Annotated in this window: 50 protein-coding genes (2 of these 50 cut by a window edge); 35 read left to right on the top strand and 15 right to left on the bottom strand. The window is 62.2% G+C overall.

Features of this window, described 5'->3' with window-relative positions:
* The 10 genes from NUW13_14055 to NUW13_14010 all read right to left on the bottom strand — a co-directional run.
* Positions 1–59: the beginning of a dihydroorotate dehydrogenase electron transfer subunit gene (locus tag NUW13_14055; GenBank protein ID MCR4440141.1), read on the bottom strand. Its footprint begins 742 nt before the window's first position; the window shows 59 of its 801 coding nt (coding positions 1–59); it begins with the start codon at positions 57–59; its stop codon lies beyond the left edge, outside the window.
* 7 nt (positions 60–66) lie between these two features.
* Positions 67–2169: a tetratricopeptide repeat protein gene (locus NUW13_14050; protein ID MCR4440140.1), complete on the bottom strand. Its 2103-nt coding sequence runs from the start codon at positions 2167–2169 to the stop codon at positions 67–69.
* Entirely contained in the window at positions 2166–2909 is a 744-nt protein-coding gene (locus NUW13_14045) for an NAD-dependent deacylase (protein ID MCR4440139.1), read from the bottom strand. Before NUW13_14045 ends, NUW13_14050 begins: the two co-directional genes overlap by 4 nt.
* Positions 2890–3462, bottom strand: a complete 573-nt coding sequence (locus tag NUW13_14040; protein ID MCR4440138.1) for a Gx transporter family protein — start codon at positions 3460–3462, stop codon at positions 2890–2892. Before NUW13_14040 ends, NUW13_14045 begins: the two co-directional genes overlap by 20 nt.
* Positions 3446–3853: a NusG domain II-containing protein gene (locus NUW13_14035; protein ID MCR4440137.1), complete on the bottom strand. Its 408-nt coding sequence runs from the start codon at positions 3851–3853 to the stop codon at positions 3446–3448. Before NUW13_14035 ends, NUW13_14040 begins: the two co-directional genes overlap by 17 nt.
* Positions 3854–3877: 24 nt before the next feature.
* Positions 3878–6184 (bottom strand): tetratricopeptide repeat protein, encoded by a 2307-nt coding sequence (locus tag NUW13_14030; GenBank protein MCR4440136.1) that lies wholly within the window; start codon positions 6182–6184, stop codon positions 3878–3880.
* On the bottom strand, positions 6162–7556 hold the full coding sequence (locus NUW13_14025) for a HAMP domain-containing protein (GenBank protein ID MCR4440135.1): 1395 nt from the start codon (positions 7554–7556) through the stop codon (positions 6162–6164). Before NUW13_14025 ends, NUW13_14030 begins: the two co-directional genes overlap by 23 nt.
* A gap of 169 nt (positions 7557–7725) precedes the next feature.
* Positions 7726–7998 (bottom strand): hypothetical protein, encoded by a 273-nt coding sequence (locus NUW13_14020; protein ID MCR4440134.1) that lies wholly within the window; start codon positions 7996–7998, stop codon positions 7726–7728.
* Between the two features lie 46 nt (positions 7999–8044).
* On the bottom strand, positions 8045–9556 hold the full coding sequence (gene dacB, locus NUW13_14015) for a D-alanyl-D-alanine carboxypeptidase/D-alanyl-D-alanine-endopeptidase (protein ID MCR4440133.1): 1512 nt from the start codon (positions 9554–9556) through the stop codon (positions 8045–8047).
* 26 nt (positions 9557–9582) lie between these two features.
* Positions 9583–10602, bottom strand: a complete 1020-nt coding sequence (locus NUW13_14010; GenBank protein ID MCR4440132.1) for a dipeptide epimerase — start codon at positions 10600–10602, stop codon at positions 9583–9585.
* Between the two features lie 308 nt (positions 10603–10910).
* Here NUW13_14010 and mazG point away from each other — a divergent pair, with 308 nt between their 5' ends.
* Positions 10911–11678 carry a nucleoside triphosphate pyrophosphohydrolase gene (gene mazG, locus NUW13_14005; GenBank protein MCR4440131.1) on the top strand — a complete coding sequence of 256 codons (768 nt, stop codon included), beginning with the start codon at positions 10911–10913 and terminating at the stop codon, positions 11676–11678.
* Between the two features lie 48 nt (positions 11679–11726).
* On the opposite strand, the gene NUW13_14000 is transcribed toward mazG, so the two are convergent.
* The 3 genes from NUW13_14000 to NUW13_13990 all read right to left on the bottom strand — a co-directional run bounded on the left by NUW13_14000 (position 11727) and on the right by NUW13_13990 (position 15984).
* Positions 11727–12227, bottom strand: coding sequence for an HIT domain-containing protein (locus tag NUW13_14000; protein MCR4440130.1), 501 nt, complete (start codon positions 12225–12227; stop codon positions 11727–11729).
* A gap of 79 nt (positions 12228–12306) precedes the next feature.
* The gene (fusA, locus tag NUW13_13995) at positions 12307–14403 is read right to left on the bottom strand and encodes an elongation factor G (protein ID MCR4440129.1); all 2097 of its coding nucleotides are present in this window, start codon (positions 14401–14403) and stop codon (positions 12307–12309) included.
* A gap of 57 nt (positions 14404–14460) precedes the next feature.
* Complete coding sequence (locus tag NUW13_13990; protein MCR4440128.1) at positions 14461–15984, bottom strand: AMP-binding protein; 1524 nt, start codon at positions 15982–15984, stop codon at positions 14461–14463.
* 978 nt (positions 15985–16962) lie between these two features.
* Between NUW13_13990 and NUW13_13985 the strand changes: the two genes are divergently transcribed.
* From NUW13_13985 to NUW13_13830, 32 genes are all read left to right on the top strand, one after another.
* Entirely contained in the window at positions 16963–17760 is a 798-nt protein-coding gene (locus NUW13_13985) for an energy-coupling factor transporter transmembrane protein EcfT (protein MCR4440127.1), read from the top strand.
* Between the two features lie 7 nt (positions 17761–17767).
* The gene (truA, locus tag NUW13_13980; GenBank protein ID MCR4440126.1) at positions 17768–18556 is read left to right on the top strand and encodes a tRNA pseudouridine(38-40) synthase TruA; all 789 of its coding nucleotides are present in this window, start codon (positions 17768–17770) and stop codon (positions 18554–18556) included.
* Positions 18553–19200 (top strand): fructose-6-phosphate aldolase, encoded by a 648-nt coding sequence (gene fsa / locus NUW13_13975; protein MCR4440125.1) that lies wholly within the window; start codon positions 18553–18555, stop codon positions 19198–19200. Before truA ends, fsa begins: the two co-directional genes overlap by 4 nt.
* Positions 19201–19238: 38 nt before the next feature.
* Complete coding sequence (locus NUW13_13970) at positions 19239–20528, top strand: hypothetical protein (GenBank protein MCR4440124.1); 1290 nt, start codon at positions 19239–19241, stop codon at positions 20526–20528.
* 37 nt (positions 20529–20565) lie between these two features.
* Positions 20566–22035 (top strand): sodium/proline symporter, encoded by a 1470-nt coding sequence (locus NUW13_13965; protein ID MCR4440123.1) that lies wholly within the window; start codon positions 20566–20568, stop codon positions 22033–22035.
* A gap of 88 nt (positions 22036–22123) precedes the next feature.
* The gene (locus NUW13_13960) at positions 22124–24262 is read left to right on the top strand and encodes a hypothetical protein (protein MCR4440122.1); all 2139 of its coding nucleotides are present in this window, start codon (positions 22124–22126) and stop codon (positions 24260–24262) included.
* A 46-nt stretch (positions 24263–24308) separates the two neighbouring features.
* A complete protein-coding gene (locus NUW13_13955) occupies positions 24309–24818 on the top strand; it encodes a nitroreductase family protein (protein ID MCR4440121.1) in 510 nt (169 codons plus the stop codon).
* Between the two features lie 184 nt (positions 24819–25002).
* On the top strand, positions 25003–25857 hold the full coding sequence (locus NUW13_13950) for a nitroreductase family protein (protein ID MCR4440120.1): 855 nt from the start codon (positions 25003–25005) through the stop codon (positions 25855–25857).
* Complete coding sequence (locus NUW13_13945) at positions 25854–26777, top strand: cation diffusion facilitator family transporter (protein ID MCR4440119.1); 924 nt, start codon at positions 25854–25856, stop codon at positions 26775–26777. Before NUW13_13950 ends, NUW13_13945 begins: the two co-directional genes overlap by 4 nt.
* A gap of 27 nt (positions 26778–26804) precedes the next feature.
* A complete protein-coding gene (locus NUW13_13940) occupies positions 26805–27458 on the top strand; it encodes a SagB/ThcOx family dehydrogenase (GenBank protein ID MCR4440118.1) in 654 nt (217 codons plus the stop codon).
* Positions 27459–27498: 40 nt separating this feature from the next.
* Positions 27499–28707 carry a trypsin-like peptidase domain-containing protein gene (locus tag NUW13_13935; protein MCR4440117.1) on the top strand — a complete coding sequence of 403 codons (1209 nt, stop codon included), beginning with the start codon at positions 27499–27501 and terminating at the stop codon, positions 28705–28707.
* Between the two features lie 13 nt (positions 28708–28720).
* Positions 28721–30016, top strand: a complete 1296-nt coding sequence (gene purB, locus NUW13_13930) for an adenylosuccinate lyase (protein MCR4440116.1) — start codon at positions 28721–28723, stop codon at positions 30014–30016.
* A 39-nt stretch (positions 30017–30055) separates the two neighbouring features.
* On the top strand, positions 30056–30760 hold the full coding sequence (locus NUW13_13925) for a phosphoribosylaminoimidazolesuccinocarboxamide synthase (GenBank protein MCR4440115.1): 705 nt from the start codon (positions 30056–30058) through the stop codon (positions 30758–30760).
* 31 nt (positions 30761–30791) lie between these two features.
* Positions 30792–31439: a phosphatidylserine decarboxylase gene (locus NUW13_13920; protein ID MCR4440114.1), complete on the top strand. Its 648-nt coding sequence runs from the start codon at positions 30792–30794 to the stop codon at positions 31437–31439.
* Positions 31432–32181: a CDP-diacylglycerol--serine O-phosphatidyltransferase gene (gene pssA / locus NUW13_13915; GenBank protein ID MCR4440113.1), complete on the top strand. Its 750-nt coding sequence runs from the start codon at positions 31432–31434 to the stop codon at positions 32179–32181. The genes NUW13_13920 and pssA overlap by 8 nt, the downstream gene beginning before the upstream one ends.
* Positions 32178–32444 (top strand): hypothetical protein, encoded by a 267-nt coding sequence (locus NUW13_13910; protein ID MCR4440112.1) that lies wholly within the window; start codon positions 32178–32180, stop codon positions 32442–32444. Before pssA ends, NUW13_13910 begins: the two co-directional genes overlap by 4 nt.
* Positions 32445–32467: 23 nt before the next feature.
* Positions 32468–32659 (top strand): twin-arginine translocase TatA/TatE family subunit, encoded by a 192-nt coding sequence (locus NUW13_13905; protein ID MCR4440111.1) that lies wholly within the window; start codon positions 32468–32470, stop codon positions 32657–32659.
* A 76-nt stretch (positions 32660–32735) separates the two neighbouring features.
* Positions 32736–32948 carry a twin-arginine translocase TatA/TatE family subunit gene (gene tatA / locus NUW13_13900; GenBank protein MCR4440110.1) on the top strand — a complete coding sequence of 71 codons (213 nt, stop codon included), beginning with the start codon at positions 32736–32738 and terminating at the stop codon, positions 32946–32948.
* Positions 32949–32999: 51 nt separating this feature from the next.
* Positions 33000–34400 carry an Asp-tRNA(Asn)/Glu-tRNA(Gln) amidotransferase subunit GatA gene (gatA, locus tag NUW13_13895; protein ID MCR4440109.1) on the top strand — a complete coding sequence of 467 codons (1401 nt, stop codon included), beginning with the start codon at positions 33000–33002 and terminating at the stop codon, positions 34398–34400.
* A 105-nt stretch (positions 34401–34505) separates the two neighbouring features.
* Positions 34506–35969 (top strand): Asp-tRNA(Asn)/Glu-tRNA(Gln) amidotransferase subunit GatB, encoded by a 1464-nt coding sequence (gatB, locus tag NUW13_13890; GenBank protein ID MCR4440108.1) that lies wholly within the window; start codon positions 34506–34508, stop codon positions 35967–35969.
* A gap of 24 nt (positions 35970–35993) precedes the next feature.
* Positions 35994–37217, top strand: coding sequence for a threonine synthase (locus NUW13_13885; GenBank protein MCR4440107.1), 1224 nt, complete (start codon positions 35994–35996; stop codon positions 37215–37217).
* Positions 37218–37379: 162 nt separating this feature from the next.
* Positions 37380–37886: an acetyl-CoA carboxylase biotin carboxyl carrier protein gene (gene accB, locus NUW13_13880; GenBank protein MCR4440106.1), complete on the top strand. Its 507-nt coding sequence runs from the start codon at positions 37380–37382 to the stop codon at positions 37884–37886.
* A gap of 57 nt (positions 37887–37943) precedes the next feature.
* The gene (gene accC / locus NUW13_13875; GenBank protein ID MCR4440105.1) at positions 37944–39296 is read left to right on the top strand and encodes an acetyl-CoA carboxylase biotin carboxylase subunit; all 1353 of its coding nucleotides are present in this window, start codon (positions 37944–37946) and stop codon (positions 39294–39296) included.
* Complete coding sequence (gene gcvH, locus NUW13_13870) at positions 39296–39673, top strand: glycine cleavage system protein GcvH (GenBank protein ID MCR4440104.1); 378 nt, start codon at positions 39296–39298, stop codon at positions 39671–39673. Before accC ends, gcvH begins: the two co-directional genes overlap by 1 nt.
* A 73-nt stretch (positions 39674–39746) precedes the next feature.
* Positions 39747–41090 carry an aminomethyl-transferring glycine dehydrogenase subunit GcvPA gene (gene gcvPA, locus NUW13_13865; GenBank protein ID MCR4440103.1) on the top strand — a complete coding sequence of 448 codons (1344 nt, stop codon included), beginning with the start codon at positions 39747–39749 and terminating at the stop codon, positions 41088–41090.
* A 377-nt stretch (positions 41091–41467) separates the two neighbouring features.
* Positions 41468–42526, top strand: coding sequence for a PorV/PorQ family protein (locus NUW13_13860; protein ID MCR4440102.1), 1059 nt, complete (start codon positions 41468–41470; stop codon positions 42524–42526).
* Between the two features lie 159 nt (positions 42527–42685).
* Positions 42686–45847, top strand: a complete 3162-nt coding sequence (locus tag NUW13_13855) for an FG-GAP-like repeat-containing protein (GenBank protein ID MCR4440101.1) — start codon at positions 42686–42688, stop codon at positions 45845–45847.
* A gap of 4 nt (positions 45848–45851) precedes the next feature.
* Entirely contained in the window at positions 45852–48854 is a 3003-nt protein-coding gene (locus NUW13_13850) for a hypothetical protein (protein MCR4440100.1), read from the top strand.
* 22 nt (positions 48855–48876) lie between these two features.
* Positions 48877–49698, top strand: a complete 822-nt coding sequence (locus tag NUW13_13845) for a hypothetical protein (protein ID MCR4440099.1) — start codon at positions 48877–48879, stop codon at positions 49696–49698.
* Entirely contained in the window at positions 49695–50489 is a 795-nt protein-coding gene (locus tag NUW13_13840; protein ID MCR4440098.1) for a hypothetical protein, read from the top strand. The genes NUW13_13845 and NUW13_13840 overlap by 4 nt, the downstream gene beginning before the upstream one ends.
* Positions 50490–50968: 479 nt before the next feature.
* Positions 50969–52486: a sigma-54-dependent Fis family transcriptional regulator gene (locus tag NUW13_13835; GenBank protein MCR4440097.1), complete on the top strand. Its 1518-nt coding sequence runs from the start codon at positions 50969–50971 to the stop codon at positions 52484–52486.
* 229 nt (positions 52487–52715) lie between these two features.
* Positions 52716–53105, top strand: coding sequence for a HEAT repeat domain-containing protein (locus NUW13_13830; GenBank protein ID MCR4440096.1), 390 nt, complete (start codon positions 52716–52718; stop codon positions 53103–53105).
* An 84-nt stretch (positions 53106–53189) separates the two neighbouring features.
* Here the strand turns inward: NUW13_13830 and NUW13_13825 are convergent, their stop codons facing one another.
* Both NUW13_13825 and NUW13_13820 read right to left on the bottom strand, forming a co-directional pair.
* Complete coding sequence (locus tag NUW13_13825; GenBank protein ID MCR4440095.1) at positions 53190–55190, bottom strand: oligopeptide transporter, OPT family; 2001 nt, start codon at positions 55188–55190, stop codon at positions 53190–53192.
* A gap of 266 nt (positions 55191–55456) precedes the next feature.
* Complete coding sequence (locus NUW13_13820; GenBank protein MCR4440094.1) at positions 55457–56089, bottom strand: hypothetical protein; 633 nt, start codon at positions 56087–56089, stop codon at positions 55457–55459.
* Between the two features lie 407 nt (positions 56090–56496).
* On the opposite strand from NUW13_13820, the gene NUW13_13815 reads away from it, so the two are divergent.
* Entirely contained in the window at positions 56497–57396 is a 900-nt protein-coding gene (locus tag NUW13_13815) for a LysR family transcriptional regulator (protein ID MCR4440093.1), read from the top strand.
* Positions 57397–57612: 216 nt separating this feature from the next.
* Positions 57613–57671: the start of an Hsp20/alpha crystallin family protein gene (locus NUW13_13810; GenBank protein ID MCR4440092.1), read on the top strand. The gene runs 376 nt beyond the window's last position; 59 of the gene's 435 nt are visible here — the first part of the coding sequence; the start codon lies at positions 57613–57615; its stop codon lies beyond the right edge, outside the window.

Here is a 57671-nt window from a genome sequence, read left to right as displayed (position 1 = left end):
AAGACCGTTTGGCTCACTTGCTCATTGCGTGTGACAGGACAGGCGTGCAGTGCCGGCATCTCTTGCTCACGGTCTCTTGCGTGGCGCTTCGGGAGGAGGGGTCCCAGAGGTGTCGGGCACTGCTTGCTGGAGAGTGGCATCGGGCAGCGGCTCCCTTTCTTCTTGCTGTCGCTCTTCGGGTAGCGGCGGCGCCTGCGCTTGCCTTGCCGAGGAATCGGGACGGGCAGCCGCCTCGGCCAAACGTTGCAGCTTTTCCGCCTCGCGTGCGTGGGCGTCTATCTTGCGCTTGGCGGCCTTGCCTTGGGGTGAGTCCGGATAGGCCTCCTGCACGCGCTTGTAAGCCTGCAGTGCCCGTTCATTGTCGTGCAGTCTCTGCTCCAGCACCCAGGCGATTGCGTATAGGGCGCGCGGTGCGTACTCGCTTTCGGGACAGCGAGAGCTGAGAGAGGCAAAGGCTGCCAGCGCACTCTCCGGCGCATCGGCTTCCCACAAGAGGCTATCGGCTTGCCAAAACAGCGCCGCGGCGAGAGTTTCTTGGTCAGGTGGTCGAGGCAGGCCCAGCAGGCGGCGGGCGCCCTCTGCCTGGGGAAGCTCTGGGAAGCGAGTCACAATCTCCTGGAGGAGCGAGTTTGACCGGGCGGTGTCGCGCTGAGCAACGCGCATGATGTAAGCAAGGGGGTAGAGGGCCTGCGCGGCAGAGCTACTGTCCGGGTTGGCGCGGTAGGCAGCCCAATAGTGCGCCAAGGCCGAATCGATGTTGCTGAGCTGGAAGTAGAACAGCTCCGCCAGTTGCAGGTGCGCGGTCACCAGATCCATGTCCGGATAGGGCGTGATGGCTTTCTTGGTCGGCTGCTGCGGGCTCGGCTGTCGGGCAGGGCCGCGGATGAAAACGCCCAAGGCAGTGTCCGGCTCGGCCTCGGGGGTGAGGGCCATAAGGTCGCGCATCTCCGGACGCACTGTGTCGGCGCGCGCCGGGGTTGCACTCTGCTGGAGGGAGTCGACGGCGAAGGTCTTGCCCATCAGCTCGGCGATCGTGGCCTGCAGACGCAGGAGCCGCTCCAGGTCAGCCACGCGAGCCGCGGCGGTTGGCACCAACTCACAGCGAGGTGCCTCCGTCTTGACTTGGTCATAGTGCTCGTGCGCTTTCACGTACTCCTGGAAGCGCGTCTCATACAGCTGTGCTAAGGCACAATGGGCGCGGGCTGAGGCATCGGTGCGCGGGTGATCCTTGATGAGGGCCTCGTAGCGCTGCATTGCCTCATCTATATCTCCCTCCAGCACCAAGCAGGCGGCCATCTCCAACTTTGCATCCGGCCAGTACTGCTTGGCAAGCTGGTCGTTGGTCATTCGCAGGAAGACGCTCTCTGCACCTCGCACGTCGCCCGCTTCGCGCAACGCGCGGCCGATGTTGAGAGTGGCCTGGTAACGACGCGTGTCGATGAGGGTATGCTTGGCTGCCGCCTGGAAGGCTCTGGCCGCAGGGAGATATTCTTTGAGCTTGAGGTGGCATTCCCCCAGCCGCGCATAGGCGGTGCTGCGCACCTCGCGGTCAGCGATGCGCTTGGCAGCCTCGCTGAATCTGTTCACTGCCGAGCGGTAATCTTCCTTGGCAAAATCGATCTCAGCCGTCAAGTACTGCGCCTCATCTCGGAGCAGCGCCCGCTTGCTTGTGGCGATCACCTGCCGGCAATCGGCCGCGGCCTGCTCCAGTTGGTTCTGGCTGATGCGCGCGCGCGCTCGCCACACCAGCGCCTCCTCCGCCAGCTCGCCGCCCGGGAAGAGGGCCAACAGCTCGTCAAACTTGCGCTCGGCCTTGGCATATTGTCCCTGGTAGTAGAAGCACTTGCCCAACATGAGCAAGGCGTCGTCGACATGCTTGCTGGTGTTGTACAACTCCAAAATCTTTGATGCCTTCTCGATGGCCTTGTTGTAGGAAGAGGTCTCCTGGGAGGTAGGCGTGTCGCCTTTGCGGTTCTTCCGCTCTCTCTCTGCCGCCTTAAAGGCCTGTTCAGCATTGTAAAACGTGTTGTAGTAGGCGCAACTGCTGATGATGAGGACGGCAAGTGCCAGCAAGGCGAACAGGCCAGCGGAGAGTCGACGGCGCGGCGCACAACCGTCCTTGGGGGGCCAGGTCTTCCTGTACTGCATGTCGCAGGCCAAGGGTTTCATTGCTCCCTTCTCAATTGCGCAATCAACTGCGGCAGGACCTCCCCGGACTTGCCGCGAATTGCTTCGTGGGCAACTGCGCTCAGGGGCGTCGGTTCAAAGTTGACTTCGACAACATAGGCACCGTTGGCTTTGGACTCGAGCGGCAGCGAAGCCGCCGGATAGACCACTGCCGAGGTGCCGATGGAAAAAAAGACTTCGGCACGGCGAGCTGCGGCCAGTGCCTCTTCCCAGGTGTTCATGGGGAGCATCTCGCCGAACCACACCACATCGGGGCGGAACAGACCTCCGCACGCGCAGCGCGGCAGGCCGGACTGGGGGGTCACCGCCACATCCGCCACGATTGTGCCGCACGCGGTGCATCGATTGCGCATGATGTTGCCGTGCAGCTCCAGCACGTTCCGGCTGCCGGCCTTGCGGTGCAGACCGTCCACGTTCTGGGTGATCAGAGAAAAGTCCGGGACCATCGCCTCCAGTTCCGCCACGGCAAAATGGCCTGGGTTCGGCTGGATGTCGCGGATGAGCGTGCGCCGGTACTGGTACCATTCCCAGACCAATTCAGGATTGCGCTGGAACGCCTCGAAAGTAGCCAATTCCTCCGGACGGAACTTTTTCCAAAGGCCGTCTGCACCGCGGAAAGTCGGCACCCCGCTTTCCGCCGACACGCCTGCCCCGGTGAGCACCGCCACCGAACGGGCGTGCCGCAACCGCGCGATCAGCTCGTCAGAAAAGGCCACCTGCATCGCTTCCCTCGCGAACGACGGGCAGGAGGCGCCGTCCGTGCGTCAGTACCAGGTGGGCGAGCAGGCCCACCAGCACGCCGGTGAAAATCGCTGCGAGAATCATCGCGGGCAAGAGGAAGAAGAGTTCCACGCGCCGCACGATGAGCACGTAGGCCAGGCCCAGCTGGGCGATGTTGTGGCACGTCGCGCCGCAGACGCTCACTCCAACCACGCTCAACAGCTCCCGGCCAAAGTACTTGGCCGTCGCCATTGCCGCGACCGCCGTGATTCCTCCCCCCAAGGAGAGCAGGAAGGCAGGGTTGAACAGCGTGCCAACGACCAAGGCACCTACCACGACCCGGAGCACCGTCACCGCGGCAGCCTCTCGCGTGCCAAAGAGGTAGAGGGCGAGCAGTCCCGCCGTATTGGCAAGGCCCGGCTTCATCCACGGCAGCGGGCGCGGGATCAAGCTCTCGAACAGGAACAGGACAAGCCCGGTGGCGACAAGCAGGGCGCCGTAGACAATTCGCCTGTTGCCCAGCGTGTGCTTTGCAGCTCTATCCGATGATGACATCGTATCGGTTCTGACGACGGCCCTCAATTCTCACCACCACACGATTGGGCACGCAGGCAATGACCGAGCCGGCCTGGCTGATTTTTCCGGTGCGCACGCAGATGTGCAGATGGCAATCCGAGTAGCTCACCCAGGCGGCGCCGTTTTGGATCTCCACCACCGTACGCCCCACGGGCCCATGCGCCTCCAGATGGCGCGCCTCGCGCAAAGGGCCGCGATAGACCTCGCGGTTGTCGGCCTCCACCACCACCGTCTCGCCCAGGGGGCGCAGCCTTTCCACTGCGGCAAAGCTCCCTGCACTCAGGGCCAACAGAACTGCGATGAGCAGGCGGTCGGCGGGCGTAAGGAGCCGCCACTGCGCGTCACCAGCTTTGGCACGTGCCACCTTCACGCACCCTCCTCGCCGCGCCACTCCTCATCGTGGCAAAGGGATCGTTTCCAGGGCCCTGAGCTGTTCCTGGGCTTTCTTCTTATACTCGCGTGCGCCGCTGTGGTTCGGATTAATCTCCAAGACCTTGTTCCAGAGCTCGATGGCGGAGCGATAGTCCTCCTCCGCATACAGAGCCATGCCGCGATTGAAATACTCCTCCGCGAGGCTGGCCATCCTCTCCTGGCACTCTTTGACCCCTCTTCTCGCTGCAGCGTGTGAAGGGTCAGTCTCTACCACCTGGGTAAAAAGACGGAGGGCCTCAGGCAAGTTGCCTCTGGCCATTGCCTGTTGCGCCTGGTCGATGAGCTTCTGGACACCGAGCAGGTCGCCAACCTTCCTGCGCATGGCGAGCGCACCGGCATGGTCCGGCCTGTACGACAGGACTTTGCCGAATTCGCTGAGAGCCGCTGCATAGTCCTGCGCGTTAAAAAGGGCCATGCCGCGCGCGTAGGATTCATCGGCCAGGCGATTGATGGCCTGTTCACTCAATTGCAGCAAGCGCGAAGCCTCCTGATGCTGCGGATCCAGCTGCAGCACCTGACTGAGCAGGCGGCGCGCCTCCGCATAGTCCCCCCGGCGGTAGGCAGCAGTACCGCCTGCCAGGCGCGCGTTGATGTGCGATGCGACTCGCTCAGCGAGTCGCTTTACACCTGAGGCTGCAGACTGGTTGCTCGGATCCAGGCTCTGCGCCTGCCGATACTTGGTGTAGGCACGCAGGTACTCGTTGTAGCGCTCAGCCCGGATGGCATCCGCAAGGAGTGCCTCGACCTGCCTCTGTTGACGTCCCAGCTCCGCGGATACCTCCTGGAGCAACCGCTGCGCGCCGGCATGCTCTGGATCGTAAGCCAAGGCCTGTTCCAACTCCTGCTTGGCTTCTCTAATCTTGCCGTCGCTGAGCAAGGCATGGCCTTTCAGGTAGTGTTCCCGCGCCCGTTCGCGGTTGAGCGACTGCAATCTGTCCAGATAGGAACGCGCTCCCTGGTGGTCTTCCTGCACGAGCAGAATGGTTTGGAAAATGTCCCTGGCCTTGTCCAGGTCGTTTTTCTCGAAGCTCTCCACCCCGCTGGCGTAGAGCTGATCCACATAGACGTTCACGCGCGGCTTGATGGCCTGCACGTTGCGCAGGGCAACGGGATGCGTCGGATCCAGGCGCAGCACCTTGAGGTAAGTGACCGTGGCGTTGAGGAGCCATCCCTTGTCCTCCAAGCGCTGCGCCACCTGCAGGAGGGAGTCGATGGTATGGTCCTGTTGCTGGACCAGCCTGTGCAGGCTGTCGGCCAAGAGGATGGCACTTGGTTCGCTAAGACCGTAGGCCAAGGCGTTGCCCAAGTCGCGCGAAGCCTGGCGGAGGTTGCCGCTTTCCAAGGCTCGGGTGGCTTGCTCATAGGAACGCGCGGCAAGTGTCGGCGCATCCTCGCCGATGCCCACCGAAAAGGATGCAAACACGCGCTTCGCCCGCGTGGAATAGGCGATGGCGACATCGAGGTTTCGCCAGCGCACCGCAGCGCCAACTCCCCAGCTGAGCTCTTCGCAATATTGCACCCCAGTCCCGAGGCGAAGCATGCCGTACGGGGACCATTCGACGCCCAGATGGGTTGACTCGGCGCCGCGCTGGAAATGGTGCGCAAGGTGCAAAGCCGGGATGGCACCGCCAGGGTGAAATGCGGCTCCGATGCGCACCTGGTGGTCGATGTCGCTCAGCACCAAAGGGATGTTGTGCGCGGCCAGCGAGAAGGTGTACCTCCCCGCCAGAGCGCGGCTCAGTTTACGCGAACGCGCCGCAGAGGCCGCACCGCTCCCAGGCCGCCACACGACGCCTAAGCCGGCGGTGGGCCAGGACTCGGTCCCTTTGGTCAAGAGGCTCACGCTGGTGCCCAAGAAAAGGCTCTGTCCCAGGCGGCGAGCCCAACCGAGGGAGCCGAAATCGGAGGCCTCGTTTCCCGCTCCTGCCCGGCCGAGGCCGAAGCCGATTCCTGTGCGAGGTGGCCGGAACAACGAACCGCCGACGTACTCCACAACGAACTCCCCTGGCGTGGACAGGGTGAGTTTGGTTTCGGTGAGCTGCGCCAGAGCGGCCGGATTCCAAAAGAGGGCGGTGGCATCCAGCGGCTCGTTCACCAGAGAGCCGCCCAAGGCCTGTGCCCGGGGACCCGGCCGAAAGTCCAGCAGCTGGCGTTGCGCTCGCGCCTCAGGAGTTGTGGCAAAAAAGAGCAGGAGCCCCAGCACTGCTGCCAAAAGCGAAAGTGCGCCGTGATGCTTGGCCGGGAGATCAGAGGACGATGGCGCGATCATAGTCGATTTCAAAGACCTCAATGGGGTCCTTCTTGCCTTTCACCTGGAGGGGCGCCCACTTGGCCAGGGGGTAGCTGCCCGCCAGACTATGCACGAGATTCGCCGACGTGATGATCTGTCCCGGCCTGGCGAGGGCGCACAAACGGCTCGCCACATTCACCACGTCGCCAATCACCGTGTAATCCATCCTGTTGGCGGAGCCCATGTTTCCTACGACGGCCGGGCCATCGTTCAGGCCGATGCCCACCTCGAACACCACTTGGCCACTGCGCGCCCGCTTGCTGTTCAAGGTGCGGATGGCCCGCTGGATCTCTACGGCCGCACGAATGGCATTGTCCGCCATGTTCGGCCCCAAAAAGATGGCCATCACCTGGTCGCCCATGAACTTGTCCACAACCCCTCGGTTTCGCTCGATAATCTGCGCCTGCAGGTCAAGGTAAATGTTGATGAGGGCGACAACTTGCTCCGGCGGCAGAGCTGCAGTGATGGCGGAGAAATTGCGAATATCCGAGAAGAGCACGGTGCAGTGTCGCAGCTCTCCGCCTGTTTCCGGGGGATCCCCCATGGCTGCGCGTTTGCGGATCATGTCCACGGTGAGCTTGGAGACGAACTTTTGCATGTGCAGCCGTTCGCGCAGCTGGCGAATCATCCGGTTAAAGTCGGCAGCCAGTTGCCCCAACTCGTCTCGCCTGCGCCCGGGAACGACGACTTCCAGGTCGCCGCTACCCACGGCACGCGCCGCTCGGGAGAGCTGGCGGATCAGTGCCGTCATGCGCTCAGCAACCAAGTAGATGACTAGTGGGGAGAAAACAAAGACCGCCACCAGCGCGGCCAAGAGCGTATTGCGTGCGCGACGCACAGGTGCCCAAAGCTCTGCCTTGGAGAAGCCAATGACCGCCGCCCCCAGCAATATCCGTTGGGCCCTGTCGCCAGTGCGTCGCACGGCAAAGATGGGTTGAAAGTACTGATAGGTCGTATCGCCCACTTCCCGCCAGTGCAGCCCTTCCAGCCCGTTGAGGATAGCCACCTCTTCGCTGCTGAGCGTGCCGCCGCGCAGGCGGTAGTCGCTGTGTGCCACGATGCGCCCGTCGCGCGCCACCACTGCAGCGTACTGGAAGCCGTCGATCCCCAACTTCTTGAAGCGCAGCACGATGTCTTGAATTCTGTCCCGTGCAGTGCCTGCGCCTGCCGCCTCCAGCAGCATCTCCTCCCGCGTGTACTCGCTGAGGTTGCTGGCCAGCAGATTGCAGGTGTTCTGCAATCGTTGCAGCAGAATGGTGCGGCCGGTCTGGTAGAGCACCGCGCTGAGCACCACTACCGCCCCAAACACAATGCCGGATATGATCAGAGTCAGCTTCAGCTTGATGGGCATGGTGGCGACCCAGCCCAGGAGCGTTTCCAAGCGTTCGAGCGGGGAAATCCACCAACCAGCACGGCTCCTGCCTGCCCGGGCCTGTGCCGGGCGAGATGCATTGCCTCTGGGCTGCCTGCTCCCCGGGGTTTGTAGCTTGCGCCTCTGCACCGGTTTCGTCACCGCTTTCTTAGCGAACTATGATTTCTTCCACCTGGAAGTGGTCAAAACGGGCGGCGCGGTCCTTTTCCACCACCCGGTCCAGATAGTAGATGAGATAGACCAGGATAACTACCGCCAGCAGCATGATGATGATTAAGCGGCGGCGCACCTGGGTTTGCAGGACCGGCGACCTGCGAAAATGGATGCGGCGCCCGCCCTCCTCCGATTGCTCCTTCTTCGGCTCGTAGAAGAGCGGCTGGTAGGAAAATCGTCTCACCTCTGGACGCCTACCAAAAAGCATGGTCGTTCACCTCACTCCGTGCGCCGCCCCGTGCCTATCGAGGTGGTCAAGGGCCCATGCGACTGAACGTTGCCAGACGTTCGCAAACCAAGTCCTGCAGGCTATTGGCCAACGGGGTCGGCGCAGTATAGTTGTTGGCAATGATGGCAAAGGCCAGCTCCTCTTGATCGGCGGTGCGGACATAGCCTGAGAGGCTGCGCACGTGGCCGATGAAGCCGGTCTTGGCGCGCACGTTGTTCTCTGCTGCGGTGCCGCGCATGCGGCTGCGGATGGTCCCGTCCACACCTGCAATCGGCAGGGAGTCGTAGAAGAAAGTGCCGGTGGCGTGGCGGCGCATCCCGCGCAACAAGGCCACCACCGCCATGGGTGTGACCATATCCAGACGCGAGAGCCCAGATCCGTCCACCATGTTGATGACCTCCGGGTCAACGCCGAAACCGGTCACCACTTCTTTGACCACCTCCGCGCCATGGGCAGCGTCGCCGGTCCCCTTGCACTCGGCCCCCAACGTGCGAAGGAGCAATTCAGCATACAGGTTCTGGCTCACTTTGTTGATGGTCGTGACCAGTTCGCTCAAGGGCGGAGAGGTGTAGGTGGCCAGCACCCGGAAACAGGCGGGGTCTGGTGTGAACCCCGGCAGAGAGTCGATGTCAATGGCTCTTCCTTCCACTGCAATCCCCTGGTCGATCAAGGTCTGGCGGAAAACGTGTGCGGCAAAAAGGGTAGGGTTCTCCACCGAAAACCATTCCCTGATTTCGCCGGCATCGATGGCGATGCTGCCGCGGACCGTGACGCGATTGGTGCCCGGGGCGCGGTCGAACGTCACTCCTTCGGCGCGCCCTTTGGCCGCCGTTGTCACCAGGCAGTTCACCTGCACATAGTCGGTGGCTGGCTCCAGGCGGAACTGCACCGGCTTTCCCACGCTATCGCCGGGGGTGAAGATGATGTCCATGCAGTTGTCGTTGAACGACAGAGCACTGATCTGCGCGGCGTAGAAGTCTGACTGATAGTCCCACGACCAACCCCTGCCCAGGATCTCATCTGCGAAGTAGTTGTCGTCGCCGATGATGTCCCCACTTACCCTGCGAATTCTCTGCCGGCGCAGGCTGTCCGCCCAGGCTTGAAACACGGCAAGCATGTTGCCGCCGTGGTACCGCCCGGTGATGCTCGGGTCGCCGCTCCCTTTGATGAGCAGCGGGCCCTCCAGCACGCCCTCGCGCACGCTTCCCGTAGTCAAGAGTGCAGTGCGGTGGCGGAACTCCGGCGAGAGCTTGACCAGGGCAGCTGCAGTGGTGAAGAGCTTCATGTTGGAGGCAGGCATGAACTCTTTGCCCTCGTTGCGCAGGTAGAGGTACTCGCCGTTGCGCAACGATTGGATGGCCACGCCCCAGTGAGCGTTTGCGAAGGCGCGGTCGCTGAACAAATAGTCCAACTCCGTCCGCAGGTGGTCGACCGCATTGGTGGGTTTGGCCCGCTGCAACGATGGCGCACAGCCAATTGCCACCAACAGGAGCACAGCAGCCAAAAGGGGGGTCTTCCATCCAAAGCGCATGCGCATAGTCATCCTCCGGCAAGGTAAGCTCTTCACTGAGACGGTGCCCGTGGAGTAACGCCCAAACCGGGTCGCTCAGGCAAAAGGAGCGTGCCGTCGCGCAGTGTCACGCCTTCATACGGATCTTCGGCCAGGAGGAGATGGCCGTCCAAGTCCACATAGTCCACCAGTGACGCAAGATGCGCTGCCGCGGTGATGCCCACGGAGCTTTCGATCATGCAGCCCAGCATCACTTTGAGGCCGTGACGGCGCGCCAGGCGGATCATCTGGAGCGCCTCGCGCAGCCCACCGCACTTGCTCAACTTGATGTTGATGCCATCAAAGACGCCGGCCAGTCCAGGGATATCGGCGGCGACGCGGCTGCTTTCGTCGGCGATGAGGGGCAGAGTCACGCGTTCCCGCAACCAGCGCATGGCTGCCAAATTGCCGGCAGGGAGGGGTTGCTCCACAAGCTCTACGCCTTTGTCCTCAAGCCACCTGATGGTCGCCGCGGCCTGCTCCGGTGTCCACCCCTCGTTGGCATCCACGCGCAACGGTTTGTCGGTCAGTTGCCGCACCACCTCGACGATGGCATAGTCGTCGCGTGAGCCCAGCTTGACCTTGAGGATGCGGTACGGCTGGGCCTCGCGGACTTTGCGGCGGATCTCCTCAGGCGCAGCAATTCCCAAGGTGAAAGAGGTTGGCGGTATGGGCCCGGGCACGATACCCAGCACCTGGTAAAGGGGCTTGTCTTGCTGCTTGGCCCAAAGGTCAAGGAAGGCCATCTCTAAGGCGGCGCGCGCAGCGAGGCTCTCCACCGGGAGCCCCGGCAGGGCCGCCAGGGCTGCCTCAGGTGAGGGGTGCTCTTGCAGCACCACGGCGGCCCTCGCCACCTCGGCGATGCCGCGCTCCACCGACTCGCCGGAGCGCGGCGAGGGGGCGCCCTCGCCCACGCCGAGCAGACCGTCCCACTGGACCGTCACGTAAAAGTTTTCGCTCACATCTTCCGCGTGCCGCGCGATGCGGAATGTATGGCGCAGCGGCAAACGGACCGGGTACGCGGTGATTTTCATGCCGCTCCTGAGTTGAACCAACGCCTTATCAAGTTAGCCAAATGGGCCCAAATAATCAAGCGGTTTTTGCCCGCCTCGCGAACTACCCTGGAGTTGCGTGAACGGCAACGTCCATTGCCGGGCCGCTTTCAGCCCTTTTGACAATGATTGCCCTTCCCTGCGAGCTTACGCGCTCCCCTGGGCCTTCGCCGCACCACGAGGGTCAAATTCACCATTGATTGTATCGCCGATCTTCTGTACCTTTCTCCGGTCAGCAGAGGCAGCCATGCGTGGTGTGCTACCTTCACGCAAGCGCAAGAGGAGCTACAGTGGAAAATTCGTTTGATAGACTTGTTGCCATCATGGCGCAGTTGCGCGGGGAAAAGGGGTGTCCGTGGGATCGGCAGCAGACTCATCGTTCCCTCCGCCAATTCCTGCTCGAGGAGGCCTACGAGGTTCTGGAGGCCATTGACCAGGAGCGCTATGACGACCTCAAAGAAGAGCTGGGCGACCTGCTGCTGCAGGTGATATTCCACGCCCAGATTGCCGCCGAACAGGGGCGCTTCACCATCGAGGATGTCGTGCGGGGCATCAACGACAAGCTGGTGCGCCGGCATCCGCATGTGTTCGGCAATGCGGAAATCCGCACGGCAGAGGAGCAAACGGTGCACTGGGAGAATGCCAAGCAGGACGAGGGCAAAGAGTCGGTGGTGGACGGCGTGCCGCGCGAGCTTTCGGCGTTGCTGCGTGCCCATCGTGTGCAGAGCAAGGCCGCTACCATAGGCTTCGACTGGGAGAATGCCGAGCAGGTGTGGCCCAAGGTGGAAGAGGAGTTGGCCGAGCTGCGCCGCGCCTGCCAGCTTGGCGACCAGAAGAAGATCGAAGAAGAACTCGGCGACGTGCTCTTTTCGTTGGTCAATCTCTCGCGCTTCATCCGCGTCAACCCGGAGGACGCTCTGCGCGGCACCGTGGACAAGTTCGTGCGCCGCTTCAAGAAAGTAGAGCAAGAGCTCAAGGAGCGCGGTATCTGCCTCTGGGATGCGTCGTTGCAGGAGATGGACGAGGTCTGGGAGAGGGTCAAGCGCCAGGAAAGGTGATGGCCGGGAGATCCCCTCTGGGCAGAAGCCTTTGACTTCTTCCGGGTCTCAACGCTGCTTTTGCCCCGACAGCTCAGCAAATGCCTCTGCTAAGGTGGCGCAGGTGTTCTCCAAGGCGTCGGGCACCACTTTGGTGTGGCCGAGGATGGGCATGTAGTTGGTGTCCCCTACCCAGCGCGGGACCACGTGGCAGTGGAGGTGGTCCTCCACGCCAGCTCCAGCTGCCTTGCCAAGGTTGAAGCCGATATTGAAACCCTGCGGTTTCAGCGTCACGGTCAGGGCCCGGGTGCTTTGGGCAATTAGGGCCATCATTTCCCCTTGCTCCTCGGCAGTAAGCTCGGCCAGGTCCGCCACGTGGCGGTAGGGCACCACCATCAAGTGGCCGTTGTTGTAGGGGTAGTAGTTGAGGATGACGAAGCAGTGCGCGCCGCGATAGGGGATGAGGTTGCGGCGGTCATCGCTCTGGCGCGGCTTGGTGCAGAAGATGCAGCCACGCGGCTTGGTCGCCTTGATGTATTCCATCCGCCACGGTGCCCATAGCGTGTCCATATCCGAGCCTCCGGTGCAAAAGGAGGGGGCGAGGACTCTCTCCTCGCCCCCGCGCTGGGTATCTGTTCTTGCGCTGTTCCTACTTGGAGCGCTCTCGTTCTCGCTCGGCCTTCGCCTCTTCGACGACTCTTGCCTCCAGCTCCTTTGGCAGCGGCTCATAATGTGAAAAGGAGCGGGAATAGGTGGCACGACCTTGGGTGATGGAGCGCAAGGTGGAGGCGTACTTGTGCAGCTCCGTCAGTGGCACCTTAGCCCGCACGATCTGGTAGTGTCCTGCCGAGTCCATGCCCAGGATGCGCCCGCGCCGACTGGAGAGGTCGCCCATGACCTCGCCCATGTTCTCCTCGGGAACCTTCACCTCGATGTCGTAGATGGGCTCCAGGAGAATCGGCTTTGCGTTGAGAAAGGCCATCTTGAAGACCTCGCGGCCGGCAATCTGGAAGGCGATATCCTTGGAGTCCACCGGATGTTCCTTGCCATCGTAGACAATCGCCTTGACGTCCACGATCTTGTAGCCGGCCAACGCGCCCTCTTCCAGCACCTGGCGTACACCCTTTTCCACCGAGGGAATGAACACCGAGGAGATGGCGCCGCCCACCACTTGGTTCTCGAACTCAAACCCGGCGCCGCGCGGCAAAGGTTCCACCTTCATCCACACTTCCGCGAACTGGCCAGCCCCGCCAGTCTGTTTCTTGTGGCGGTACTTCTCATCGGCTTTGCCGGTGATGGTCTCGCGGTAGGGGATGCGTGGCTTCTGCACGTCCACGTCGACCCCGAATTTCTCCTTGAGCCGCTTGATAATCACGTCCAGGTGCAGCTCTCCTTGCCCGGAGAGGATGGTCTGCCGGAGCTCGGGGTTCACCTCCACGGTGAAGCTGGGGTCTTCATCGCGGAGCGCCTGCAGTCCGTTGGAAATCTTCTCCTCGTCGCCCTTGCTCTTCGGGACGATGGCCACCTCGGTGACCGGCGCCGGAAAGACGATGCCCGGCAGCAGCATGGGATCTTTCTTGGCAGTGAGACAGTCGCCTGTATGGGTATTGCGCAGCTTGACCAAGGCGCCGCAGTCGCCAGCCACCAGTGCGCCCACCTCTTTACGTGTCTTGCCGTTCATGGCGTAAATTTGGCCAATCTTTTCGGTGGAGCCATTGGTGGCGTTCAGCACCTCCTCGCCCATCTTCAGCGTCCCGGTGTAAACCCGTACCAGGGAGAGCTCCCCCAGGTGTGCCTCTGCCACGGTCTTGAACACCAAAGCAGCCAGTGGTGCTGCCGGGTCCACCGGTGGTGTGCACTCCTGACCAGTGCCCGGCACTGTTCCCCGCACCGGCGAGAGGTCGGCCGGAGACGGGCAGTAAGTGGCGAGAAAGTCCAGCAGGAGGTGCGTGCCGATGTTCTTGGTGGCGGCGCCGCACAGCACCGGGGCCAAGGCGCCTTTGAGGATGCCGGACTTTAGCCCCTTGGCAAACTCCTCTGCCGAGAGGGAGCCCTTCTCGAAGTAACTCTCCAGGATGGCGTCGTCGCACTCGGCCACCATTTCCACTAACTTTTCGCGCAGGCCATCAGCCTTGCTCTTCAGCTCCGCCGGGATCTCTGCGGTGGTATACTTGCCGCTGCCGTCGGTGCTGAACGTGACCAGCTTCATGTGCACCAAGTCGACGATCGTCCTGAACTCCACCCCTTCACCTACGGGGAATTGGAGCACCGTCACGTTGTGTCGGAACCTCTCCTGCAGGGCCGCCACTGTCTTTTCGAAATTGGCGTGCTCTTTGTCCTCCCGGTTCACAAAGAAAAGATGCGGTGTTCCCTGCTTGGTGATGACCTCCATGACGTTCTCGGTGCCGACGGCAATGCCCGATACGGCATCGACCAAGACTACGGCCAGGTCGGCCACCCGCAGGGCGCTCACTGCGTCGCCGAAGAAATCCGCATAGCCTGGGGCGTCGATGATGTTGACCTTGACGTCCTTCCAATGGCAGTGCATGAGTGAGGCGCTTATGGAGATCTTCCGCTCGATTTCGTCTGCCTGGTAGTCGGAGACTGTCGAGCCGTCTTCGACGGTGCCCATACGGGAGATCTCTCCTGCAGAGAAGAGGATGGCCTCAGCCAGCGAGGTCTTGCCTACGCCGCCATGGGCCACAAGAGCGATATTCCGCAGGTCTTTGCTGGTAATCTCTTTCACCCTTATCTCCTTGTTGCTGTGATAGGTCAGATGCGCGTCGGACTATCCGGCGCGCCGCTATTTGCCTTGACTGCTGCTTGCCGCCAACCGCAGCCTGAGTACCCGCCCCGTGGGGGTTTTGGGCAGGCTTTGATGAAACTGCACAGTCTTGGGCCGCTTGTAGACCTCCAGGTGCTCTGCGCAGAAGGCGATGAGCTCGTCGGCAGTAGCAGTGGCTCCTGGCTTCAGCGCCACGTGCAGTTTCACCTCCTGGCCCTGCACAGGGTCGGGCACGCCAACCGCAGCCGCTTCAGCCACGGCCGGATGCCCCAACGCCACCTGCTCGATTTCGTGGGGATAAATATGGAACCCACCTTTGCAGATGACCTCCTTCTTGCGGGCAATCACGTAGAAGTAATGATCGGCATCCGCCATGCCGATGTCGCCCGTGTGCAGCCACCCCGCTTTCAGCGTCCTGGCGGTCTCTTCCGGACGGTTCAGGTAGCTCTTCATCACATTCGGCCCTCTCACCACGATCTCGCCATGCTCGCCCGGGCGCAGAGGCCTGTTGTCACTGTCGACGATGTTGAGCTCCACGCCCAACATGGGTAGCCCCACCGAGCCAGGTTTCCGCTCGCGATCCAAGCGATTGCTGGTGACGATGCCGGCTGCTTCGGTTAACCCGTAGCCCGCAAGGACCAAGGTTTGGGCGAAACGTTCCTCGAATTGCTGCCGAAGCTCCTCGGACAGGGGTGAGCCCGAGGTAAGGCAGTACTTCAGCGACGACAGGTCGTCCGTCTGCTGGGCAGTGGCCAGCAAGGCCTGGAGCATGCCCGGCGCTGCGGCCATGCAGGTGACCTGGTTGTGAGCGATGGAGTTGAGGATCTCGCGGGGCCGGAAGCGATGGTGAATGACAAGCTGCGCGCCCGCATCAATGGTGGCATTCATCGCCGCCGTCTGGGCGAACGGGTGGTAGAGCGGCAGCACGGCCATAATCCGGTCTTTCGGCGAAAAGAGCAGCATGGTGCGGCACATGTTGGCTGCCGAGACCAGGTTGGCGTGGGTCAGTTCCACACCTAAGGGCGGACCCGTGGTCCCGGCCGTGTAGATGATAGCCGCAGTGTCTTCTTCCTGCACCTGGGCCGGCTTCTCGTCAGCCGAAGATTGGGCGATCAAGTGCGTCAGGCTCTGCGCGTCGGCCGGTATGCGCTCACCGAGGAAAACCAGCCGCACGGGTTGCGGGAGGGAAGAGGTCGCCGCAAGCACCGTGTTTTTGAATCCACCCCAGGCAATCACCACCTGCGCTCCGCTGTCGACCAGCACCTGGTGGAGCTCCTCGCGCCCCAAAAGTATGTTCAGTGGCACCACTACCGCGCCCGCCCAGAGCGCCCCGAAGTAACTGATGACAAAGTGGGGCAAATTGGGCAGCAGCAAAGCCACGCGCGAACCCGGTTGCACGCCCAGCCCCTTGAGCCCCTTTGCTAAGCGCCGGACTGCCTCCTCGAGGCGCCCGTACTCGATGCGGTGCTCATTGAAGACTATGGCCGTGGCCTCTGTCTGTCTTTGCGCAGTGTTCTGAAAAAGACCGGTCAGTGTCGGCACAGTACCTCCAGACCATCGCAGAGGAGCACTGTGAGGCTCTCTGTTGTCAACGTCCTGCCTGTTGGCGCGGATGCCTCCCATGCGGGCACGCCGCCCCGCGCAAGGCTCCTTAGTATAAAACAAAACAGGCAAATAGTCAAGGGGAAAATCGCCGCTGCCTGCGACTCTGGCTGCGCGGGCCACTGGCTGCTCCAGGCGCGAGTTTCTGCGGGCGCACCATGTTGGTCACGACGTGCCCAGGAAGTGAACAGAGCAAGGGCCCGGGCACTCGTGGCTGGCGGGTGTCTTAGATTTGCACATCCTAAGACCTGAACAACGAAAAAATTACAAATCGTTCACCGGGGCCGGAAATTCCTCTTGACTTTGTGCTGAGAAGCCATATATTTGGGTCGTGAAAATCGATATGTGGGTCACGAGGGCGTCCGGAGGTCAACATTTAGTGGGAGGTCGCGGGAAGAGCCAAGGCCACACAGACAGAGGTTAAGCCCGCAGATACCGAGCCAAGAATAGGGCGCGGTTCAATGCAGCAACTGTGCGGATGGGAGGTGGTTGTAGAGTGGGACGACATCTTCGGCGTACGCATTGAACCGCGCTTTTCTTTTCCTTCGCAGCCAGTACCACTTTTCCCGGCCGCGGTAGCCAGCCAGAATAACCAGCCGTGCCCGTAGTCTCCCGTTGCAGTCGTCTCGAAACTTTCGCTGCTCCGCGGGGGCGCTGCTTTCGCGCCTGGCCGCAAGACCGCCGCACCGCCCGTTTGTTATTCCCGTGGGCATAGAGTGTCTATCTGCTCGGCACGCTCATGGGACTACTTACCCTCCCGACCTTTCGAAGTTCTCTCCGCTTAGACAGTCCAAAGGGCACCCGCCGGGGGCAGGCTCTGTTTCGCCCGCTCTTGGTTGAGGGGCAGCTTCAGTTTTTGTTTGATTTTGACGGCAAAATGCGCTATATTGCCAGGCAAGCTGAGGCAAGGATTCAATAGTGGCGATATTGCAAGACATTACACTGGGGCGGTACTACCCGGCCGACTCGGTGGTGCACCGGCTGGACCCTCGTACCAAGTTGGTGGCGAGCGTCTTGTTGATGACCGGTCTGCTGCTGACAGACGCTCTGGCCGTGACCGCCATCTGGGGCGTCCTCACCTTTGCGGTCGTCCTGGCGGGGCGTTTGCCATTGCCGCTGGTGCTGCGCAACCTGCGCGCGTTTGTCTGGCTGTTCGTGCTCACGATGGTGGTCCATTCGCTCTTCACTGCGGGAAGCGTTTGGACAAGGCTCCCGGTGGTAGGGTGGACGGTGACCAGGGAAGGGGTGCGGAACGGCTTGCTGTACTCCTTTCGGCTTGCGGTGTTGGTGGTGATGGCCGCGCTTCTGACTCTTACCACCTCGCCCATTGAGATTACCGACGGCTTGGACAGGCTCATGCGACCGTTGCGGCGGGTCGGGGTGCCGGTGCACGAGTTGGCCATGATGATGTCGTTGGCCCTGCGCTTTGTGCCCACCCTGCTGGAGGAGGCTGATCGCCTGCAGAAGGCGCAGGTGTCGCGAGGGGCGAGTTTCGAGGGGCATTTGGTGCAGCGGGCGCAAAGCGTGCTGCCGCTCATCGTGCCCCTTTTCGTCTCTTCGTTTCGCAGGGCGGACGAGCTGGCCCTGGCCATGGACGCACGTTGCTATCGCGGCGGGGAGGGACGCACCTGCTACCGGTTGCTCCGCTTGCGGCCTATCGACTATGTGACCATGGCCGTGAGTGCGGCGCTGGTGGCCATCGCCGCGATTTTGTAGGGCGCAGATGACGCGGAACCTGAAGCTTGTCTTGGAATACGACGGCACCGACTTTTGTGGCTGGCAGCGGCAGCCAGGGGTGCGCACCGTGCAAGGGGAGCTGGAGCGAGTGCTTGAGCAGCTCCTGCAGCATCCGGTGAATGTGACCGCCGCCGGGCGAACAGACGTGGGTGTGCATGCGCAAGGGCAGGTGGTGAACTTTTTTACCGAGCGCCATATGCAGACAACTCGTCTGCTGCGCGGGCTCAACGCGCTCTTGCCACCGGATGTCCGCGCGCTGGAGGTAGAAGAGGTGCCGGCTGGCTTTCACGCGCGTTGCAGCGCACTGGCGCGCGTCTACCGTTACCGCATAGCCACTAGGCCGCGCGCCATCGGCAGGCAGCATGTCTGGCACTACCCGCGGCCCCTGGACTTGCAACTCATGCGCCGCGCATTGCAGCCCTTGCTGGGCGAACACGACTTTCGCTCCTTTTGCCGCGCAGAGGCCGAACTGCCCCACTACCGGTGTTGCATTGAAGAGGCGAGCTGGTCAGAGTGCCAGGACGAGCTGTGGTTGGACATTAGGGCAAACCGCTTTTTGCACGGCATGGTGCGCACCATCGTCGGCACGCTGGTGGAGGTTGGCCGGGGCAAGATTTCGGCGGAAAGCGTGGAGAAGATGTTGCAGGCGCGAAATCGTCGTGCGGCAGGGCCTACCGCGCCCGCGCAAGGGTTATGCCTCCTGCGCGTGGTCTACCCCGCGGACCTGACAGAGGAGGTTCTTGGTGAGGCACTCAACGGAACGGAGGAATCATGAAGCTATTCATCGACACGGCCAATGTCGCAGAAATCAAAGAGGCAGCCAGCCTCGGCATCTTGGATGGTGTGACCACCAACCCCACGCTCTTGGCGAAGGAAAAAGGGGACCCGAGGGAAATCTTGGCGCAGATTTGCGCCATCGTCAATGGGCCCATCAGCGCCGAGGTGGTAAGTCTGGATGCCGAGGGCATTGTCCGGGAAGGACGCGAGTTGGCGGCCATTCACGACAACATCTACGTGAAGATCCCGGCCACCACCGAGGGGCTGAAAGCGATCCGTCGTCTGCGCGCAGAGGGTATTCACACCAATGCCACCTTGGTGTTTAGCCCCATGCAGGCGCTCCTGGTGGCGAAGGCTGGCACTAACCTGGTCTCGCCCTTTGTCGGACGCCTGGACGACGTCAGTCACGTCGGCATGGACCTCATAAGCGACATCCTGACCATCTACGAGAACTATGGCTTTGATACCGAAGTGGTGGTGGCCAGCATCCGCCACCCGCTGCACGTGGTGGAGGCGGCCCTCATGGGAGCCCACGCGGCCACGGTGCCTTTCAAAGTCATCGAGCAGCTCATGAAGCATCCCTTGACCGACATCGGCATCGAGAGGTTCCTGCAGGACTGGGCCAAGGTGAAGAAGCAGTAGGGGGTGGTGCCCGCGCGGATGCGGTGAGAAGCCAGAAGGTGATGAAGAGGCAGCCCATGGCCGTCCCGGAACTCCACGACCTGACAGAATTCTTCAAGCTTTCGGCGGTATTGAACTATCGGCTCACTGCTCGTGGGCCGAACTGGAACGCCGTGCTGCGCACCATTCTCGGCAAGAAGCAGATGGATCCGGGCGCACGCGACGTTCTGCGTGCATTGCTGGATGCTCTGTACCGCATGTACGGCCAACAGCGGCGCCACCTCGGCTCACCGATGATCATCCATCCTCTGCGCGCGGCGGCAATGCTGGCGCGCGTCCTGGAAAGGCCGAACGTGTTGGATTTGAGCACCGTGCTCCTGCACGACCGATTCGAGGACGTGAGCCCCGAACAGTTCGCCGCGGCCGAATGGGCGGAGTTGGACCGCAAGTTCCAGGATCTCATCGGCTTGCTGCCTGAGGTGGAGCGGTGGTTCCTCATGGAACGGCTCCACTGGCTGACCAGGAGGCCCTCGGAGAGCTACTACCAGTACGTGGGACGGACGCTCACCGAGGCGGCAGCCACCCCGGAGGTCATCCGCATCAAGTTGGTGGACCGCCTGGACAACACCTTGGACATGCGCATCGACGTGGACGACCCCCTGGAGGAGGTCGACTTTTTCGAGACGGTGTTCCAGCTCCTTTTTGCCAACTACTACCGCGGCTACCACCCCGAAGAACCTCACCCGCCTCCCTCGGCTCTCAACGGTGCGCAACGTCTCTATCAGCTGTTCAAGAACACGGTGCTCATGTCCATTCTGCGGCAACGGGGCATGTGCCGGGACGATGAGCCGGCCCGCCAGTTGTTCGAAAACCTTGCCCACGCCAGCATGAAGGAGGCGCAGCGCATCATCCTCCACATCATCGCCTACCACCAGACTTCGGTACCGGAGGTGCGCAGGCTGATGATGGAGACGATGGACTATGTGCAGCATGGCGGGATCGATGCGGTGACGCTTCCCATGCCCGGTTCGCGGCCGGATGGGCTGTTCATGTCGCGTTTCGGCGATTCTGACCGGCGCCCTCTCGATGAGAAGCTCAGGGACCTCTACCAGGACAAGCCGCTGATGATCGAGGCGGCATTGGCCTTTATCGTCATCTTCCTCAGCTTTCTTGATGACCCGGAGTACTATGCGCGGCATCAACGAGCAAGGTATCCATCCTCAAAGGCCAACCGAGGGGCAGGGATAGACTCTGGCGCGCGTTGGCTGTGCAAGGGCTTGCGCGTAGGGGTGGCGCCGTCGGTTGCCACCACAGCGGTGCTTGGCCAGTCGGGCGTAACCGGGCAGTGAGCATGAAGCTGACCGTCTGGACTGGAGTGGAGGCCCTATGACAGCTCAGGCGCAGATGGTGGCGGTCTTTGTCGTCTATCTGGTGTTTCTCATGGGGTGGGGGCTGTACCAGGGGCGGAAGGTGAAGACGGGGCTGGACTTTACCATTGGCGGGCGGCGTCTTCCAGGATGGGTGGCTGCCCTTTCGGAGCGGGCCACGGGCGAATCTTCCTGGGCGCTGCTTGGCCTGCCGGGCTTTGCTTACGCGCAGGGGTTGACGAGCATCTGGACGGCCGTGGGCTGCGTTGCCGGCATCGTCGTGGCGTGGATGGCGCTGTCCTGGCGCCTGCGCGCTGAGGCAGAAACCTACCAGGCACGCACCTTTGCCGACTACTTAGCGCGTCGCCACGGCACCTTGCAGGGGGGCATCAGGGCGGTGGCAAGTCTCACAATCGTGTTCTTTTTCTTCTTCTACGTGGGCGCGCAATTCCTGGGCGGTGGCAAGGTGCTCTACACGCTTTTTCATCTCGATCCACGCTGGGGGATGCTGGTGACGGCGCTCATCATCACCCCCTATTGCGTGTACGGAGGTTTCCGTAGCGTGGTCTACACCGATGTTGTCCAGGCGCTCCTGATGATTGGCACTTTGGTCATTGGTCCGGTGGTGGGCATTGTTGCTATCTCTGGAAGGCCAGGGGCTTTTGCCTCGAGCATACCGGCTTCCCTCAGCGAGGCGGGTGCGGGATTTGGCTCCCTGACTGGTGCCGCAGGTGGTTTTGCCGCCGGGGTGGCAATCATGGGCGGCCTGTCGTGGTTCTTCGGCTACCTTGGCGGGATGCCCCAGCTTAGCCTCCGCTTCATGGCCATTCGTGACGCCGAGCAGGCTCGTCGCGCAAGGTGGGTGGGGCTGGTCTGGACGCTGCTCGCGTATGCCGGGGCCCTCAGCCTTGGCTGGGTTGGCCTGGCGCTCTTTGGGCCCAAGGGTCTGGCCGACCCGGAGTATGTGATGCCGGCGGTGTTGCGCACCATTCTGCCGGCACCGCTGGCCGCGCTGCTGACGGTCGGGGCAGTGGCGGCAATGATTTCCACTGCAGACTCTTTGCTGGTTGTCGCTTCCACCGAGCTGTCGGAAAACCTCTTGGGGCCTCTGTCCGGAAGGAGCCAAGCGGGCGAGGCAGGGTCGCTTCGCCAGGCGCGGCTGGTGACCGGCTGCTTGGCGGCTATTGCGCTGGTGGTGACCTACCTGACGCCCAGCACCCTCATCTACGACCTGGTGGGCTATGTCTGGGCCGGAGTCGGCGGCACTTTCTCGGTGGTGGTCCTGGCTACTTTGCTGAGCAAGCGCTTCCATGCACGGGCAGCGCTCATCACTATCGTGGCCGGGTTGGTGTTCACCGTGGTCTGGGTGCGTACCGGCATGGAGGAGCTCATCACGTCGCGGGTCATGACCTTCGCCGTCGCCGCCACGGTGGCGGCGACGGCTTCCCTCCTTGTGCCGCCGGCAACGGCTGCTCAGAGAGTGGCGTGAGCAGTTCCACCGCAGGTGTGGCGATGTCGGCCCTGCCCTTTGTACGCCACGCAGGCGAGGCGAAGCCTGCCCGAAGACCGGAGTGAATATGCCATCTGTGGATCCTCTTTCTTCGACAATTAGACTCTATCGCGGGAAGCCGACGCTCTTCATCAACGACAAGCCCCAGCCGCCGCTTCTCTACGCGCTGACCGACGTGCCGGGCGGGCGCTGGAGTTGGGAGGAGGTGCCGCAGCACAACCTGAGGCTGATGGCGGAGTTGGGCTTCCGCCTGTTCCAGGTGGACCTCTTCTTGGAGCACCTGTGGTTCGAGGACGGGCGCTTTGACCTGCACTCGGCACAGCGGCAGATTAGGGGCGTGCTCGACGCCTGCCCCGAGGCGGCGGTGTTCATTCGCCTGCACGTGAACGCACCCCGCTGGTGGAGCAAGGCTCATCCGGAAGAGTGGACGCAGTATGCCGATGTGCCCGTCACGATCGAGGACGAGGCTGGCTTCCACCGCATCATCGAGTACGACAACAGTCCGGTCAATCGCGTGAGTCTGGCATCGCAGAGATGGCGGCAGGAAGCCAGCGAGAAAGTAGTTCGGTTTTGCGAAGAGCTGGCTGCCACTGACGAAGGCAACGCCTTAGCCGGGCTGCACATGGCCTGCGGCGTGTACGGCGAATGGCACTACTGGGGTTTCTTCCGGAATGAGCCAGACACCGGTCCTGCCATGACTCGGCACTTTCGCGCCTGGTTAAAGGGGAGATATGGCACCGACCAGGCCCTGCGGGCAGCATGGCGTGACAGGCGGGTCAGCCTGGAATCTGCTCAGGTGCCTGGGTACCAGGTGCGCGCGCAGACCAGAGCGGGCCTCTTCCGGTCGCCCGCTGAGGAACGATGGGTCATCGACTACTACCGCTGCCAGCAGGAACTGGTGGCTGACACGATTGTCCATTTCTGTCGTTTGGCCAAGGAGCGTTGGCCACGCCCGTTGGTCACCGGCACCTTCTACGGCTATCTATTCCCGATGTTCGGCCGCCAGGCAGCGGGCGGTCATCTGGAGCTTGGGCAACTGCTGACCTCGCCCTGGGTGGACTATTTAAGCGGGCCGCAGTGCTATTTCCCATGCTCTACCGAGCCGGGGGGCGCCTATCGCTCGCGCAGCCTACTGGAAAGCTGCCGCCTGCACGGCAAGTTGTGGCTAGACGAAATGGACCAGAAGCCCGACCTCATGTGGGGTCCGCTGGCGCCCGGGTATCGGGGCTCGGGCGAGACGAGCGTCGCGCGGCTGCGGCGCAACTTGGCTGCTACTCTCACGCGGGGACATGGCCTTTGGCTTTATGATTTTGGGGTGGGGTTCGCCAATGCCGGCTGGTGGGACCACCCGCTCCTGGCCGAGGAGCTGAGGAGGCTGCTGGCGCTCTTTGTGTCGCGTCTTGAGGAAGACTTTGACAGCGATGCCGATGTGCTGGTGGTCTATGACACCGAGGCCTTTTACTACCTTGCCACCACTCCGCAGGCCGACCCGGTCAGCCAGGCCCTCATGGACGAGACGACGTTGGCCATCTACCTCAGTGGTGCAGTGTGTGATCAGATTCATCGCGCGGACCTGCGCCGGGTGGACTTGGGCAAGTATCGCGTGGTGGTCTTTGCCAACCTGTTTATGCTGGACAAAGGCCAGCGCGAGTTCATCAACGAGCGCGTGGCGAAGGATGGCCGCCAGCTGGTCTTCTTCTACGCGCCAGGCTATTGCGACGGCAGCACGCTCAGCGTTGCCCACATGAGCGAGGTGACGGGAATAGCTCTGCGCGAAACCGACGCCAAACCGGAACTGATTGTCGTCCATCCCGGCTGGCCGGCAGAGCGCCTGCGCCTGGGCGGGGAGTCGCTGCGGCCGCTTTTCGTTGCCGACGACCGCGGGGCGCAGACGGTGGGGGTGATGGCCGACAGTCTGGAGCCTGCTTTCGCGCGCAAACAGGGAGCGGAAAGTGTGCGTTGGTACTGTGCGCTGCCCATCACGAGCGCATCGCTGATGAGGAGGCTGCTGGCGGAGGCAGGCGCCCACATCTACGGCGGGGGTGGCGACGTGTTCTACGCCGGCCATGGGCTGTTGTGCGTGCACAGCAAAGAAGGGGGGAGGCGGGCAGTGTGCCTGAAAGATGGCACGGCGCTCACCGTCGATTTGCCTAGCGGCGGAACTGCGATCCTTGATGCCCGCACGGGCGCGCTGCTCATGGCGTAGCCCGGTGCGCAGGGGGAAGGAGTTTATTGGCAGATAAGGAGGCATGATGGACGCATACGAGGCGATAGTGACCAGACGGAGTGTGCGCGCCTTTACTTCCCTTCCGGTTTCCCCTGAACTGGTCAGAAAGCTGTTGGTTGCGGCCATGTCTGCCCCCTCTGCTGGCAACCAGCAGCCTTGGCACTTTGTCGTCGTGCGGGCGCGGGGCACGCTCGAGGCGCTTGCCGAGCTCTTGCCGCATGGCAAGATGCTCGTCCATGCGCCACTGGCGGTCGTCGTCTGTGCAGACCTCCGCCTTGAGGTACACCCCGGCTACTGGGTGCAGGACTGCTCTGCGGCCACAGAGAATTTGCTCCTGGCCGCTCACGCCTTAGGACTTGGTGGCGTGTGGGTTGGCGTCTACCCGCGCGCAGAGCGCGTGGCTGGGGTGCGGGAGCTGTTCGGCTTGCCCGACGAGGTCGCCCCCTTGTGCATCGTCGCCCTCGGCTACCCGGCCGAGCCGATTGGCGGCAAAGAGAGGTACAAAGAAGGGCGTGTCCATTACGAGCGCTGGTAGAGCAGTTTGCGGGAAATCACATGCCGCGCTTCCGCCCAGATTGTGGCGCAAGAAGATGATTGAAAGTTATGAGAAGTTTTGCTATCTTTAAAAGCCCTTTGCGGCAGAAAGGCGTGATGCCAGGTCCGGCCGGGAATACGGCTGTGGAGAACTTCTGCTGTTCCAGCGGCCAGTCACAGAGCTGATAAAAGCGCGTCGCTCCTGTCGCACCTTTGCCGAGCGCGGCATAGAGCACGAGGCGCGCGAGGCTCTGGCACGCTATCTCCAGCAGCCGCTCCCGGGGCCATTCGGCAGCTCAGTGCGCCTTGGCCTGCTGGAACTTGGCGAAGCCCAGGGGCTTGGGGCGCGACTTGGCACCTATGGCGTGATTCGAGGGGCACGCAGCTTTCTGGCCGGCGCGGTGCGGCGCAGTGTCATGGACCTGGAAGATTTTGGGTTTGTCTTCGAAGCGGCCGTGCTCCAAGCCACGGAATTGGGCTTGGGGACCTGCTGGCTGGGTGGCACCTTTAGACGGAGCTCATTTGCCACGGCGCTGCGCCTGGCTGAGGACGAGCTGCTCCCGGCGCTGAGCCCGGTTGGTTACCCGGCTGGGCGGCGCAATGTGCTCGATGTGACCTTCAGGGCTGTGGCCAGGTCGGCGACGCGCAAGGCGTGGCATGAACTCTTCTTCGCAGGCTCGTTCGCGCAGCCCTTGACGCCCGAAGAAGCAGGGCCCTACGCGACCCCTCTGGAGATGGTGCGCTTGGCGCCTTCGGCTTCCAATCGTCAGCCGTGGCGTGTTGTGTGGGACCAGGAGCAGGGCGCGTTTCACTTCTTTTTGCAGCGGAGTCGTGGCTATCGAGTGCCGGGAGCGGTCGACTTGCAGCGGGTGGACATGGGCATTGCCATTTGCCATTTCACCCTCGCTGCGCAAGAGATGGGGCTGCGCGGTAGGTGGCAGCAGCTCTCCGCTGCACCACTGGTGCACGAGGCGCTGCGGTATGTGGCTTCCTGGTGCGTCGCGGACGCGGTGCCCTGTAGCTCGGAAATCGTGCGATGACAGGACAGGGACAAGAGGCCAGTGCCTGGCGGCGGCTGACCACGCCAGCCGGGGTCACCTGGCTGGGCCTGGGCATCAATTGCTTCTTCTCGGCCGCCAAGATTGTGGCGGGACTGTTGTTCAGCAGTCAGGCCATCTTGGCCGACGGGTTGCACAGCATCTCGGACATGGCCACTGACGTGGCCGTGCTGGCCGGTCTCAGAGTTTCCAGCAAACCGGCCGACGAGGCGCACAATTACGGCCACCGGCGCGCGACCACCTTGGTGACCCTGTTTGTGGGCGCAGCGCTTCTGCTGGCCGCGGGGTGGATCGGCTACACGGCCGTGGTCACTATGCGCGAGGAGCACAGCGCAGTGGAGGGGTTAATCCCCTTCATCATCGCCGCGGCGTCGGTGCCGGTTAAAGAGCTGCTCTATCAGGTCACCAGGCGCGTGGGGATAAGGGTCTCCGACAGCTCGCTGGTGGCCAACGCCTGGCATCATCGCAGCGACGCCTGGGCATCGGCAACCGCCGCTCTGGGCCTCGCGGTGGTGACCTTTGGGGGGCCGCGCTGGGCATTTGTCGACCACGTGACGGCGCTGGTGCTTGTGGCATTCCTAATCGTGATGGCCGCGAAAATCATCTGGACCAGCGGCAGCGACTTGATGGACCGCGCACCCGACGACGTGACGCTCGCCAGCATCAGAAGGGCCGTTGCCCAGACAGCGGGGGTGCGCAGCTTCCATGGCATTCGCGCCCGGCGCGTCGGCGACATGGTGGAGATGGATGTCCACGTGCAGGTGGACCCGCAGCTCACGGTCAGCCAGGGGCACGACATCGCTCGCTCCGTGCGCCAGCGTGTCGTGCAGCAGAACCCTCAGGTCAGTCAGGTCATCGTGCACGTAGAACCATCACCAGAACGTCCAGAGGAGCAGACTTGAGGATAGTCTTGCAGAGGAGGGCATACCATGGACAGGCTCTTGGTGAGGCTCATGGCAAGTGCGATGGTGGGGATCATGGCAACGGTGCTCGCCGCTGAACAGGGGGGCACGGCAATCAAGCTCCCGGCGCCGCAAACCGAGGGAGGCATGCCGCTCATGGCAGCGCTCAAGGCGCGGTGCAGTACCCGCGCTTTCAGCAGCAAGCCGCTCCCCTTGCAGGTGCTGTCCAACTTGCTATGGGCGGCCTGTGGGGTGAATCGTCCAGAGTCCGGCAAGCGGACGGCACCAACGGCACGCAACATGCAGGAGATAGACGTCTACGTGGCGCTGGCCGAGGGGCTGTACCTGTACAATGCCAAGGAGCACGTCCTGGAGCCCGTGTTGATGCAGGACTTGCGGGCTGCCACCGGACGACAGGCGTTTGTTGCGGAGGCGCCGGTCAACCTCATCTTCGTCTCGGACTATGACAAGATGGGAAACATCCCCACCGAGGCGAAGGACTTTTACTCTGCCACAGACACTGGCTACATCAGCCAAAACGTCTACCTTTTCTGCGCTTCGGAGGGGCTTGCCACGGTGGTGCGCAACATGGTGGACAAGCCGGCGTTGGCAGAGAAGATGGGACTCAGGCCCACGCAAAAGGTGATTTTGGCGCAGACGGTGGGGTACCCGAAAGAGTAAAGGGTTCTGGGTTCTGCCCAACCAGAAGGAGAAGGCAACCATGGGCAGGTTGGCGCGTGGTGTCGTAATCTTTGTGGCCGGCTTTGCGGCCGCCACGGTGCTGGTCTCACATTGTGGGCAGGAGCGCTCCACCAGCAGCTCTGCGCCCTCTTTGGAGGTGGCGCACACAGCAGCGCAGGTGACCAGCGAGGTCGACTCGGCGGCGCTGCGCCGCCAATGGCAAATCACTGCCTCCCGCGAGAACGCCATCACCAAGGCAGTGGCAAAGGCCAGCCCTGCGGTGGTCGGCATCAACGTCATTCAGGTGCGGGAGTACCAGCGCGGGGGCCTGTTCATGGACGACCCCTTCTGGGACTTTTTCTATCCGCGCCGCTACCGGGAGCGGGTGCAGAGCCTCGGTTCGGGCTTTATCATCTCGCCGGACGGCTACATCGTCACCAATGAGCACGTGGTGCACAATGCCGTGGAAATCGTCGTCACCCTTTGGGGCGGCAAGCAGTACAAGGCACAGGTGGTGGGCAGCGATTTCGTCACCGACATCGCTCTGCTGAAGATCGATGGCAAGGACCTGCCCACGGTGACCTTGGGCGATTCCGATGACGTCATCCGCGGCGAGTGGGTGATTGCTTTGGGGAATCCGTTCGGCCTTTTCAACATCAACTCCGAGCCGAGTGTGAACGTTGGGGTCGTCTCCAACGTCAACATGGACTTTGGCGAGCAGAATGGCCGGGTGTACCAGGACATGATCCAGACCGACGCACAAATCAACGGCGGCAACAGCGGCGGGCCCTTGCTGAACAGCCTGGGCGAGGTGATCGGCATGAACACTTGGATCATCTCCGGCAGCCGGGACATGAGTGGCAACATCGGCATCGGCTTTGCCATCCCGGTCAACACCATCAAGAGGATCGTGCGCGAGCTGCGCGACAAGGGGCGCGTGGAGCGCGAGTTCTGGACGGGCCTTGAGGTGGACGAGATGAGCCACATGGTGGCCTTTGCGTTGGGTCTCGGCGCGCGCCGCGGCGTGGTGGTGACCGACGTGGCCAACAACAGCCCAGGCGAGCGCGCCGGCCTCAAGCCAGGAGATGTCATCCTGGAGGTGAATGGCAAGGCGGTGCGCACCCCAGACCAGATCATGTCGTTGATCAGCGAACAGGACTTGCGCCCCGGTGACAAGCTGCGCCTCAAAGTCTACCGCCAAGGCCGGACTTTTGATGCCGAGGTGAGGCTTGAGCGGCCGCCGCGCTGACAGGGAGGCGTGAATGATTGCCCGCTACACCCGCCCGCGCATGGGCGCCATCTGGAGCGATGAACACCGCTTCGCCACCTGGCTGGAAGTGGAGACGGTCGTCTGCGAGGTCATGGCCGAGTTGGGTCAGATTCCACTTGCTGCCGCACAGGCCATTCGCAGCAAAGGGCGGTTCGACGTGGCCCGCATCAGCGAGATCGAGCAGACCGTCAAGCACGACGTGATAGCCTTCCTGACGAACGTCCACGAGTATGTCGGCGAGGAGGCTCGCTACCTCCACCTGGGCCTCACCTCCTCGGACCTTCTGGATACCTCCCTGGCGCTGCTCCTGCGCGAGGCCGGCAAGCTGCTTCTGGAGGACCTTGCCGCTTTGCGGGCAGCAGTGCGCAAGCGGGCGCTGGAATTCAAGCACACCCCATGCATCGGCCGGACCCATGGGGTCCATGCCGAGCCCATCACCTTCGGGCTCAAACTGGCCGTGTGGTACGACGAGCTTGGCCGGGCGCAGTTCCGCCTGGAACGCGCGGTTGAGGCCGTGTCGGTGGGCAAGATCTCCGGAGCGGTGGGTACCTTCGGCTACCTTGACCCGCGGGTCGAGGAGTTGGTCTGCGCACGGCTGGGTCTTCGCCCTGCCCCGGTGTCCACGCAAATCGTCCAGCGCGACGTGCATGCTGAGTATCTCTGCACCTTGGCCCTCATCGCCTCGTCGCTGGAAAAGTTCGCCGTGGAAGTGCGCAACCTGCAGCGCACGGAGATCCTGGAGGCCGAGGAATACTTCTCCCCGGGTCAAAAGGGCTCTTCCGCGATGCCTCATAAACGGAACCCCATCACCTGCGAGCGCATTGCCGGCATGGCGCGCATCGTGCGCGGCAACGCATTGGCTGCCCTGGACAATATGCCGCTTTGGCACGAGCGCGACATCAGCCATTCCAGTGTCGAGCGCGTCATCGTTCCCGACAGTACGATCATTCTGGACTACATGCTCGCCACCTTCACGGACGTGGTGGAGCGCTTGCTGGTCTATCCGGAAAACATGTTGGCCAATTTGCACAAGACCGGAGGGTTGATCTTCTCACAGGCCTTGCTGCTTGCCCTGGTCAACAAAGGGGTGGCGCGGGAGGAGGCGTACCAGTGGGTGCAAGCGCATGCCATGACCGCCTGGCGCACCGGGGCCGACTTCCGCCGCCTGGTCCTTGATGACCCGCAAGTGCGCAGCGTTCTCTCCGAAGAGGAAGTGGAAAGGTGCTTTGATCTTAACCATAGCCTCCGTCATGTGGACTACATCTTTGCCCGCGCCGGGCTGGCATGAGCACGGGCGCGGGGTACAAGTGCGAACGAGGAGGATGCATTGAAGAAGGACAAGAAGCTCTACGAAGGTAAGACCAAACGACTCTACACCACGGACAACCCCGAGTTGCTGATTCAGGAGTTCAAACACGAGGGGGTGGCCGCCAATGGCGAAAAGACCGCGACTATCAGAGGCAAAGGGGCGGTGAACAATCGCGTCTCCACGCACCTCTTCCGCTACCTGGAGAGCTATCACGTATCCACCCACTTCGTCAGGCAGCTCTCCGACACGGAGATGGTGGTGAGACGGCTGGACATCATCCCGGTGGAAGTGGTGGTGCGCAATGTTGCGACGGGCGGTCTGGCAGAGCGCTTCGGCGTCGAGGAGGGCGAGGACTTGCCCCAGCCCGCGGTCGAGTACTACCTGAAGGACGATGAGCGCCACGATCCGATGATCAACGAAGACCATGTGGTTGCCTTCGGTCATGCCTCTGCCGGCGACCTTGCGCACATTCGTCGCACCGCGGTCAAAGTCAATGCGGTGCTCAAGGACTTTTTCCTGCGCCGCAATCTGAAGCTGGTGGAGATCAAGCTCGAGTTTGGACGGGCCAAAGGGAAGATCCTTCTTGGCGATGAGGTCTCCCTGGACACCTGCCGCCTGCAGGATCTGCTCACCGGCGAGCAGCTGGATCGTGACCGTCTGGTGGCCAACCCGACCAGGGCCGAGGAACTGTACCAAAAGTTGTGCGAACGCATCGTGGGTTGAGCTGAGCGAGGCGCGAGTCGAGAGAATTCAGGTGGCCAGAGAAGGCATAGGGACGGTGCTGGCCAGTGCCCTTATGGCGCTGGTGGTCACCGCAGGCGCGGTGCTGACTGGCTCGCCAGGGCTGGTTGTGCTCAGTGCGCTGTTGTGGCTGGCGTTGGGAGTGGTGGTGTACTTTTTCCGCGATCCCCTGCGCCATCCCCCGCTCGGCGAGGGCCTTGTGCTTAGCCCTGCAGACGGCCGGGTGGTAGCAGTGTGCAAGGAGGAGGCGCGGGAGTTTCTCTCTGGGCAAGTGTGGCGCATCGCGGTGTTCCTTTCGCTGTTTGATGTCCATGTCATCCGCGCGCCCATTGCTGGGCAAGTGGGCTACTTCCGCTATCAGAAGGGACGCTTCGCGCCGGCGCGCCGCGAGGAAGCCGGCCGGCTGAACGAGCAGGTGGTGATGGGGATCGAAGGCGGACAGTGCAAAGTGTTGCTGCAGCTGATTGCCGGGGTGGTCGCGCGCCGCGTCGTGTGCCATCCCCGCGAAGGGTGGCGCGTGGAAAAAGGGCAGAGAATCGGCATCATCAGATTCGGCTCGCGCGTCGAGCTGACGGTGCCCGGCGAGGCCACCGTGCAGGTGCAGCGCGGTCAGAAGGTACGGGCGGGGGAAACCATCATCGCGAGTGTCGGTCGTGAATAGGCGAGCCTTGCTGGCGGATGTCTTTACCGCCCTAAACATGTTGTGTGGCTTCTTGGGCATCCTGGCGGCAGTGCGCGGTCGGTGGGAGCGTGCTCTGTGGCTCGTTTTCATTGCAGCCATCTTCGACGGCCTGGACGGAAAGTTCGCCCGCGCAGCCCGCTCCGGACAGACCAGCGACTTTGGCCTGCAGTTGGACTCGCTGTCGGACGTCATCTCCTTTGGCGTCTTGCCGGGAGTGTTGGCATACGAAATCTTTCTCAACAAGCTGGGCGTGGCCGGCGTGGCGATAAGCTTCCTGCCGGTACTTTGCTCCGCCCTGCGGTTGGCGCGGTTCAACGTGCTGAGCATGAGTGTGAGGAGCCCTTTCTACGTGGGACTGCCGGCCCCCATGGCAACGCTCACCATCTGCGGCTTCATCTGGATGGACGCCCTGTTGCCAGACGTCATCGGTGGTCTGCGCCTGCTTCCCGTAGTGGTGGCCGGGGTCTCTCTGCTCATGGTGAGCAGGCTCCCCTATGACAGGATGCCCCATTTCGCGTTCAGCCGCGGTGCCGCAAATACGCGTAATCTGCTCATTTTCCTTTTTGGTCTGGTGTTCATCCCTCTGTTCCCCAGGCATGTGTTCTTTCCGCTCATGATGGTCTATGTCGTCGCGGGCATCGTGCGTGGCCTCCGTGGCGGCCCGTGCCAGGCACCTGCCCGGGACAGGGATTCTAAGGCAAGCAAGAGAGAAGCGCTATGAGACGACGGCCTCTGGGGTTCTACGCACTTATCCTCCTCTTAGGGGCTGTGATTGGGAGCATTTTGGGGCAACTCGTGGGGATGGTCGTACCGGAGGGGGTCGTCAAGGAGTTCTTGACGCGCAGCGCCACTATTGTCACGCTGAGCCCAACCACCGTGGGCCCCGAGTGGCTCCACTTTACCTTTGGCCTGCACCTGACCATCAGCGCCTGTGGAGTCATCGGTGTCATCATTGCTGCCTACATCTTGCGGCTGGTGCGGTAGGCTCAGCGGGGAGGTGAAGAACTGTGCTCGGAGGAGCGATCGGGCCATGGGAGCTCGTGGTAATCATGCTGGCCGTCTTGATTCTGTTCGGCCCGAAAAGGCTGCCAGAGCTCGCCCGGGGGCTTGGTAAGGCCATGCAAGAGTTTCGCAAGGCCGCCGAGGAAGTGAGGCGGGAAATCGACATAAGCGACCAGGACGACGAACTCCAGGGCTGAGGAACTTGTCCAGGCGGCGATGTCAAGTGTGCCGGCCGGGCGATGGCCGGCGCCAGAATGAAATGCGGAGGTCAATATGTTGGCTGGAATGATTGGCCAGTGGGAGCTTTTGCTCATCTTCTTTGCCATTCTGCTGCTGTTTGGGGCGCGGCGGCTGCCGGAGTTGGCGCAAGGCTTGGGCAAAGGGATTCGCGAGTTCCGCAGGGCGGTAAAGGAGCCCCCCGAGGAAGAGAGCAAGACAAAAGGCAAGGTCAGTGCACCCCCGCAAGATCAAGGCGGAAGCAACTGATCCATCTCGGTTGGGGTTGTGGCTGCTCCACTTCAGGGTGACTATGCCTCCTTGCGATCGCTCCTCCTCCGGCGCGAGGTTTCCTGTGTGGAGGTGGTCGGTGCCTGCCTGCAGCGCATCGCGCAGAGCCCACTCAATGCGTTTGTGAGCGTCTGCCCGGAAAGGGCTCTGCGGCAAGCCTGCGCCGTGGATGAACGCATAGCGCGCCACCGTGCGGGGATGCTGGCCGGGCTGGCCATAGGCGTCAAAGACAACATCAATGTCCGGGGCTGGAAGACTACCTGCGCCTCCCGCCACTTAGCAGACTATGTCGCCCCGTTCCATGCCACTGCCGTCAGGCGTCTCCTGCGTCAGGACGCGATCGTCCTTGGCAAGACGAACATGGACGAGTTCGCCATGGGTTCCTCTGGCGAGTCCTCCCACTTTGGGCCGACGCGCAACCCCCACTGTTTGGAGCGTGTGCCCGGTGGCTCGTCGAGCGGCTCTGCAGCGGCGGTGGCGGCGCGCGAAGTCTGGGCTGCGTTAGGCTCCGACACCGGCGGCTCCGTGCGTCAGCCGGCCTCTTTTTGCGGCGTCGTAGGTCTCAAGCCCACCTACGGCCGCGTGTCGCGCTACGGACTTGTGGCCTTCGGTTCGTCCCTCGACCAAATCGGACCTTTGACCCTATCGGTGCAGGACTGCGCCCTGGTGCTGCAGGTGATTGCCGGACACGACCCCCACGAGGCCACCTCGAGCAGGCTGCCCGTTCTGGACTGGCAAAGGGAGCTGGACCGTGGCATCAGCGGGCTTCGGCTTGGCAGGCCGGCTGAGTATTTTCAGCCGCCGGCCAGTGCGGAAGTTCGCGATGCCGTCGATGCCACACTTGCGCAGCTTGTGGGAGCGGGTGCCGGCGTAGAGGAAATCAGCCTGCCGCACACCGACTACGCCGTGGCGACCTATTATGTGACCTGCACGGCCGAGGCGTCATCTAACTTGGCGCGGTTTGACGGCATGCGCTACGGCGCACGTAGTGCCGCGAACGACCTCGACGAGACGTACGTTGCTACGCGCACCCTTGGATTTGGCCCTGAAGTCAAACGCCGCATCCTGCTCGGGTGCTTTGTCCTGTCCGCTGGCCACTACCAGGCCTACTATGACAAGGCGCAGCGCGTGCGCACGCTGATCGCCCAGGACTTTGCCCGGGCCTTTGAGAAAGTGGACTGCCTCGTCACCCCGACTGCGCCGACCACTGCCTTCCGCATGGGTAAACGTACGGTTAATCCCCTCACCATGTACCTCTCCGACGTCTACACCGTGTCAGCCAGCCTGTGCGGCCTGCCCGCTATTTCGGTGCCGTGCGGGCGAGATGCCAATGGGCTGCCCATCGGCCTGCAGGTGATCGGCAAGCCCTTCGACGAGGGCACTGTGCTGCGCGTCGCCCGTGCCGTGGAAATCGCTCGGGGGCAACGGTGACAAGTAGCCGCGATTCTTGCTCTCAAGGAGGGAGACCGCGCGCGGCAGCAGGGGATGATTCGCTCTGCGCGGGGCGCCCGGGTCACGCCCACGAGGGGAAGAGACGTGGCTGAGGGACTCGAGGCAGTCATCGGGCTGGAGGTGCACGTGCAGCTCCTCACGGCCAGCAAGCTCTTCTGCGGCTGCAGCACGGCTTTCGGCGCAGCCCCAAACACGCAAGTCTGCCCGGTGTGCCTTGGCCTGCCGGGGGCGCTACCCGTGTTGAATCGGCGGGCTGTGGAGCTGGCCCTGCGCTTGGGCCTTGCCTTGGGCTGCGAGATCGACCGCCACTGTCGCTTTGCCCGTAAGCAGTACTTCTACCCCGACCTGCCCAAGGGCTACCAGATCACGCAGTTTTGGGCGCCGCTCTGCTGCGGCGGCCGCATGGAGTTCGAGGTGGATGGGACGCCGCGCAGTGTCCGGCTGCGGCACGCTCATCTCGAAGAGGATGCAGGCAGGTCAGTGCACGCCGAGGCCTATGTGGCCGAAGACGAGACGCTGGTGGACCTTAATCGCTGCGGGGTGCCTCTAGTGGAAATTGTGACCGAGCCCGAATTGCACTCGCCGCGGGAGGCGGCCTGCTTCGTCGCCGAACTCCGCCGCCTGCTGCGCTGCCTGGGCGTCAGCGATGGCCAGATGGAGCGCGGGAGCCTGCGCTGCGATGCCAATGTGTCGATCCGTCCCAAAGGCGCCCCGGATCAGGGCGTCGCCACCGAGATCAAGAATCTCAACTCCCTGCGTGCTTTGGAGCGGGCCCTCGCGACAGAGGTGGCCCGTCAGGTTGCCGTGCGCGGCCAAGGGGAAGCAGTGAGCCACCAGACCCTGTGCTGGGATGCCGCCGCCCAGGCGGTAGCCGTCATGCGCGACAAGGAGTACGCCCACGACTACCGTTATTCCCCTGAACCAGACCTGCCACCGGCATGCATTCCCGAACGGTGGATCGAGAAGCTGAGGCGAGCCCTGCCTGAGCTGCCGCTGGCCCGCAAGCGCCGCTTGGAACGGGAGTATGGCCTCCCGCCAGAGCGAGCCTATCTGCTCACGGACGACTCCAGCCTGGCCGACTACTTCGAGGCGGTGGCCAAGGCGGTTGGAGTGCCACAGCTTGCCTGCAATTGGATGACAGGGGCGGTGGCGCGAACGGCCAAGCAACTCCACGTTTCCATTGCAGAGTTTCCGGTGCCGGCTTCTTCTTTAGCCAAGCTGCTGGTCGAGGTGCGCGATGGTGCCTTGAGCGACCACGCCGCACGCCAGGTTCTGTCCACGATGATCGCCACCGGCCGACCAGTGGAAGACCTGCTTGCCAGTCGCGGCACCTCATTGCCGAGGCCGGAGGTGGGCCGGGTCATTGAAGAGGTCCTTTTCCAGCACTCTACGCTGGTCTCTGGCTACCGGCAGGGGAAGAAGCAGCTCTTTGGCTTTTTCATCGGGGAGGTAATGAGGAAACTGCCCGACGAGGCAGATCCGCAGGAGGTACGAGCGCTTCTCCAGGAGCGCTTGGCGGGCCCGCCCGCCGACCCAGAGGGCGATTAGTCTGTTGGCAAAGAGGTGGTGGCAATGGCACAAAGCTTCGTGCGACATCTGGAGTGTGCGCGATGTGGGGCGACCTACGCGGCGAGCGAGGTGCACAACCTTTGCCAGTGTGGTTCCCCTCTCTTGGTCAGATACGACCTTGAAGAGGCAAGGGCCAGGCTGCGGCGGGAGGGGGCACGGCCCAGCGACACAGGTGTGTGGCGGTACCGGGCGTTGTTGCCCGTCACTGAGGCCCGCCACATGGTCACCTTAGGCGAGGGTAACACACCCCTTCTGAAATTGGAGAGATTGGGGGCGCAAACAGGGCTTGGCAATCTTTATCTCAAGGACGAGGGTGAAAACCCCACCGGCTCGTTCAAGGCGCGTGGTTTGGCTGTGGCCGTGTCCAAAGCAAAGGAGTTGGGCCTCACGCGCGGTGCCATCCCGTCGGCGGGCAACGCGGGCGGTGCCTTCGCCGCTTATGCCGCAAAGGCCGGCCTTACGGCGCACATCTTCATGCCTGCCGATGTGCCTGCAGTCTTCAGAAGCGAATGCAGCCTCTACGGCGCCACGCTGCACTTGGTGGACGGAGTGATCACCGACTGCGCACAGGCCCTGCGTGAGCGCGCAGAGCAGGAGGGCTGGTTTGACTTTTCCACGCTGCGCGAGCCATATCGCCTGGAAGGCAAGAAGACCATGGGGTACGAACTGGCTGAACAGGGCGGTGGGCAATTGCCGGAGGTGGTCATTTATCCCACCGGAGGCGGAACCGGACTTGTGGGGATGTGGAAGGCCTTCGCGGAGTTGCGCCAGCTCGGCTGGTTGGAGGGAGACCTGCCGCGCATGGTGGCGGTGCAGGCCGCCGGATGTGCGCCCATTGTGCAAGCCTTCGCAGCTGGGGCTGAACAAGCCCATCCGTGGCAAGGAGCTGAGACTGTGGCCCTGGGTCTGCGCGTGCCCCAAGCGCTCGGGGACTTTCTCATCCTCAGGGTGCTGCGCGAAAGCCGCGGCACCGCCGTTGCCGTGGACGACAGCAACATCATCGCCGCCCTGCGCGAGTTGGCTGCTGTGGAGGGGGTGTGGGCCTGCCCGGAAGGGGCTGCCACCTGGGCGGCGTGCAAAAAGCTTGTCGCCTCCGGCTGGATCAAGCCGCAGGAGCGGGTGGTGCTGTTCAACACGGGAACTGGCCTCAAGTACCTCGAAGTGGTCAATCCAGTCCCCTCCCGTGGGCGCCAAAGGCTGCGCCAGCCGCCGCGGAAAAAGTATTGACAAAGTTGATTTGTTTTGTTAAATTGCCACTCGCTATCGCGCCCGCCAACAGTAAGGATGCGGTCTTGCGGTGGAGGTTTGGGTGCGGGTGAGAAATGGCCGCCGCGGCGGCGGCCTCTTTTGCTCCAGGGGGTATCAAGCGTGGTTGCTTTTGGAGGCGAGATGAAAGAAGCAAAGTTGCGCAAGCTGATCAAGCTCGTCGAAGAGAGTGACATCGAAGAGCTGGAGATCTCCTCCTGGGGAAAGAGCGTCCGCATAAGGAAATTCATCCTGGACCACCGACCGACCTCTGCGGCGCCGCAGGCACGAATAGAAGCGCCAGTTGTGGTCGAGCAGCTACCGGTGTCGGCACAAACGCCCCCTGCGGCACAGGCGGCCCCGGCGACCCAGGAGGTACCCGCGCCACCAGTGGCAGCGCCTGCCGAGGATATCATCGAGATCAAGTCCCCCATGGTGGGCACTTTCTACCGGCGGCCCTCGCCTGAGGCCGAGGCCTACGTGGAGGTAGGCGACATCATCTCCCCAGGCAAGGTGCTCTGCATCATCGAGGCGATGAAGCTGATGAATGAAATCGAATCGGAGGTGTCTGGCCGAATTCTGAAGATCCTCGTGGAGAATGCTCAGCCTGTGGAATATGGGCAGCCTCTGTTTCAGGTACAGAAGCTCTAAGGAGTTCGGTCGGGACTACGTAGCTCGGACTGCACTGACGGTGGTGGAACGGAGACGGTGTTCAAGAAGATCCTCATAGCCAATCGCGGCGAGATAGCCCTGCGCATCATTCGCGCATGCAAAGAGCTGGGCATTGCCACGGTGGCCGTCTACTCCGAGGCGGATGCCGATTCGCTGCATGTGCGCTTTGCCGACGAGGCGGTGTGCATTGGCCCTCCACCGGCGCACCTCAGCTACTTGAACATCCCGCGCATCATCGCCGCTGCCGAGGTCACCAATGCAGACGCCATCCATCCGGGATACGGTTTCTTGGCCGAAAACCCCCGCTCTGCCGAGATCTGCGAATCCTCGGGCATTGAGTTCATCGGCCCCTCGGCCGCGACCATCGCTATGATGGGTGACAAGGCCGTGGCAAAGAAGACCATGGCGAAGGCTGGCGTGCCGGTCATTCCTGGTAGCGACGGGACTGTCAACGACAAGCGCGAGGCGCTGCGCGTGGCCGAGGAGATCGGCTACCCGGTGATCATCAAGGCGGCAGCCGGAGGCGGCGGGCGGGGCATGCGCATCGTGCGGCGTCGCCAGGACTTTGAAAACGCCTACATGACCGCCCGCAGCGAGGCAGAAGCCGCATTCGGCAATCCACAGGTCTACATCGAGAAGTACTTTGAGAATCCTCGGCACATCGAAGTACAAGTGCTGGGCGATGCTCACGGCACCATCGTCAGCCTGGGCGAAAGGGAGTGCTCTATTCAGCGCAAACACCAAAAGCTCATCGAAGAGTCCCCGTCGCCCGCGGTGGACGGGCAGCTGCGCCGCAGAATGAGCAGGGCGGCCCTGCGTGGTGCCAAGGCGGCCAACTATCGCAGCGCCGGCACCATCGAATTCCTTCTTGATGAGGATGGTCAGTTCTATTTCATGGAGATGAACACGCGCATTCAGGTCGAGCACACCGTCACCGAGATGGTCATCGGCATCGACCTGCTCAAAGAGCAGATTCGCCTGGCCGCCGGCGGAAGACTGGATACACGCATTGGCGACTATCGCCTGCGCGGCCATGCCATCGAGTGTCGCATCAATGCCGAAGATCCGGATGCCAACTTCCGCCCCTCGCCAGGGAGAATCACTGGGTTGCACACGCCAGGAGGCCCACGCATCCGCGTGGATAGCCACGCCTACGCGCAGTATCAGATCCCGCCGTTCTATGATTCGCTCATTGCCAAAGTGATCACGCACGGCCGCAACCGCGAAGAGGCCATCGGCCGCATGGAGTGGGCGCTGGAGGAGTTTGTCATCGAAGGCATCAAGACCACCATACCGTTGCACAAACGCATCATGCGCGATCCCGATTTTCGCAGAGGACAGTATTCCACCCGCTTCCTGGAACAGTTCGAGAAGAAAGGAGGGCTTTGATGGAAGTCCCCAAGGACTTGCTGTACACCAAAGACCATGAGTGGCTTCGAGTCGATGGCGACGTCGCAACCGTGGGCATTACCGCGTACGCGGCAGGCGAATTGGGCGACGTGGTGTTCGTGGAACTGCCGGCCGTGGGCACGCAAACCAAACAGATGGACCCATTCGGCACCATCGAGGCGGTGAAGGCAGTCAGCGACCTCTATGCTCCCGTCAGTGGCCAAGTGATCGAAGTCAACGAGGCCCTGAGCGACAAGCCGGAGGTGGTCAACAGCGATCCCTACGGCGAGGGATGGATGATCAAGATCAAGATTGCCGACCAAGGCGAGCTGAAAAATCTGCTCAGCCCCGAGGCATACCAGGCGCAGATCTCGTAGCGCGAGGCTTTGCTCCGCGTGTTTCAGCAGATGGCGCCAGTGAGCTATAGTCGGTGAGCAATAAGGAGTGGCGATGCCCTACCTGCCTTGCACAGATGACGAGCGTGCCGAGATGCTCAAAGCAATAGGGGTCACCAAGTTCGAGGAGTTGCTGACCCCTATCCCGGAACAGCTGCGCTTGAAAGAACCTCTCAACCTGCCGGCGCCCCTGTCCGAGTACGAAGTCACTCGTCTGCTGGCGGAGATGGCGCAGCAGAACACCACGGTGAATGAGGCCATTTGCTTTCTGGGCGGCGGAGCCTACGACCACTTTGTCCCCGCGGCGGTAGGACATATCACGTCGCGCCCGGAATTCTACACGGCCTACACACCGTATCAGCCGGAGGTGAGCCAGGGGACGCTGCAGGCGATTTACGAGTATCAGAGCATGATTTGCGCGCTCACGGGCATGGACGCCTCCAATGCCTCGATGTACGACGGCGCCTCTGCACTGGCCGAGGCAGCACTGCTGGCGTTTAACCACACCCAACGGCCCGAGATTCTGGTATCGCGGGCGGTCAACCCCTTCTACCTCCAGACCATCCGCACTTACTGTCACGGCCAGGGGATTGAAGTTCATCTGGTGGACCTTGACGATGGTGCCACAGAGGTCGACAACCTCAAAGGGCTCATCAGCGAGAAGACTGCCGCCGTGGTCGTGCAACACCCCAATTTCTACGGATGCCTCGAAGAGGTCGAGGAGCTGGGCGCGGTTACGCACCAGGCGGGGGCGCTTTTCATCACCTCTAATGACCCCATCTCCCTTGGTCTTCTCCAGCCGCCGGACAGCTACGGGGCAGACATTGCCACCGGAGAAGGACAGGCATTAGGGACGCCACTGAGCTTTGGCGGCCCCTACCTCGGCATTTTCGCGACGAAGCAGGAGCTCGTCCGTCGCATGCCTGGCCGCATCGCCGGGCAGACGGTGGACAGCGAAGGCCGGATCGGTTACGTGCTCACCTACCAGACGCGCGAACAGCACATTCGCCGCGAGAAGGCCACTTCCAATATCTGTACTAATCAGGCCCTCGTCGCCTTAGCTGCCACGGTCTACCTTGCCTTGATGGGCAAGCAGGGCTTGCCCACTGTGGCAGAGCTCTGTCTGCAGAAGAGCCACTACTTGGCCGAGGAGATAGCGAAGATTCCTGGCTTCCGTTTGAGATTTGCGCGGGCGTTTTTCAAGGAATTCGTGATCGAGGCGCCGCTCCCGGCTGACCAAGTAGTCGATAAGCTCCTTGCCCAGGGTATTCTGGCGGGCGTGCCGCTGGGTCGCTTCGAGCAGGCGATGGCACATTGCCTATTGATTGCTGTCACGGAGAAACGGACAAAGGCAGAGATGGACAGGTTCGTGAGCGCCCTACGTCAACTGGCCGCCTAAGCCCGATGGCGGGCAGTTCTCGGCTTGAGCGAGAAAGAGCTTGACTATTTGCTCGGAAATTTGTAAATTTGTCTCGCAAAATTAGAGGAGTACGCCCAGAGAGAGTTTGCTACAAGGTCTGTACCTGGCAATTGCACTCGTCCGAAGCTGACTGCTCCTGCATTTGGCAGTCGCAGGGGCGTGAAGTACAGGTCCTCTGACCGGTAGCGAACTCTCTTTTTTTCGTGCGCCGAATGTCATGAGGTGGTGACTGCTCAGGTGCAGATCATCCTGCTCGTTCGGCGTTTTCGTTTTGGAGCGGCAGTCAAGCTGCAAGGTGTGATCGGGTTGCGCGGGTGGTGGTCGGGACGGTCATGGTGTTTGCGGAGGTCTGAGCGATGAAGAAGACAATCGTGGCGCTGGTCATGCTGCTGGCGATGGCGGGGATCGCCGGCCAAGCCTTAGCGGGGGGGGTGAGCAAATCGGCGGTGCTGTTCCTGCGCATCGCCCCAGGCGCGCGGGCAGCAGGCATGGGCGAATCGTTCTGCGCAGTGGCGGATGACGCAACGGCGGTGTACTGGAACCCCGCAGGCTTGGCGTTCCAGAAGGGGCGGGAGATCACCCTGATGCATGCCAAATGGCTTCCCCAACTGGCAGACGACCTGTTCTACGAGTTCGGTGCGTTCAGATTGCCCATCGAGGGCTTGGGGACATTTGGCTTCAACGTCACCTACATCAACTATGGCGAACAGATCTGGACGGGTGAGGAAGGCCCTGAGGAGTTGGGGCGCTTCACCAGCTACGAGTTCGCCGTGTCGGCCCACTATGCAACCAAATTGAACGACAACCTTGGCTTAGGGTTGAGCATGCGCTACATCCGCTCCTCGCTGGCCGATGTGCCCATTGGCGCGGCGAAGGACCCAGGCAAGGCCACGGCCTTCTCCATGGACCTGTCCGCCCTGTACAAAGCCCCCTGGCTGCGCGGGTTGGCGTTGGGTGCAAATCTCTCCAACATGGGACCGAAGATTACCTATGTGGATGCCGACCAGGCTGACCCCTTGCCTACGAACCTGTCGCTGGGCGCTTCCTACCGGCTGGTGGACACCGAATACAACAAGCTGACTTTAGCGGTGCAAGGCGACAAGGAACTCGTTCGCCGCTACAAAGACGGGACATCTGACCCCTTCTACAAGGCGATTTTCACTTCATGGACCGACGACTCCTTCAGCGAAGAGCTGAAGGAGTGGATCCTCGGCGCGGGTGTGGAGTATTGGTACGCAAACCTGATCGCCCTGCGAGCCGGATACCACTACGATGAGATCGGCAAGGTGAAATTCCCCAGCTTTGGCGCAGGGATTCAGTATTCGCTCTACCGCTTTGACTTCGGCTATGTGGCGGCGGCAGAGGGCCACCCCCTGGCGGGAACCATGCGCTTCTCGCTGACGATCGGCTTTTAGCCTCTCGCGTTCAGCGTTGAGCAGCAACAAGATGGGCAAGCACAGGAGGCGGGCTACGGGGGCCCGGCTCGGTGCTTGCCTTTTTTGAATCAACTGCTAACACGCCGGGCCAACGCAGAGCACACTGACGAGCGCCCGGAACAGGAGTGCGTGACCAGCATGCGCATGAGGTACCGGAAACCTCCCTTCTCCAACGTCTTCCTCCTTGCCCAGGCAGTCCATTTGGGCCTGCTGGCGGGGACGCTTGTGGCAGCTACTCCTCCATTACGGCCGCAGATGGTGGTTACCGGCGCTCCGGAACAGGACCTTCTGGGCCTCAAGAGTGGGCAACGAGGGCCTCGTCACCTCCGCATTCTGGCACTCCGCGTCCAGTTTCAACGCGACGAGCTGGCCACCACCACTGGCGACGGCACGTTTGACCTGCGCACAGCAACTGGGGTTGCCATTGACCCGCCTCCCCACAATCGCACTTACTTTGAGAACCAGCTGCGAGCACTGGCGCACTACTACCGCAACGTGTCCAACAGGATGTTGACCCTCAGTTGGGAGATCTGGCCACAGGGGGAGGAGGAGAGCTACCAACTGCCGCGGGAGATGAAGTACTATAGCGGCTCGGGGGATGCAGCCGCTAAGGAGAACGGTTGGGCACACCTGCTGGCCGATGCGGTGCAGGCTGCCGATAGTGCGGGTGAAATCGACTTTTCCCAACTTGATTGCCTCATGGTTTTTCATGCCGGGGTTGGCGCAGACTTTGAACTGGACCTCGACCCGACCCCTTACGACATCCAGTCGGCCTTTGTGAATCTGAGCACGCTCCGTGCTGCGTTGGGCGGGGGCGATCCTCACTACCGTGGCATCCCTGTCAACCAAGGGCGCGCAGTTGTGCAAGAGGGGATCATCCTGCCTGAGACGGAAAGCCAGGAAGGTTACGAGATTGGGCTGTTGGGCCCCATGGCCATGCTCTTCGGGGCGCAGTTAGGACTGCCCAGCCTGAACGACACGGACAAGAACCGGCCGGGCATCGGCCGTTGGGGGCTTATGGATCAAGGGTCCATGAACCTGCAAGGGCTTGTGCCCGCCCAGCCATGTGCCTGGTCAAAGGTCTTCCTCGGCTGGGAAGAGCCGGTGGAAGTTTGCGGCTACCAGAGCAGCCTCCCTTTGGCCGCAGCATTGGCCAAAAGCGCCCCCCGCATCTACAAGGTCCCCATCGATGCGAAGGAGTACTTTCTGGTGGAGAATCGGCAGCGGGACGTCAACAGAGACGGGCGCGTGGTGTGCAGGGACGCGCTGGGCAGGCGGGTGGAGATCCTCGAGGACGGACGTCTGCTGCCGACAGGCTGGTCAGGCACCATCGTACAAGTCGATGAATACGACTTTGGCCTCCCCGGTTCGGGGATCCTCATCTGGCACATTGACGAGCGTGTCATAGAGGCAGGCTACGCCGAAAACCGCGTCAACGTAGATGCCGAACATCGCGGCGTGGACTTGGAGGAGTGCGATGCCGCGCAAGACATCGGCTACTACTTTGGGTTCCCCACCTACGGCTATGACGCAGGAGACCACTGGGACCCGTGGTGGAGCGGCAACGAGTCGCACAAGAAGGCCAATTCCTCGGCCGAGGTCATCTTCGGGCCGTCAACGATGCCTAACAGCAGGGCTTACAGCGGGGCCGATACCAGGATCGTGCTCTCGTCTTTCTCGGACCTCGATTCGGTAATGACTTTTGCCGTGCGCCACGAGGCGTTGGTCCCTGGCTTCCCACGCTATTTCGGAGCTGAGCAGGGCAGCGCGGGACTGGCCGTGGCACCATTGCGGCCAGAAAGTGACACAACGCTCATCGTCGCGGCTACCCACGACGGGCAGCTCTTTGCCTGGTACGGCGATGGCAGTAGGGTCATCGTCAACGACGCGAAGAAATGTTCCGTCACGCTGAGTGGTGACACGCTTTGCCAAGAGGTGGCCTTGTTCGCGGAGTGGCCCCAGCAGATGGCCGGTGCGCCGGCCTTGGGCGACGTCGACGGCGACGGCAGAGTCGAAGTGCTCGCGGCATTTGCCTCCGGGGAAGCGGTTGCCTGGCATGTGGTCGACGGCGACCACGACGGCAGGGCAGACCTTGCTTCAGCAATTCGCATGAGCTCCACACCCACCTCCGAGTTGATGCTCGTTTCGGGTGGGAAACCGTGTGCCTACATCGGCACTGTCAGCGGAGTACTTCAGGCGTTTTCGTGGCAGAATGGCGGGCTCGCTACTGAATGGTCACTACCCCTCTTCTCCGAGCCGGTGACCGGTTTAGCCTGGACGGGCCAGCAGGTGGTGGCGACCTCAGCGGGCGGGGGTGTGGCGCTGGTGAGCGGCGCCGGCGAGACTGTGTGGCGCCAAAGCCCTCGAGGATCGGCCAGGTGGAGCGAACCTATCCTTGCGGACACGGACGGCGATGGGCTGCAGGAGGTGATAGTGGTCCAGGCGTACGGAACGCTCTTCTTGCTCCGGTTGGAGGACGGCGCGCTCGTCAGCGGGCCTGGGCCAAGTCGCGGGCCGGCGCTTTCGGGAGCGGCTGCAGGCGACCTGGACGGCGATGGGACGCCGGAGGTGGTGCTGGCAACCACCACGGGCCTGTATGGCTACGAGCCCAGCGCGCTGGTGGCGAACGACCTGAGCGCTCCCCTGTCGCCTGGCAGCCCACCAGAGCTGCTGCCATCGCCTGCCGTCATCGGCGATGTGGACGGAGACGGAGCTCTTGAATTCGTCGCCTATATGCCCGACAAAGGCGTCGCAGCGTTCGCGCAGCGTGGGAAAACTTCTCCGGAGTTGGTTTTCTCCGTAGGGGAAAAGGTGACGGTAGCCCCCGCTCTCCACGATCTTGACGGTGACGGCAGGTTGGAGCTTCTGGCCATGAGCAGCGACGGCTATCTCTACGCCTGGCGGACCGACGGCAGAACGGAGGCGAGCTCCGTCCCTTGGCCTCAATATCGCGGCAACGCCAGCCACCATGGCAGGCTGGTGCTGCCCACGGTGCCGAAGAAGAAACGAGGGCGCCTGTTCGTGGACAAGTCGGTCTACTGCTATCCAAACCCCAGTGCGGGGGACAGGGTCTTCTTGCGCTACCAGTTGGTCGAACCTGTGGAGCTGGTGGGAATCAGAGTGTACGACCTCCTCGGCGAACTGGTCGCGGAGCTACGCGGCACCGTCCACTCCACGGGCGACAACGAGGTGGAATGGCGGCTCGACCAGGTGCAGGCAGGGGTCTATCTTGGCCGATTTGAGGCGGTCAAAGGCAACACCCGCCAGGTCGAGTTTGTGAGAATCGCGGTGGTGAGGTAGGCTCGTGAGCCAGGGCGTGACCACAATGGTGAAAAAGTGGCTTGCCTGCGCTTTGGCCGGTGCGGTGCTATGTCTTGCTCGAGCTTCGGGACAGGAGGCCGAGTACAACCACCCGGAGCTCTCCTGGTACACCTTAGAGACTGCGCACTTTGCGGTGCATTTTCACGAGGGGACGGAGCGCACCGCGCGGGAGGTGGCGCGCATCGCCGAGCAGATCTATGGCCCCGTGACTGAACTTTATGGCTATCGTCCTGACGGCAAGGTGCACTTTATCATCAAGGACTATGACGACAACTCGAACGGGGCCGCCTACTACTACGACAACAAGGTGGAAATTTGGGCGCCACCCCTGGACTTTGAGTTGCGTGGCACCCATGCCTGGCTGCCCAACGTGGTGACGCACGAGTTCTGCCATTTGATCTCCCTTGGCGCAGCCCGCAAAATCACGCGCCGCGTCCCTGCTTTCTACCTTCAGGCCATCGGCCGCGAAGATGAGCGGCGCCCCGATGTCGTGTTGGGTTACCCCGACCGCATCGTCTCCTACCCGCTGCCGATGACCATAGTCCCCATGTGGTTTGCCGAGGGCATGGCACAGCACCAGCTGTCGTCGCTGGGGCACGACAGTTGGGATGCCCACCGGGACATGGTGCTGCGCACGGCGGTTATCAGCGGCAACCTTCTTTCCTTGGACGCCATGGGGGTCTTTGGCAACAACAGCTTGGGCAACGAGCGGGTGTACAACCAGGGCTACTCCTTGGTCAGGTACATCGTGGAGCGGTTTGGCGAGGAGGCACTATCTGGCCTCTGTGCGGCGCTTGGTCGTCCATTCCAGTTCGATATGAACGGGGCGGTGCAACGGGTGCTTCGCGTTTCCGAAAAACAGCTTTACGGTGACTGGAGCTCGTGGCTGCAGCAGCGCTACGAGGAACAGCTGGCGCCGGTGCGGCAGAATCGTGCCGAGGGCGAACTTTTGGTGAGGGAGGGAATCAGCAACCTCTCCGCCGCGTGGGCTCCGGATGGCCAGCGTTTCGCCTATGTGGGGACGGGCGACCGCGACTATCTCAGCCAGACGACTCTGTTTGTGTACGACCGCACCACCGCTTCGCGGCAGGGGATAGCGCGTGGCGTGCAGGGCCAGGTCTCTTGGTCGCCGGACGGCACGCGGCTGGTCTATGCGCGGCGGCGATTGTGTGCGCATGGCTCGCGGCTCTTTGACCTCCACGTCTACGAGCTGAGCCGCAAGCGCGAAACACGTCTCAGCACCGCCCTGCGCGCTCGCGACCCGGACTGGTCCCCGGACGGCCAGCTGCTGGCGTGTGTGGTAAGCAGAGACGGGACCGATAACCTCTGCACGCTGCGCGCAGACGGCACCGGGCTCCGCTACCTCACGGCAAACAAAGACGGCGAGACAATCCACGGGCCGCGCTGGTCAGCGGATGGCAGGAGTCTGGTCTTCGCCCAGGGAAAGGCACATGGGCGGAGCATCGTGCTCATGGATTTGAGCTCGGGGTCTACGCGCCTGCTGATCGACGAGGGGGAGGCTCGCGACGCTCGGTTCTCCCCGGACGGCCGCTGGGTCTACTTTAGCTGGGACCGCACCGGGATCTTCAACATCTACCGAGTTGACGTGGCCGGCACGATGGTCGAGCAGGTGACCAATGTCGAGGGCGGCGCCTTTATGCCGGATGTCAATGGGGCGGGCGAGTTGCTCTACTCTTCTTTCGGCGCGGACGGCTACAAGATTGCGCTGCAGAAGGTCTCGTCGCAGGCACCGGTGGCGGCTCTTCGCTTGCCTCTGCCGGGGAGCGACGGTTCAAACTCATCACCGCCAGTGTCAGGCATGAGTCCAGTGGACTCATCTGCTGTCCCGCCAGCACGGCCCTACCGGATGGCCTATTCGCAGCTTACCTTCCTCCCCCGCATCATGCTCGATTATGGGCGCGTGAAGCTGGGAAGCTACTTCTACTCCTCTGACATGGTTGACCGTTATGCACTGCTCGGCGGGCTCGGCGTGAACCTGGCCCGCGATTTTGACATATTTGCCATCTTCGAGTACCGGCGCTTCGCGCCGACGCTTTTTCTGGAGCTTTACGCATTTTCTTTGCACACGGACGAACGCATCGAGATCTTGCAGGGCGAGCCGCTCTTGCCGGTGAAATTGCGCTTCAACGTATTGGAGGCGGAGATGGGGTGCCGCTACTGGCTGTTTGACGCGCTGTTGGTCAGGCCAGTCTTTTCGCATGCGCAATACACGAGCAAGATCGCTGACTTTTACTTTCAGAACAAGCGATGGTGGTCGCCCGCCAACACGTACTTCATCGGCAATCGGGTCGGCGTCGACTGCGAGGTTGACCTCGTCCGCCGGGCAGTGACGAGCGAAATCGCCCCGGCGGCAGGGCGCAGGACTAGGTTCACGTACCGCTACGAGTTCAACAAGTTCTTTGAAGACTTTTCCACCGACAACCCCTACGGCACTGTACAGGAGAAGTACACGCCGTACAACTACAACCTCGTCCAACTGGACTGGCAGGAGTACTTGCGCGTTCCGGTCAGTCGGCACGCCTTAGGCCTGCGCCTGCGTGCCGGCTACATTGACCGCCCGGTGGACAGTTTCTTCAACTTCTTCGCCGGCGGCTTGGACGGCATGCGTGGCTACTCCTACTACAGCATCGAGGGACGGAAGATGCTGGTCACCAGTGTGAACTACCGCTTCCCCTTGTGCAGGAGTATCAAGCGCAAGGTGCTGCAGGTGACCATGGACAAACTCTACGCGGGGGCTTTTGCTGACTGGGGGAATGCCTTCAACGGGCGGCTGGAGCCGAAGGATTTTAAGCGCGACGTAGGCGTGGAGCTCCGGCTCGAGGCGTTCTCGTTCTATGGCTACCCGACGCGCCTTTGGCTGAGCGCTGCCTACGGCTTGGACGCTTTCACGAACGCCTCCACCGGCCTTCGCCACGGCCAGCAATGGCGCTATCACTTCGGTCTTGCGTTCGCCTTCTGGGAATAGCGGCAAGGAGGATTTGGGCACCATGACCCGCAACTTTCTGGTCGCACTGGCTGCCTGCTGCTCTCTTGCTGTTGTGGCAAGAGACGCGGCGGCACAGAAGTCATTCCTTCGAATGGAGCGCGCTTACGCGCCAGTTGATGAGCACACCTTTCAGGCTGCGTTGCTCAGCCCATGGCTGCGTGCGGCGCTGACATCTGAGGAACAAATGGGCAATGCCGAGGGGAGGCGAAAATCTCCGCTCCTCGGCGGGTTGGCATCAGCGGCAATACCCGGCGCCGGCCAGGTCTACGCCGGTTCCCATTGGAAGGCCCTCGGCTTTGTCGCGGTAGAAGTGGCAAGCTGGGTTTTCTACGCCCACTGGGACAAGGATAGCGACCGCATCAAGGCGCAGTTCCACCAGTTCGCCGATGCCCACTGGCGGGAGGATGAGTATTGGGCCTGGATCGCCCTGGAATCGGGCCTGCCCGCGTCAGATTTGCCTGCTCTCCGCCAGTGGGAACGCGAGCACTTTAGCCACTTCTTGCACGAGGAAAAGGACCAGCAGTACTATGAGATGATCGGCAAGTACGACCAATTCAATATCGGCTGGGACGATACCAACACGCCGCGGGGGAGAGATTCGGCGCGGCGTGACTACTACGAGACATTGCGGGACAAGAGCAACAAGGCCTATAAGAAGGCGGCCACCTGCCAAATGATTGCTCTCGCCAATCACGGACTAAGCGCGTTGGATGCAGCATGGACCGTGTCGCGGCATAACCGTCGTGTGGCGCATACCTCGCTGCGCATCGTCCCGATGCCGCAGACAGGGGACTATCTGCTTAGCCTGCGGGTGAACTGGTGAAGGGCCTGAGCAAGACGAGCGTGGTAGTCGGAGTGCTCGCGCTCTCCGCATGTGGCCTGAGCCAGGAGTTGCCCCGCGGGGACTCGCTGAACGCAGCCATGAGGTTTTCGCCCGGCGCGCTCTGTGCTCAGGGGGTGGCGCAGGAGTTCTGCAGAGAGGCTCCAGGCGTGAGCTGGCTGGCGGCACCTGCCCTGCCCACAAGCGAAGTGAAGGAGAAGTCACCGGCGCGGGCGTTCTTACTCTCGTTGCTCCTTCCCGGGTTGGGGGAGCGCTATGGCGGGGCGGCGACTCGCGGGTGGGCCTTTATGGCGGCAGAAGCAACGCTGTGGGCTGGATTTGCGGCCTTCCGGGTGTACGGCGACTGGCGCAGCGAGGACTATCGCGCCTACGCGGCCGCACAGGCAGGCGTCGAGCCCCGGGGCAAGTCACACCGCTACTTCGTGGACATCGGTAACTACATCGACATTGAGGCGTACAACGCGGCGATGCTGCGAGAGCGCAACTTGCCGAAGGTCTACCTGGACACAGAGACCTATTTCTGGGCGTGGCCGAGCGATGTGGAGCGCATACGCTACGCACACCTGCGCGTGGGTGCCGACAACGCTTACCAGCGCTCGCTCATGGCAGTGGGGGCCATCATTGCCAACCATCTGGTGAGCGCCATCGATGCCATGTGGCTGGCCAAGCGGAGCAATCGCCACGCGCACCAGGGGGGCGTGGAATTGGGGGTGGATTGGAGGTATTCTGCGGCCGGCGCCACCATGCGAGTGGCCGCTCTGTATCGTTTCTGAGCCTTTCCTTGGACACATTTGGCGGGGGAGGGGAGTTTGCCCTCACCTACAAGTCCCCAGTTTTCCTCTTCCGGCTGGGCTTCACCCACTACTCCTGTGCCAGCCTGGAGTGCTGTGCCATCTTCTCAGGCCCAGCTGCGACAAAGTGCCCTAAAAGGCCGAACGGGGGAGAAGAAAGCTTGGGCCTTGTGAGGTGGCCGGCTCCGCCCCTGCCCCTCAGCGTGGGACAGCAGGCCTGCCGTTCCCACCTTCGCGAACCCTTGGCGGGCACGTGACAAGCTGCTACTTCTTGCAGACGCGAGCGTGAGCTTTTCTGGGCGTTTCGCGTTGCAGGACTGAGGCTCATCTTGCGTCCGGCCTCTGCCGCCGCGATCTGGGGCTTGGCCCTTGCGTGCGGCGCGCCCTCGCTCGGCATTTCGGCAATACCCCAACATTTTGTCTGCAACTTTGTGCCCTGATGCTCTGTATGAAGAGCTGCAATGACGACCCCTGACGAGTACAGTGCGCTACTGAGTCGGCTGGCGGAGGTGGGCGAGGCCCTCCTCCCCTGCCAGGATCTGGACGCCTTGCTGGACGCGCTCATCGACGGTGCAGTGCGCTTGGTTGGCTGCTGCCAGGCGTCGCTGATGCTCTTCGACGCGCAGATGCTTCGCCTTACCCACGAGCGGGTGCGGGGCTTCCCGGCGTCCCGATCGCTAGAAGCGCGACTGGTGCTCACCGAGGATGTGGCAAAATGGATGTACGAAGGCGGCGAGCTGCTCGCCTTGGCAGAGGAGCAAGGGGCGAGGTTTCTGATGATGTTCGCACCGGGGGAGGCGCGCCACTTCCGTTGTGAGCTACGTCTTCCTTTCTACGTGAAAGGCCTCCTGGTGGGCGTGCTCAGTCTGGGGCAAAAGGGAGATGGCACCGACTATGGCGCTCGCGAGCTGGACGCCTTGCGTGTGCTCATGAGCCAGGGGGTGATGTGCCTGGAGCGGCTCCTCCCACAGGAGCAACGCATGACTGGCGGCCAGGGAAAACAAGCCAGGCAACGGCTGATTGGCTTCCAGGTGCGAGGGCAGGAAGGGGAGCCTGAACTGCTGGGGCAGTCGCCGGCGATGCAAGCCGTGCGCCAGCTCATCGACGAGGTGGCCCCCCGCGATGTGCCCGTGCTCATTGCCGGCGAGAGTGGCACGGGCAAAGAGCTGGTGGCCCGAGCAATCCACCGCAAGAGCCAGCGCGCCACATGTCCCATGGTGACGGTCAACTGCGCTGCACTTCCCGACGCTCTGGTGGAGAGCGAGCTGTTCGGCCACGAGAAAGGAGCCTTCACTGGCGCATGTTCTCGCAAAATGGGCAAGTTCGAGTTTGCCCATGGCTCAACGCTCTTCTTGGACGAAATAGGCGACATGAGCCTCGCCGTCCAGGCCAAGCTTTTGCGGGTCATCGAATTGGGGACTTTCCAGCGGGTGGGTGGTAACGACACCTTGCAGGTTGACGTGCGCCTGATTACTGCCACCAACCGCGACTTGCGCCAGGAGATTAACCTGGGCAGGTTCCGCGAAGATCTTTACTACCGGATCAACGTGGTTGAAATCGCACTTCCTCCCCTCCGTCAGCGTCGGGAGGATATCCCCCTGTTGGCCGATTTCTTTGTCAGGCGCTTTGCCAGGAGGTACCAGAAGCCCCTCAAAGGCATTGACCCGCGCGCGCAGCAGAGGCTTGTCGCCTACGATTATCCCGGCAACGTCAGGGAGCTCCAAAACATCATCGAACGGGCCGTGATTCTCGAGCGCGGACCCTATCTCACCTTTCACCTCGTGCCCTTTTCTCCGCTGGAGGGGAAGGCCCTGGTAGCGGACAGCGAGCACTTGACCCTCGAGCAACTGGAGCGGCGCTACATCGAGCAGGTCATGCGCGCCGTGGGGCACAACAAATCGCAAGCGGCGCGCATCTTGGGCATTGCCCGCAAGACACTGCGAGAAAAGTTAGTCAAATACCGCATCGCCCCGCCGTGAGTGGTACGGCCCGTGCCGCGGACATGGGGGATTTGTACCACTTCACCGAGGCCCCCCAGAATCACTTCTGCCGCGTAGCCAGAACCGTTTTCTGTGACCTGCCATCTCTTGCCTTCACAAATGGTTAGAATGCCCACGAAAAGAGCACCCAAACCGCTTTTCGTCCGTCATGGCATAGGAATTGAAGATGGGCTGGGAGGATGGTGAACAAACCGAGGAGGCCCATGAGATGAAAGCGACACGCGTTGTGCTGCTGAGTGCCATCGTCGCCCTGTGTGGCGTCCTTCCGGCGAAGGCCGGTGCGCCGAATGGAGAGTACGAGCGCTACCTGATTGCCTGCCTGAGCGATGGCAACCGCGGGGTGCGCACCAGCGCCGCGCAGCTCCTTGGCGACAGGCAATGCCGGGCGGCGGTGCCCCGCCTCATGTGGATGGTCGAACACGACCTCGACTATGCGGCGCGCATTACTGCCGCGGTGGCTCTGTGCAAGATCGGCGACCCGCAGGCCTTGCCGCTCTTGCGCCGTCGCGCCAAGCAGGACGTCAACAAGACGGTGCGACGCGTGCTGGCAGGAGTCGTGCAGGCCATGGAAAGCACCAGGCTGGCAGACCGGCTCTGACCTAAGGTGTGTGCACAGTGGGCAGAGGGCAGGAGTTGTCGCTCCTGTCCTCTGCCCTTTTGTCTTTGGCGACGCAAGCCCTTCCTACCGCTGTGCCCGTGCGCTCATGGCATAACGGTAGAGAAACAGGCAGAGACCGAGGAAAGCCCCAAGACTCACCAGCATCCCCACATGCCAGTTGCCGAGCATCGTCTCGGCAAGGCCAATGTGCAGCCTGTCGCCCGCCACAAGTGCCAGGAAGGCGCTCACCACTCCCATGATGGATCCCCCGGCGATGAAGCCCGAGGCGATGAGCGTCCCTTTCTCGCGCCGGGCAGTGTTCAGGGCCTCGTCCTTGCTGCGATGCGCCACCCAGTGAGCGATCAGCCCTCCGACGATAAGCGGGGTGTTGAGCTCGATGGGCAGGTACATGCCCAAGGCAAAGGCGAGAGGTGGCACGCCGATCATCTCCAGCGTGAGGGCCATAAAGACCCCTGCCCCGTACAGGCCCCACGGCACTTGCGAGCTGGTGAAAAGGACGTTGAGGACCGCCGCCATTGCGTTCGCCTGGGGAGCGGCCATCGGCGAGGGGTGCTCCTCAGAGGGCACAAACCCGTACACTTTGTTGAGGAGCAACACGACGCCGCCCACGGCCAAGGAGGCTACCAGGGCCCCTAAGAACTTGAGCCGCTCCTGGTTGAACGGCGTAGAACCGATCCAATAGCCGATCTTCAGGTCGGTGATGAACCCCCCGGCCATGGAGAGCGCAGTGCAGACGACGGTGCCGATGATCAGTGCCGACAGCATGCCGCTTGTTCCAGAAAGCCCCAACTTCACCAGGATGATGCTGCTGACAATCAGGGTCATGAGCGTCATGCCGGAAACGGGGTTGACCCCCACAATGGCCGTGGCGCGCGCAGCCACCGTGGTGAACAGAAACGCGATGACTAATGCCAGGAGCAGCGCCGCCACCGCATGGAGCCAGCTCGCTACCACCCAGGCGCGGAAGAATAGGAGAATGCACACGGTGACCAGGCCAATGAGGAGGAGGAGCACGGACATGGGGATGTCGCGGTCAGTCCTGGCAACGTCGCCACCGGTGCTGGCCGCTTTACCCGCGAAAATCTCCTTGAAGCCCACGGTAAATGCCTGGGCGATAATCTTGATGTTTTTGGCGATGCCAATGATACCCGCGCAGGCGATCCCGCCGATGCCGATGTGGCGGATATAAGAGGTGAAAATCTGCTCGGCAGACATGTGACTGATGGGTAAGCTTCCGGGCAGAAGGGTGACGCCCAGGTGCTGCCCGAAGAACCAGGTCAGAGGAATGAGCACCAGCCAGGAAACGAAGCTCCCGGCGCAGATGATCGATGCATAGCGCAAGCCGATGATGTAGCCCAAGCCCATGACCGCCGCCCCGGCGTTGAGCTTGAGCACCAACTTTGCCTTGTCGGCAAGCGCCGCGCCCCATGGCACCAAGCGCGTGGAGATTACCTCCGCCCACATGCCAAATGTGGCAACCGCAAAGTCGTAGATGCCTCCCATCGCGGCAGAAATGAGCAAGACAACCGCTTGCGCTCCGCCACTCTCCCCGGTCACCAACACCTCGGTTGTGGCCGTCGCCTCGGGAAACGGGAGATGACCGTGCTGTTCCGCGACAAAGTAACGGCGCAGCGGGATGAGAAAGAGGATGCCCAAAATTCCGCCGAAAAGGGAGGCTAAGAAGATCTGAAAAAAGTTGGCCTGCAGCTTGAGGATGTACAGAGCGGGGATGGTGAATATCGCCCCCGCCACGATGACCCCAGAGGCAGCGCCGATGGACTGGATGATCACGTTTTCCAGGATGGTGTTCCGCCGCGCGTAGAGCCCGGCCAGTCCCACTGCCAGGATCGCAATGGGGATTGCGGCTTCGAAGACCTGGCCGATCTTCAGACCGAGGTAGGCTGCAGCGGCTGTAAACACGGCCGCCATGAGCAGGCCCCAGAAGATGGCCCGTCCACTGGCCTCTGCGGGCACTGGAGAAGGCGGCACATAAGGCACGTACACCTCGCCCTTATTGAGCGGACGGTAGGCGTTTGGCGGCAGGGTCTTGTGCGTCGGTTCCATAGCTCCTCCGTAATATGCCTTCGACATAGGAGTCTGCTCTGCTACCTCAGCAGCGTCAGGTTGCGCCAAATATACGCAAAATCCGCATAGCGCGCAAGCAGGAAAAGGTCTCCCGAAGCTCTTTGCGCTCATCAGAAAGCCGAAAACCACTTGCAAAGGAGGAAGGAGTCGGTTAAATTTGCACTCGACGCCCGGGAGGGCAGGCGAGCAAGTTGGCGGGATGGCAGGACACGCCGGAGCGGTGTGTACCCGGCGCGCCCTGGCTCTCAAATGACCCGTCCGGCCCGCTGCGGCTCTTTCTCCGCAACCTGCAGCCGATGGAGAAGCAGATCGCGGTCAATTCTTTGAAAAAGCCGGATAGCCGGAAACGGTCGGTGCAATACCGGTATGGCGTTGCGTTGATACAGAGCCGCCATACGAACCTGGTCCATGTCCACCCCGGTGACGTCGCTGCCCAGGTTGACCAGGACAAGGAAGGGCACGCCGCTGTGCCTCAGGAGGGCAATGGCGTCAGGCGAAACGGGTTCCCAGCGCGGCGCAAAGAGCACGACGTCCGCCCAGCGCGCCATGGCCGCCAGGTAGTGGTCGGTTGCCGACTTGGCGTCGTAGTAGCAACGCTGGCTCAGGGTCTCAAGGAGCTTTGGCACTTGCTCATCATCCGGGCGGGAGTAGATGAGGGCCACCTTCCAAGGGGGCACATGGCTGCGGTAGATGTGGCGAAATACCTCTGGATGCATGTTGTACGCCTGCCTGAGAGCAGTGCGGTGCACCTCCGAGAGGTGGGCCAGCTCCAGGTCCAGTGCTCCCATGCGCGTGCCCAGCTCGGCAGACAGTTCCTCTGGCAGGGCGCGTGCTTGCTCCTCCAGCTCGCGCCAAGAGGATGGCTCGAGGCCAGCCAACTCCGCCGCCTTCTCAATGAGTGCAATCAGACAGGACCGGTGCCACCCATAGACGTCACGCAGAAAAGCTGCACCTGCACGCTCCGGCCGTTCGTTGCTGTGCTCTGCGCACACGAAAAGGGCAGGGAGTGGACGGAGAAGCGGCGGGATCACATGGCCCGCAAGTAGATGAGGTCAGGTAGTTGCGCTCATGGCCATCTCCTTTCTCATCGCCGAGTGCATTTTTGGGCGGTCGCGGGAAAATGGCTTGCCCCGGACGCAGTATAACAAAACCTTTTCATGAATGCAAGGCATCGATGCGATTTATATCGTATCTCTGTTCATGTATCCCGTTGATGTTTCCGCGGCGTCTTGGGCGAGTGCTGCGCGACGCCGCCTTGGGGTGAGAGAACGAGGGGAGAAGAGAGATGCAGTTGCAACAGCTGGCGGGTTTCTATTGGAGTGCGCGCTACAACAGCTTTTCCCTCGCCGCCCGGTGCTTGAACGTCGGCCAGTCGGCCATCAGCCACCAGGTGAAGGCGTTGGAGGCTGAGCTGGGGGTCAAGCTCTATGAACGCGTGGGCAAGGGCATCCAGCTCACCGAAAACGGGAAGGTCCTGTTCGAGTATGCCGCCGCCGTCATCCGGAAACTGGACGACTTGGAGGCACACTTTGTCGAGCTCGCGCACAAGGGGAGCAGACGGAGTGCTCTTGCTGCCTACCGAGGGTTCATGATGTACCGATTGCCGCAGTGCGTCGAGGAGTTCCAGAGGCGCCACCCGGACGTGCAGGTGACCATCATGAACCGCATCCTGGACAGTGAGATCCTGGCTATGGTCCTGGCCGGGGAAATCGACTTTGGCATCACGGCTTCCTGGAACGATTTCGCCGGCATGGATTTCTTTGAGATCGCCCGCTACGACATCTTCCTCTGCACTGCGCCGGGCCATCGTCTTGCCGGGCGCGCCCGAGTCACACTCCGGGAGATTGCCCAGGAGCCCCTCATCCTGTACGAGCGTTGCAACTCCATCAGGCGGTGCATCGACGAGGTGTTCGAACGCGCCGGCTTGTGGCCCACGGTCAGAATTGAGGCCGGGGGAGCCGAGGTCATCAAGGAGTACGTGCGCAGAGGGCTTGGCGTGACCATTATCTCAGGCATTTCCCTGTCTGTCCAAGATGCCCAACCTTTGGCGATGATCCCGGTGACTGAGTACCTTGGCGAGCTGGGCTACGGGGTGGCCATTCGGAAAGGCAAATATTTGTCACCGGTGGCAAAGGAGTTCCTCCGCATCCTTGGGGTGGAGAGGAACCTTCTCGCGGCGTTTTGAAAGGAGCCTCCCCCTGCTGATGGCACGGCAAGCGGCCTGACAGGAAGGCTGTCACTGTGGCACCATTGGCAGCGACATCGACAAGGGGGACGCCAAGACTTTAGAGCACTGATTATGCAAGCCTTGCGACCTGCTCAGTGAGCACCGCGCGCCTTGGCACAGGGGTTGCACCTCCATGGGGCGAAGTGGTCATCACGAAAAGAGGAGGTGAAGGAGATGGCTATGCAAGATTGGGATGTGTTGCGCGAGAGAGCACTTCGCCGCGCAGAGCGGTG

The sequence above is a fragment of the candidate division KSB1 bacterium genome (genome assembly GCA_024655945.1).
In the GTDB taxonomy this organism is placed as follows: Bacteria; Zhuqueibacterota; Zhuqueibacteria; order JANLFK01; family Oleimicrobiaceae; genus Oleimicrobium.
Note: the sequence above shows the minus strand (reverse complement) of the source record. Positions and strands in the feature narration are given on the sequence as shown.

What these genes read in the sequence shown, in the direction of transcription:
- truA (MCR4440126.1), top strand. Translation starts at nt 17,768, where the DNA reads ATGACGCGGAACCTGAAGCTTGTCTTGGAATACGACGGCACCGACTTT.
- NUW13_13815 (MCR4440093.1), top strand. Translation starts at nt 56,497, where the DNA reads ATGCAGTTGCAACAGCTGGCGGGTTTCTATTGGAGTGCGCGCTACAAC.
- NUW13_13940 (MCR4440118.1), top strand. Translation starts at nt 26,805, where the DNA reads ATGGACAGGCTCTTGGTGAGGCTCATGGCAAGTGCGATGGTGGGGATC.
- NUW13_14025 (MCR4440135.1), bottom strand. Translation starts at nt 7,556, where the DNA reads ATGCCCATCAAGCTGAAGCTGACTCTGATCATATCCGGCATTGTGTTT.
- NUW13_14040 (MCR4440138.1), bottom strand. Translation starts at nt 3,462, where the DNA reads ATGTCATCATCGGATAGAGCTGCAAAGCACACGCTGGGCAACAGGCGA.
- NUW13_14045 (MCR4440139.1), bottom strand. Translation starts at nt 2,909, where the DNA reads ATGCAGGTGGCCTTTTCTGACGAGCTGATCGCGCGGTTGCGGCACGCC.
- NUW13_13910 (MCR4440112.1), top strand. Translation starts at nt 32,178, where the DNA reads ATGAGACGACGGCCTCTGGGGTTCTACGCACTTATCCTCCTCTTAGGG.
- NUW13_13845 (MCR4440099.1), top strand. Translation starts at nt 48,877, where the DNA reads ATGACCCGCAACTTTCTGGTCGCACTGGCTGCCTGCTGCTCTCTTGCT.
- NUW13_13885 (MCR4440107.1), top strand. Translation starts at nt 35,994, where the DNA reads ATGGCACAAAGCTTCGTGCGACATCTGGAGTGTGCGCGATGTGGGGCG.
- gcvH (MCR4440104.1), top strand. Translation starts at nt 39,296, where the DNA reads ATGGAAGTCCCCAAGGACTTGCTGTACACCAAAGACCATGAGTGGCTT.
- NUW13_14020 (MCR4440134.1), bottom strand. Translation starts at nt 7,998, where the DNA reads ATGCTTTTTGGTAGGCGTCCAGAGGTGAGACGATTTTCCTACCAGCCG.
- accB (MCR4440106.1), top strand. Translation starts at nt 37,380, where the DNA reads ATGAAAGAAGCAAAGTTGCGCAAGCTGATCAAGCTCGTCGAAGAGAGT.
- NUW13_14050 (MCR4440140.1), bottom strand. Translation starts at nt 2,169, where the DNA reads ATGAAACCCTTGGCCTGCGACATGCAGTACAGGAAGACCTGGCCCCCC.
- dacB (MCR4440133.1), bottom strand. Translation starts at nt 9,556, where the DNA reads ATGCGCATGCGCTTTGGATGGAAGACCCCCCTTTTGGCTGCTGTGCTC.
- NUW13_13825 (MCR4440095.1), bottom strand. Translation starts at nt 55,190, where the DNA reads ATGGAACCGACGCACAAGACCCTGCCGCCAAACGCCTACCGTCCGCTC.
- tatA (MCR4440110.1), top strand. Translation starts at nt 32,736, where the DNA reads ATGTTGGCTGGAATGATTGGCCAGTGGGAGCTTTTGCTCATCTTCTTT.
- gcvPA (MCR4440103.1), top strand. Translation starts at nt 39,747, where the DNA reads ATGCCCTACCTGCCTTGCACAGATGACGAGCGTGCCGAGATGCTCAAA.
- purB (MCR4440116.1), top strand. Translation starts at nt 28,721, where the DNA reads ATGATTGCCCGCTACACCCGCCCGCGCATGGGCGCCATCTGGAGCGAT.
- NUW13_13830 (MCR4440096.1), top strand. Translation starts at nt 52,716, where the DNA reads ATGAAAGCGACACGCGTTGTGCTGCTGAGTGCCATCGTCGCCCTGTGT.
- NUW13_13945 (MCR4440119.1), top strand. Translation starts at nt 25,854, where the DNA reads ATGACAGGACAGGGACAAGAGGCCAGTGCCTGGCGGCGGCTGACCACG.
- NUW13_13960 (MCR4440122.1), top strand. Translation starts at nt 22,124, where the DNA reads ATGCCATCTGTGGATCCTCTTTCTTCGACAATTAGACTCTATCGCGGG.
- fsa (MCR4440125.1), top strand. Translation starts at nt 18,553, where the DNA reads ATGAAGCTATTCATCGACACGGCCAATGTCGCAGAAATCAAAGAGGCA.
- NUW13_14030 (MCR4440136.1), bottom strand. Translation starts at nt 6,184, where the DNA reads ATGATCGCGCCATCGTCCTCTGATCTCCCGGCCAAGCATCACGGCGCA.
- NUW13_14010 (MCR4440132.1), bottom strand. Translation starts at nt 10,602, where the DNA reads ATGAAAATCACCGCGTACCCGGTCCGTTTGCCGCTGCGCCATACATTC.
- NUW13_13965 (MCR4440123.1), top strand. Translation starts at nt 20,566, where the DNA reads ATGACAGCTCAGGCGCAGATGGTGGCGGTCTTTGTCGTCTATCTGGTG.
- NUW13_13860 (MCR4440102.1), top strand. Translation starts at nt 41,468, where the DNA reads ATGAAGAAGACAATCGTGGCGCTGGTCATGCTGCTGGCGATGGCGGGG.
- NUW13_13835 (MCR4440097.1), top strand. Translation starts at nt 50,969, where the DNA reads ATGACGACCCCTGACGAGTACAGTGCGCTACTGAGTCGGCTGGCGGAG.
- NUW13_14000 (MCR4440130.1), bottom strand. Translation starts at nt 12,227, where the DNA reads ATGGACACGCTATGGGCACCGTGGCGGATGGAATACATCAAGGCGACC.
- NUW13_13955 (MCR4440121.1), top strand. Translation starts at nt 24,309, where the DNA reads ATGGACGCATACGAGGCGATAGTGACCAGACGGAGTGTGCGCGCCTTT.
- NUW13_13855 (MCR4440101.1), top strand. Translation starts at nt 42,686, where the DNA reads ATGCGCATGAGGTACCGGAAACCTCCCTTCTCCAACGTCTTCCTCCTT.
- NUW13_13935 (MCR4440117.1), top strand. Translation starts at nt 27,499, where the DNA reads ATGGGCAGGTTGGCGCGTGGTGTCGTAATCTTTGTGGCCGGCTTTGCG.